The organism is Pseudomonas folii, assembly GCF_014357575.1.
Taxonomy (GTDB): domain Bacteria; phylum Pseudomonadota; class Gammaproteobacteria; order Pseudomonadales; family Pseudomonadaceae; genus Aquipseudomonas; species Aquipseudomonas folii.
In genome coordinates, this window is the sequence record NZ_JACONW010000016.1 from 1 (window position 1) to 57,671 (window position 57,671).

A 57,671-nucleotide genomic window follows, 5' to 3' on the forward strand; every position below is an offset into this window, starting at 1 on the left:
ATCGCCTCGCGAACAAGTTCGCTCCTACCGGTGAGGCGGTGCACTTCTGGGTTATAGGGTGCGGCGGATGGTCGGGAATTTGCTGCCCGGCCTATAAGCTGTCTTTGGCTAATACCGTGATCCCGGTAGGAGCGAACTTGTTCGCGAGGCGGCAGGCCTGCGTACACAGATGCATCATCTCGCGAACAAGTTCGCTCCTACCGGTGAGGCAGTGCACTTCTGGGTTATAGGGTGCGGCGGATGATCGGGAAATTGCTGCCCGGCCTATAAGCTGTTTATGGCTAATAAAATGATCCCGGTAGGAGCGAACTCGTTCGCGAGGGGCAGGCCTGCTTAAACAGGTCCATCATCTCGCGAACAAGTTCGCTCCTACCGGTGAGGGCGGTGCGTCTCTGGACTATTGTGCCGGAGCAGCTTCAACCGGGGTTTCCTCGGCAGGCATGGGTTCAGCCTGGATCGACTCTGCCGGAGCTGCCGGTGCAGGCACTGGCTGGCTGGATTCAACGGCCGGCGCGGGTGTCGGCTCTGCTGCCGGTGCAGGAGCGGCCGCCGGTGCCGGCTCAACCAATGCCGCCGGTTTTGGCGCTGGCACCGTTTGCTCGGGCACGCCCAAGGCTGCTTTTGGGGTCTCCTTGATATTGGCGGCTTTTTTCGCTTCAGGCGGCATGAAGTTGTCCACCAGCGTAAAGAAGCGATCGTAGAACTTGTCCGACGCAACAGTTTCGCTGGCCACCTTGACCATCGAATCATCGGTGGAACCGATCGGCATCGACACCGAACCCAGCACGCCAACACCCAGGCTGGCAGAATTGTTGGTCTTCTTCAGCGCATAGCGATCCTGAAGGGCGTTGGCAAATACGGTCGAGCTTTTGTCAGTGGTGTCATCAGCAGCGCACACCACGTTGAAGCTGATCTGCATGTGAGTCTCGCCAGTTTGCTGGAAGCTCTTGTTGCCGCTGATCATCTTCGGGTCACTGCTGGTGATGATGTAACCCTGGCTCAGCAAGGCGCGACGGGCTGCTTCGCAGGAGGCTGAATCACTGACCGGGTAAGTCCTCGAAAACGTCCCCGCGTCGTCAAAATTCTCGTGCTCGTAGACTGCGGTTTTTTTCGAGGAACAGCCCGCGATCGCCAACAAGGCAACAGCGCAGCATGCGGTACGAAAGTTAACTAAGTTAGGCATCAAGGATCCTGGGTAGAAACGGTCCGCAAGACGGCGGACTGGAAAACGTCGGTAAGTCTGCAACAAGGCACGCGCAGGATCAACGCGCAGATGGAAAGGATCTTGTTACAAACCGCCACGTCACGGCCTTTCGAGATAGTGGCAAGAGGCCAAATAAATGATCGTTCCAATCACAAATGAATGAAACGATCAAAATTACTTGCCTTTTGTGATCGTTTTAATCATTGTGGATCTCACTAAGAATAAAACGAGAATCCCACCATGCAATTTCGCGGCATTATTCCAGCCCTGGTTACGCCTTTTACCGCTGATCAGCAGGTTGACCACCACGCCCTCCGCGCTCTCGTCGAAAACCTCATTCAAGCAGGTGTGCACGGGCTTTTCGTGCTCGGCACCAATGGTGAGTTCTTCACTCTTTCAGAAGCTGAAAAGCTGGAAATCGCCCGCGTAACCGTTGAGGCGGCGGCGGGTCGAGTGCCGGTGGTGATCGGCACTGGTGCCTTCGCCACCCGTGAAGTGATTGAAATGAACAAAAAAGTGACGGATATAGGCGCAGATGCCCTCTCCGTCATCACGCCCCATTTCAATGCCATCAGCCAGAATGAGCTGATCAGGCACTATGAAACCATCGCTGATGCATCGAGCCTGCCTTTGATGATGTACAACATTCCGGCCAAGACCGGCATGTCCATTGGCATTGGCGCCGTTGCGGCCCTGTATCAACACCCGATGATCAAAGGCATCAAGGACAGCGCCGGTAACTTCGATGCACTCGTACAGATGATGAAATACCGCAGCGACGACTTCGCGGTCTTTGCCGGTACTGACTCGCTGATCTACTGGAACCTGCTGGCTGGTGGCGATGGCGCGATTGCCGCGACCGCCAACGCGGTGCCTGATCTGGTCATGTCGATCTGGAACCACTTTCAGGCGGGCAACCACGGCGCTGCGCGGGTTGCCCAGGAAGCCTTGCGCCCACTGCGCGACGCCTTCGCCATGGGCACCATGCCTGTGGTGCTGAAAAAAGCCACCGAATTGCTCAACCTCCCGGTTGGACCATGTCGCGCCCCCGTGCAGCCACTGGATGCTGCCGCCGTGCAAAAACTGGAAACCCTGCTCGCGGTTTACCGCTGACTCGCCAGGAGATGCGCTGATGTCGACTTATCATTTCCAAACCGTCAAACACGTCATTCACGGCCCTGGTAGCCTTGATCAGCTGAGTGAAAAACTGCCGCTGCTCGATACACCACTGCGCAACGTCGTACTGGTCACGCAAAACGCCATGCACAACCTGGGCGTGACCGAAAAAGTCAGCGCCCAGCTGACAGCCGCCGGTATCGCCGTGCACATGATCGACAACGTCGAAATCGAACCGACGCTGGAAAACATCGAGCGGGTCTTTCGTGAGGACGTTGCACCTCACGCACCCGATGCATTGATCGCCATTGGCGGCGGTAGCGTGCTGGATGCCGCCAAGCTGTTTTCGGTGATGCTGACCAATGACACGCCGCTGCGCGATTTACTCGGTGTCGATAAAGTCAGCCATCCCGGCAAACCCATGGTGCTGGTGCCGACCACTTCGGGCACCGGCTCGGAAGTGACGCCCAACGCCATCGTCACCCTGCCCGACGAAGAACTGAAAATCGGTGTGGTCAGCCGTCACTTGCTGCCCACGCTGGTGATCCTCGATCCACTGCTGACGCTGAGCTTGCCACGCAGCATCACTGCCGCGACCGGCATGGACGCCTTCGTGCATTCGCTGGAGTCGTTCATCTCTACCAAGGCTAACCCGATCAGTGATGCCTTCGCTCTGGAATCCATGCGGTTGATTGCAGGCAGCATCGTTGAGGCCTACCAGCAACCGGATTCGGTCCGCGCACGGGGCGACATGTTGCTCGGTTCGATGTACGGCGGTCTGGCCCTGACCGCAGCAGGCACCGCGGCCGTGCATGCCATGGCCTATCCGCTGGGCGGCAAGTTTCATGTCACCCACGGCGTGGCCAACGCCATGTTGTTGCCACACGTGATGGCCTTCAATCTGGACAGTTGCGCGGAACGTTTGAAACGCGCCGCCTGCGTCTGCGGGGTGGCAGAAGCGCAGGACAGCGATGAAGTTGCCGCGCAAAAGCTGATTCAGCAAATCCGTGAATGGACCGCCACCCTGAACATCCCTCAGGACCTGCGCGAGTTTGGCGTCGGCGAGGAGCACCTGGCTGACATGGCGGTAGCCGCATCAAAAGTCACTCGCTTGATGGCCAACAACCCCAAGGCCCTGAGCCTGACCGACATCGAAACGCTTTACCGGTGCCTGCTGCCATGAGCGCCGCCAACCTGTCGGGCTTGTTGATCATTGCCGACGACTTGTCTGGCGCCGCCGATTGCGCAGCAGGTTTCGCCCGGCGACTGGCGACCGAGATTGTGTTCGACGCACACACTCTCCCATCAAGCGCCGCGGTGGTTGCTGTAGACGTGGATTCGCGACGACTTGATCCGGACGCAGCGGCGAAAGCCAATAGCGCGGTATTGCAGCAGCGTCAGTACGCCAACAGAGCGCTTTACAAGAAAATCGACTCGACGTTGCGCGGTAATGTCGCCAGCGAAATCGCTGCGCTACAGGTACATCGGGGCCTGGCCATCGTCGCCCCGGCCTTCCCTGCCATGGGCCGCACCACGCAAGACTCGGTGCAGTTGGTCAACGGTATCTCAGTGGCCTTGAGCGATGTATGGCGCAATGAACATCTGCTCGGTACCGGCAACCTGCTGGAAAGCCTCAGTGCAGAAGGCTTGCGTTGTGCGGCGATCAATCTCGACACCCTGCGCGACGAAACGGCACTGAGCAACGCACTGGATCAAGCGATGCACAACAAGGTGCAGGCGCTGATTTGTGATGCCCTGACTGACGCGGACCTGCAACGCCTGGCCCGGGCAACAGCGCCGCTGTATCGCCAGTTGTTCTGGGTCGGTTCCGCAGGTCTGGCCCATCATCTGCCAGAGGCTTTGGGTCTGCCCGCCTCTGGCGACATGAACGTACAAGGCCGTGCACCAGTGCTGACCGTGGTCGGCAGCATGTCTCAGCACTCGCAGCAACAGGCCCGGACACTGGCAGAGCACAGTGGCTGTTTCTGCCTGGAAATAAACGCCGCCACGTTGCTCGATCCCGCTCGGCATGAGCAGCGTGAACAGCTGATCACCCTGCTCTATCTGCGGCTGGCCAATGGTGAGGACAGCTTGCTGACCCTGAGTCAGGAAGAACGCGATCCATCCGTCGCGGCCCCACTCAGCAATGCCCTTGCCGAATGGTTGAAACCTGTCATTGCCGTGACGGGCTCGCTGATCGCCACCGGCGGCGAAACCGCCCGGGCCATTCTCACGGCTGCGGGCATCGATCGCCTTGAGGTTCAAGGCGAACTGGCCCCCGGCGTCGTGCTTTCCCGAACCGAAACCGGCTTGAACGTGGTGACCAAAGCCGGCGCTTTCGGCCAACCGGACACCCTGTCAATCGCCTGGCAACAGCTTCATGGCCGCGGCACTTCCAGTACGGTCGCGCCCCACATTAAAAAGGAAATCCATCATGTCTGAACGTCCCGTGATCGGGATCACCATGGGCGATGCCGCCGGTGTGGGTCCGGAAATCATCATGAAAACCCTGGCTCATCAGTCGGTGTACGACAGCTGTCGGCCACTGGTGATCGGGGATGCCAAACGTCTCGAAGACGCCAACCGGATTGTCGGTGGCAGCTTGCGCGTCAACAGCATCGCCTCCCCGGCCAATGCGCGTTTTGAGCTGGGCACCGTGGACTGCATCGATCTGGGCTTGATCCCGGCGGACATGCCCTACGGCAAGCTGTCGGCCGTGGCGGGCAACGCCGCATTTCGCTACATCGAGCGCACTGTGCAATTGACTGAAAGCGGCGAGCTGGATGCGATCTGCACCGCGCCGCTGAACAAGGAAGCGTTGCATGCAGGCGGGCATATTTTCCCCGGACACACGGAAATGCTCGCGCACCTGCTGGGCATCGAGGAAGTCTCGATGATGCTGATGACGCCGACCTTGCGCGTCATTCACGTCACCACCCACATGGGCATCATCGATGCCATCGCCAAAATCGAGCCGGGCCTGGTCAAGCGAACCATCGAGCGCTGCCGGGAAACCCTGACCCGCGCCGGTATCGAAAATCCGCTGATCGCAGTCTGCGGCATCAACCCGCATGCCGGTGAAAACGGCCTGTTCGGTTATGGCGAAGAGGAAACCAAAATCCAGCCCGCCATCGATGAACTGCGCGCCCGCGGCTGGCGTGTGGAAGGTCCGTTGCCTGCTGACACGCTGTTCTTCCGCGCCGGACGCGGCGACTTCGATGCAGTGGTTGCCATGTATCACGACCAGGGCCACGGCCCGGTGAAAGTCATGGGCCTGGAGGCGGGCGTCAACGTCACCGTTGGCTTGCCGGTCATCCGAACCTCGGTTGACCACGGCACCGCGTTCGACATCGCCGGTAAAGGCATCGCCGACGAACGCAGCCTGATCGAAGCCTTGCGCCAGGCCGTTGAGCTGGCAACCCGCAAGCGGGAGACGCGCCAGTCCGTAGCTGTTTAAAACCGCACAATCCCTGAAGTCCTCTGAAACAACGCGCCACAAAAACAACAATGGAGCGAAATGATGGAAACCTTCAACTCGCAGGACACTGCGATCATCATCGGCATGGTCGTCGTTTACATCGTCATTACCACCTGGATGAGTCTGCGACTGCGCAGCAAAACCAGTGAGCAATACATGGTCGCCGCACGAACCATGCCCGCCTTCGTCGTCGGTATTCTGATGATGTCGGAATTCATCGGTGCCAAATCCACGGTCGGTACGGCTCAAGCTGCGTTCGAAAGTGGCTTCGCCGCCTCGTGGTCAGTGATCGCCGCCGCCATTGGCTTTCCGCTGTTCGGCCTGCTCATGGCCCGCAAGCTCTACAACTCGGGCGAGTTCACCATTTCCGGGTTCATCGCCAAGAAGTATGGCAATTCCACCAAGCTGGCCGTGTCGATCATCATGATCTACGCCCTGTTGCTGGTGAACGTCGGTAACTACGTCAGTGGCGCAGCAGCGATTGCTACAGTAATGAAGATCAACCTGCCTACTGCCGCGTTTATCACCGCAGTCATCAGCACCCTGTATTACGTGTTCGGTGGCCTGAAAAGCGTGGCCTATATGAGCATTCTGCACACTGGCGTGAAGTACATCGGCGTGATGATCGTGCTGTATGTGGCCCTGAATTTGACGGGCGGATTCACCCCGGTGATCCAGAACATGCCTGAACACTACTTCACCTGGGACGGCGCCATCGGCGGCTCGAAAATCATGGCGTGGATCATCGGCACTGTCGGCGCGATCTTCTCCACCCAGTTCATCATTCAGGCGATTTCTTCGACGCCGAACTCGAAAGCAGCACAACGCTCGACGTTCTACGCCTCGCTGCTGTGCATCCCGATTGCGCTGGCCCTGGGCTTCATTGGTGTCGCGTCCAAATACCTGCATCCGGACATGGGCAGCCTGTACGCCCTGCCTGTTTTCCTGCAGTCAATGAGTCCGGTTCTCGCGGGCGTAGTGACCATTTCTCTGGTCGCCTCGATCTTCGTCAGTGTCAGCACCGTCGCCCTGGCCATTGCTTCGCTGGTAGTGCGGGACTTCTACGTGCCGATGCGCAAGCCATCGGTGGATCGCGAACTCAAGGCCACACGTTTTATCGCGCTGATCATCGGCTTTGTACCGCTGTTCTTTGTGTTCTTCGTGCCTGAAATCCTCAACCTGTCGTTCTTCACCCGTGCGCTACGCCTGTCCATCGCCGTCGTGGCCATGATCGCCATTTATCTGCCGTTCTTCGGCTCGGGCCGTGGCGCGACCCTGGGCCTGATCGCCTCGTCCATCACGACCAGCGTCTGGTACCTGCTGGATAACCCGTACGGCATCGATAACATGTACATCGCCCTGATCACCCCGGCCATCGTCATTGCCGTGGAGCGTCTGTTCCCGCAAGCGATCGCTCGCAATCAGGATAAATCCGGCAACGACAAACAAGGGATTTCCCATGCCAATCAGTGAGCAACGTCAGGACGCCTTTCTGCCAACGCCTTATGCGCAGAACCATGCCGCGAACCTGCATGAACTGGAAGACGGCACGGTGCTGTGCACCTGGTTCGCCGGAACCCAGGAAGGTATGGCCGACATTTTCGTGCTGCTTTCGTGCCGCGATCCGCAGACCGGTGTCTGGAGCGAACCGGAGAAACTGTCTCAGGATGACACTCGCTCCGAGCAGAACCCGATCCTGTTTCAGGCCCCGCAAGGTCCTTTGTGGTTGATCTGGACTGCGCAGATTTCCGGCAATCAGGAGACGGCGATCATTCGCCGTCGCCTGTCTGAAGATCAAGGCAAAACCTGGGGCCCGGTGGAAACCCTGTTCGATGAGCCGGGCACCTTTGTGCGCCAACCTCCGGTGGTGCTGGATAACGGCGACTGGCTGTTGCCGGTCTGGTATTGCATCACCCTGCCCGGCGAAAAATGGATCGGTAATCACGACGTCAGCGCGGTGATGATTTCCAGCGATCAAGGGCAAAGCTGGTCGCGCCATGACGTCCCGGACAGCACTGGCGCTGTGCACATGAACGTTCATCAGCTGGCCGACGGCAGCTTGCTCGGCCTGTTTCGTAGCCGCTGGGCTGACTCGATCTACAGCAGCCGCTCGACGGATCGCGGCCGAAGCTGGAGTGCACCGGTTGCCACGGAACTGCCCAACAACAACTCTTCGATCCAGTTCGTGCGGCTCAACACTGGCGAACTGGCGCTGGTCTACAACCCGGTCAGCGCCGAGGGCCACAGCCAGCGCCGGGCGTCGCTGTACGACGAAATCGAAGATGAAGGCGACGATCGCGTGACACCGGGGCAGAGCGCAGATGGCAAGAGCGCCGTGTGGGGCATCCCTCGCGCGCCCATGAGCCTGGCGCTGTCCCATGATGACGGACAAAGCTGGCCGGTGCGCCTGGACCTGGAGTTGGGGGATGGTTTCTGCCTGACCAACAACTCTCAGGAAAAGCTCAATCGCGAATTCTCCTACCCGAGCATCATTCAGGCCCGGGATGGCAGCCTGCATGTGGCGTTCACGTACTTCCGGCAGAAGATCAAACATGTGCATTTGCCGTTGGCGGCCGTGCGCTGAATCAAACAAAAAAATTCATTGAATGGATGCGATTTATATGTGGGAGCGGTGCTTGCCCGCGATTGAAGCGCCGCGGTTCCCTGGACAAACCGAGGTGCCTGAATCGCGGGCAAGCACCGCTCCCACAAGAAACCGAGTTAGCCGCGATTGCGCGGCGCCTGTGAAGGAGCAGCACTTCTCATGACTAATCCTAGAAAAACCGCCGTACTGACCGGCGTTAGTTCCGGCATCGGCATGGCCATCGCTCAGCGCCTGTTGGCCGAAGGCTGGCGCGTGCATGGTCTGAGTCGACGCCCTGCCAACATCGACCACCCTCTCTTTAACTGGACTGAATGCGACCTGAGCGATTTGCACGCGCTTGAACAAGCCTTGCAGTCCATAGACACGCTGGACGCCATTGTTCACGCGGCAGGTTTCATGCGCACAGCGCCGCTGGGCCGGTTGAAACCGGACGACGGACAGGCCATGTGGCAGGTTCACGTCGCGGCGGCCAGCCATCTGGTCAATACCCTGCATGGCAGACTGCGTCCCGGCGCGAGAATCGTGATGATCGGCAGCCGCACCATGCAAGGTGCCCATGGACGCAGCCAATACGCGGCAACAAAGGCGGCGTTGCAAGGCATGGTGCGTTCCTGGGCCATGGAGCTGGCGCTCAACGGCATCACCGCCAACCTGATCGCCCCCGGCGCGACGGAAACCCCGATGTTGCTGGACCCGGCCCGCAGCGGCACTCCGCCCAATAAACCGCCGATTGGACGGTTTGTGCAGCCGTCTGAGGTAGCAGGCATGGCGGCGTTCTTGCTCGGACCGGACGCAGGTGCAATAACCGGGCAAAGTCTGGTGATCTGCGGCGGCGCCTCGCTATAGACTCGCCGGTTCTGCGGTTGCATTGCACCGCTGTTTAATGTGATAACCCCTTCCTCCTCGTTCATTACCAAGGCTGTTCATGAAAGTCGCAAATCGCCGTCAATCGATACTGGAACTGGTCCTTTCAGGAAAGTCGAACGTCGATGAACTGTGCGCCCAACTGGGCGTATCGGAAGCAACAGTCCGCCGGGATCTCACCGCGCTGGCTGAAGAAGGCCTGGTCATTCGCACCTATGGCGGCGCGGCCCACGTGGGCATGCGCGAGCCGGAAACCTCGGTGGAAGAACGCCGCCAGCAGCACAGCCAGGAAAAGACCGTCATCGCCCGGGCTGCACTCGCGCATATTCAGGATCACGACACGCTGTTCGTTGAAGGCGGCACCACCACCAGCGCGCTGGCTCAGCTCCTCAATCAGCGCCGCGGGTTGCATGTCATCACCAACAACCTCATGGCCCTGGCGGATCTGGCATTGATTCCCGAAGGCCGTATCACGGTGCTCGGCGGTGATTTGCGCAGTGCGAGCATGTCGACCTATGGTGTGACGGCCCAGGCTGCCCTTGAGCACCTGAGCGCCGACAAAGTATTCCTGAGTGCCGATGGCGTAGTGGCCGAACTGGGTTTGTGCGAAGCCAGCGCCGAGCAGGCATACCTCAAAGAAACCATGATCGCCCGCGCCGCCCACATCTATGTACTGGCCGACGCCACCAAACTTGGACGCGCACGCCAGCAACACTGGACGCCGCTGCGTCAGCCCTGGACGCTGATCACCCACGAAATGGATGACCCGTCGTTGTTGGCACCCTTTCAGGCGCGGCGCTCTATTACGGTTGAAGTTGTCAGGCTTTGATGTTGAAACAGGTGGATAGTCCAGGACACTGATCGAGTCAGCACACAGCCCTGTTAAAAATTCTGCGTTTTAAACGACTGCCCTCTGAAAAACCCCTCCTTCCGACTGCAAACATGAGCACATTAGCGGCTCTGGACAGCAGCGCCATTTCGCCTGGATCCCTCGATTAATCCTCTCATAACTCCCGCGCAAAATAGTCATATTTACAGCGTCAAAATACCGTGCAAACTCATCGAAAAGCCCGGTCTAGGGCTTCCGACAAACGGTAAGGAACTTCTTTAAAGTTAAATGAAGCATGGGCGAATAAGTAGATATCGTTATGCCATCACTCATTTGCGGCGTGATCGAGGTGAGCATCCGCTCTCGGTAAATAAAACATTTAAAGGCCAAGGAGCGGCTTTACCCAAGGATCGACAGCATGCTCAATAAACTCAGCATTTCGCAAAAGCTCTACTTCAGCTTCTTTATCATCATCGCTTTGATCGCCGTGCTGGTAGGAAGCGCTTATCGAGGATTTGAAGAAGTTGAGGACGCCACCAACAGTAACGTCCATACCTATCTGGTTCTCAGTGAAGCACAGCTCGCTCTTGAGCAATTGATCAATATCGAAACCGGCATGCGCGGCTTCGTCATCGCCTCAAAGGATGCCTTTTTAGAACCTTTAGTAGCAGGCGAGCAAAAATTCAACGAAAAACTTGAATCACTTAAACGCCTGACCGCCGATAATCCGGAACAACAACGGCGTTTGACCTCTCTGGGGGACACCCAGAAGCGCTGGCTCGAAGAAGATATCAAACCGATCATTGCTTTACGCCGTGATCTGACAGCGCGCAGTCAGCCCGACGATGAGCTGGACAAGCGCATTACGGCCGGCGCTGACAAAGCCAAAATGGACAGCATGCGCGCGACGCTGGCGGAAATCAGCGCTACCGAAAACAAGCTGTTGGCGATAAGAAGCCAGAACATGGTTGATGCCAAGCATTTCGCACTGATGGTCCTCGTCTACGGTGGCATCGGCGCAGCGGTGCTCGCACTGATTCTGGCATCCGTGCTGGGCCGCAGCACCACCAAACGCTTGCAACTGGCAATCGATGCCGCCACGGCCATCGCTAACGGCAAGCTGGACACCGTGATCGACACCAGCAGCCACGACGAACTGCCAAAAGCCTTTGACCGCATGCAGAATCGCCTGCGCGAAATGATTCAGCAGATCAGCCAGGCTGCGAACCAACTGGTCGTCGCTGTTCAACAGATCTCCGGTGCATCTGAACAGTTGTCCGGGGCTATTCAGGAACAATCCACGTCTGCTTCGATGATGGCCGCCACTATCGAAGAACTGACGGTCAGCATTCATCACGTGTCCGAGAATGCCAACGAAGCCCATGAAATCGCCAGTCGGTCGGGTCAGCAATCGAAAGACGGCGCCCAGGTCATCGAAGGTACTCTTTCAAGCATGAACGGTATCGCCCGGACCGTGCAGCACTCTTCGGCACAAGTAGCCGACCTCGGCCAGCATTCCGAACATATCTCGTCGATCATCAGCGTTATCCAGGGCATTGCCGATCAGACCAACCTCCTGGCGCTCAACGCAGCCATTGAAGCTGCTCGTGCAGGTGAACAAGGTCGCGGCTTCGCGGTGGTAGCCGATGAAGTGCGCTTGCTGGCACAGAACACCGGCAAGTCGACCAAGGAAATCGCCGGCATGATCGAGAAGATTCAGGCGGGTGTGCGGGAGACGGTTGAAAGCATGCGCGGTGGTGTCCAGGAAGTGAACGAAGGCGTAGAAATGGCCGGCACTGCCGGACAGGCAATCGTCGAGATCCGCGACAGCTCAAACAAAGTGCTGCAGGTGGTCGACCAGATCTCCTTCGCATTGCGCGAACAAACCGCTGCCAGCCAGGATGTGGCACGCAACGTTGAACGCTCGGCGCAAATGGCTGAACAGAACAATATGTCTGTTCAGGAACTGCTCAAGACCAGCGGAGGCCTACAGACCCTCGCCAGCAGCCTGCAACGTGAAGTGGGTAAATTCCAGCTGTAGGTCGACAACAGGATCGTTTGATTGACGAGATATTCGGTAAGCGCTCCATAAACGCCACATTCAAACCCACCACCTGATTACGGATGCTGTGCTCCCGAATCGCTTTCTGGAGCCCATCCGTCACGGTGCGACCCGATGCCAAAGTCGAAAGGTCTACCTGTACCCCAAACCAGTCGACTTCCGAAAATCCATTGACGGCCTGGCTGCGCTGGTCGAGCTGGATATCAAGGTGGCAGTATTCGATCCGGTGCGTTTCGTTTTCCTCAACAAGCCGTGTACCGCGTGAAGATTTTGTACTGGGCCAGGTCCTCACTCACACCGACAGCAAAGGCCAGATCACGCGGCTGTTCCGCAACGCCCATGGTTTACCCACCCGGCGCGAGGACGCCAAGGGCGAGGCCGTTGCCTACCAGTAAGACAACGCCATTCGCCTTGTCGCCTTGACCAACGAAAACAACGCCACCCACAACTTTGCCTACGACAACGTCAACTTCTTGATCGAAGAAAGGTGCATCGACAACCTCGGCCGCCGCTTCAGCTACAACCTTGACAGGCACCTGACACAGGTCGAGGAAATTGGCTACAGTGAAAAAGGCGAACATCCGCACCGCAGCACTCACCTCGAGCGCGACCCGATTGGTCGATAGCTGGCCAGACTGAACGACGACGCGCGTCAGGACAGCGTATACGGCGACGGCTACCGGTTGCTGTCTTTTGAGCGCAAACCGACGGATATCGGCGTCACCGCTGAAAAGATCGACTTCGTCCAAGACCTGCTGGGTCGCCTCGGCAAAGAAACCACCCCCCAAGGCGCACTGGCCTAAGAGTACGATCCGCTCAGCAATCTGACCACGCTGACCCTGCCCACCGGTCAGCACCTGAATCACCTGTATTACGGCAGCGGTCACCTGCACCAATTGAACTTCGACGGCCAGTTGATCAGCGACATGGAAAGGGACGATCTGTACCGCGAGATTTACCGTTCCCCAGGCAAGCTGACCAGTTGCTTCGGCTACGACAACATGGGTCGCAAGGCCTGGCAGTACGCGACTACCCTGCCCGCTGAAAAACTTTCACAGTTCCAGAACCAGCTAATAAAGCCAAAGCGTTACGTCGAGCACGCCTACAACTCTATTCACCGCCGCTCCGAATACGGTAAAGCCGGCGAGCTGAGCCGCACCCTCGACAAGCTGCGCGGCGAAACCCAGTACGAATAAGAGGCCTAGGGCAACCTGAAAGAGAAAACTGTCGGCATAGTACGCTGGCAGACCTTCACCTACGACTGCGAAAACCGCCTGGTCAAAACTGCGACCATGGCTGACACACAGGTGGAAAGCACAAGCAGCTATCAGTAAGACAGTCTGGGCAGGCGAGTCGCCAGACAGTCGGAGATCAAAGGCCAGACCGAGCACAAACGCTTACTCTGGCAAGGCCTGCGGATGCTCCGTGAAGAAAATCCCGGCCAGAAAAGCCTGTGTATCTAACAGCCCGACAGCTATGCACCCCTTGGCCAGTGTGGATGAAAAAGAAGGCGAGGTAGAGAACAAGGTTTACTACTTCCACACCGACCACATCGGCACACCGCTGGAAATGACCGATGCCGATGGGCAGATCTTCTGGCAGGCCAAGTACCGAAAAAGCGGATGATGAATGAGGTCGATCAGACCTGCGGTTTCAGGGGCAGTATTTTGATGCCGAGACGGGACCGCACTACAACACGTTTCGGTATTATGACCCGGAGATTGGGCGGTTTACTAAGTAGGATCCGATTGGGTTGGCTGGGGGAGTAAATCTTTACGAATATGTACCAAACCCGGCGGCATGGGTTGATCCTTGGGGGTGAGAATGTTGCAGTACCGCCAGAAGAGGGTATTGGAAAGCAGAAGCGAAGACACCAACTCGAGGTGACTTCCGAGATAATATGGCTCTTATGGAAAAAGGCCAAGCTCCCAGAATTAAGGTTGAAGTGGATGATTGCAAGACGCTTGACATAACTGAAAAACCATATTCATATAACTTCATAATAATGAGATCCCACAGTGCATAGGAGGGGCCGGGGCACATAAAAAAATTCTAACTTGCTACCTCTCACGCCATCGGAGCATGAAGCAGTCCGATCCATAGACACGTGCAATCTAATTTAATCAATATAGTTAAGGGAGTAGACGCATGACAGAAATAAACTCAGACTCAATAAGAGACTTAGTTAACTCCACAACTTACAACACAATAGTGGATGCGTTAAAAAAGGAATTAGGAATTAGTGTATTTGACGATGACAAGGACATACTGTGTAGTTTTGATACCCGTTCTGTCAACAGATCAGGCCTGGAGCTGGCAACACTTGAGAAACTGATCTCCGAAAACAGTAAAGAACTGATTCTTTACTCTATAAATAAGCATAGGGCTATGAATGGGATCCAAGAGAACCAAGAGTATTCACACGGAGAAGAGCCAGAAGAGGTCGAGAAAGATTCAAACATTGTGAGCAAAGGGTATGCGCCAGGATTTGTGCTTGCTAATGCGATCGAATATCTACTAGACGAAACAGGCCAAAAAGAACTTGAAGCTTATTTAAAAGCTTCTCGCATTCCGGGCGCAAAAAAGTATGCAAAAAAAATTGCCACATTCAAGATCCAAAACCAATAAAAACCACCAAAGATTCTTCGACTAATAAACTGGGATGCAACCAACAATCTAGCTATTACTCGATAGTTGGTCCCATGCACACCTAGCAGTTGCCATTTAGACCTTAGAGAACATTGCCAGCAGTCAGGTCGAGAGCACCAGCAGCTATCGGTACGGCAGTCTGGACAGGCGGGTCGCCAAACCGTCGGAGATTAAAGGCCAGACGAGCACAAACGCTTCCTCTGGCAAGGCCTGCAGATGCTCCGTGGAGAGAGTCCCGCCCAGACAAGCCTGTATATCTACCAACCCGACAGCTATGCGTCCCTTGGCCCGTGTGGATGAAAATGAAGGCGAGGTAGAGAACAAGGTTTTATACTTCCACACGGACCAGATCGGCACACCGCTGGAAATGACTGATGCCGACGGGCAGATCGTCTGGCAGGTCAAGTACCGGCCTTGGGGTGCGGTTGAATAGCGGGGGGGGGAATGAGGTCGAGCAGACCTGCGGTTTCAGTGGCAGTATTTTGATGCCGAGACGGGACCGCTACAATACGTTTCGGTATTATGACACGGAGACTGGGCGGTTTATTACGCAGGATCCGATTGGGTTGGCAGGAGAGTTGAATTTCTACACTGATGGGCCTAAACCTCTTACATATTGCCCCGTGGGGATTGACTGAAACTTATATTTACTGACGGAACGACATCCTATATTTGGAAAGGCTCCGGAGTAAGGGCGACCAGGTCCATGGCAGCATAAGCCAATGAAAGTGCAAACCCGACTCCGTTTGCCCATACTGATTTTGGAGACAGCTAATTTTGGTTTATGGTGGAGCGTCGATTGATGGAAAAATATGATGCGTGTGCATCTAATGCTTTGCCAATGCCTCATTAAAAACTCGCTTGGCAAAAAAAATCATGAAGCGACCTCCATTAAAACGTAAAAAAGTCAACAAAATCGCCAATAAATCAGATAAGTAGTTTAAATCTCTAAAGGGAGTGGAAGAATATAAAATGAAAAAATACTCCTATAACGAAAATATTGATGCATTTGAAATATCGGAATATTTTTTGTTGGAAGGTTTAAAGCAGGCACAAAAAAAAGACCACAGAAATATCAGAATCATGAGAGATAACTCTGTCGCCAGTTCAACCGTACTGGACTTGAGCCCACTCGCGTCTAGTGAATCAGTAGAAACGCTCAATATTTCGCAAGACATCAACCTGAAAAAGGTTGATTTCTCACCACTCTATACATGCTCCTCTTTAAAAGCGTTGACAATTTCTTATCTGAAAGACGTGTTAGACTTTTCAAAGCTTACTTCGCTGAAAACGCTATACATTATGAAAGCACACGACAAAATAGAAAGCTTACACATCAGCAATGTCAGTGACTTATTACTCGCGGGTATAAAAAATAAAGACCTGACCTTTCTGTTGGCGCCAAAACTCGAAACGCTAAGGGTCAGTGGAGGCAATCTAGAGTCGCTCGAAGGTTTAAAAGCAAGTAAAACTCTTGGCGATATTGAAATAAGTCACTGCGCCAAACTTATTGACGTCAGCCAATTAAACGAACTCACCGAACTAAAAAAACTCTCCATAGAAAAATGCAAGCACATCAGCGATTATTCATTTCTCTCTGGCAATAATGCGCTGGAAACATTTTTTGCATCAGAACTAGACTCACTCAACTTCATCCCAAACCTAAAGAAAATTCAGTTCGTAAAATTCTGGGAAGTCAAAGATGGTGACTTGCAACCGTTGCTAAATTCGAAGACGCTAAGGCGTGTTGATTTTTTCCCACAGAAGAAAAATTATACGCATTCCAAAGAAGAAATTAACAATCTAATTCAACGCTAGCCCCAAACGTGCACACTACTATTTCTATAGACAAGAAGCGTCGGGCGCATCATAAATTATTGCGTATGTGAATTTTAAAATCGATATTGTCTTATCCATAAAGCTGACGAATATGTCTTAAGACGGCCTCAAACGTTTCTTCAGACTGCGCATCAATACAGAAGAAGCTACCAAAGTCTTCAGTGGTATAACCGAAAGAACAGGACCAGAGCTCACTGAGCCCTGCTTCACCGTAAACTCTAAAATCGGTGGCTTCACCGCTAATTAATTTTTTACTCAACCTGTCTAAATCAAACTGAAAAAGTCAAGTCCTTCGTCGCCGGGGTTGCACTCCAGCGTAGTGATTGTGTGTGATTTTTAAAAAGCTGGTTTTTAATAGCCAGGATCAATATCTACACTTTCAATATCAACAACCAACAGAGGGTCAATCAAAGGTTCATCATCGACACGATGGACGGTAACTACCGCTAGCGCTGGTCCGAACTCGCCATGTATTGGATCAAATGCCCTGAGATGAACACTCACCTCTACTGATTCGCCGTCGCCCAGAAGGTCTATTTGTGGCCAGTTCTGTTCTCGGCATAAAGGCCAGTCAAGTAACTGCTCTCCAGGGATAACACTCAGTTTTTTGATGTCATTGCGAATTTTGTATTGGCCGCGAAATTGAGGTTTTGCAGCACGAGGAACCAGATTGACATCTGAATCACTTGAAAGGCCGTAAATGTAATAATGCCAAGGTGTCATGCCCCAAACCAGGATAAGCACCCCCGCCTCGAATAAATCATTCGCGATTTCAGTCTCGCAAAATTCTTTTTGTAAATCGATAATTGCAGTGCTGGAGGCTCCTGTTACGATCGCATCCATTTTCTCCAGATCGGCCAGGAAAAAGCCCAAACGAGCAGCGCCATCATATACCGGTCCCGCTTGAAGTATTGGTAAAGGAGTGGGGTCAAGCTCTTTTTCAATGAGTGCTTTTACATTTAAGATTTCACTGTATTGAAGTAGCGGCCGTATATGATCGGGCACTTCACCCAGCGCCTTTAGGGGGCTATCCAGAAAGACCGTCAATTCCAGAGTGTAGTTTCCAGCAGTCATAGCCTCTGAGTCGAGGGTTAAGCGCTTACCTTCCAGGTTAATAAATGCGCCTTGAGAGTCAGCATCCAAAGTAAAAGAGATTTTTTTCTTTGAAAGCAGTGTCGACTCAAGGGTTTTATCATACCGAATTGTCTCTTGACCTCGGGCCCAGCCAAATATCACCTTTCGCTGTACTGTTGAGAACTCTGAGAAATCAAAGTCCCCTAGCCTTATAGATTCACCTCCAACATCAAGCTCGCCACTGGCTATAACTCTGGAATCATTCAGCGTGATATATTTTACGTGCTCTTTTGTCATTAACTGCATCTCCCCAAGCTAGAGCCTTTGAACGAACACATTTTTGCTGCAATCTACTACCAGATATCAGGTGTTTTTGCGGCGGTCGACATGGCGTGTATAACGCTGTCGAATTTGCGGTCGACTATTAAAATCAGGATATTATTGCCTATCTTTTTAGCGACCCAGCTAACGGGGTGATCCGGTTCGAGCCTGTCTAATTTAAGCGTACATTCTTTTACGCCATGGAGCGTCCTGCCACTTCTTCCGAGCGTGCCCATTCTATAATCTACAAACTGTCTCATGCTTGAACCTTCATCCACATTATAGATATCAAGGTCTACACCAGAGATTAATTCAGGACATGCCCTGGCCTGCTCTAATACTTCAACGGTATGTATAGCCAAGTCGTCGATTTTTAATGTATTTTCAATGGATTCCTGATTGATTTTTTTCGAGCTCATTTGGATTAACCTCTAATCTCCGGATCGTAATACCAAAGTTATTAACTTGAAGCCCTCTTTTCACATCGAAATACTGGCCCTGAAACCGCAGGCTGATTTTTCACCCGCTAATCAGCGAATACTTTTCTTATCAAATTCGCGACTTTAGCCTTAAGTATCTCATCGTCAAGTTCATACACTTCTCTTGACTGGTCTGGCTCGTACATATCCGCAGCACAAAATATACTGGACAAGCACTCGCTCAACGAAGGCTCATCCAGTTGAAGAACGTTCCTGTCTCGCTCAATTTTCCAAAGCTCACTATAGGCCTCAGAGAAAATTTCTGATGTCAGCCTTCCCGCGACATACGACTTTGCAAACTCCAAAAGCGTGAGACTCATCTCAGCACTCCTTTTCAATAACCTTATCAAGCAGCTGAGTTACCGGCACACACCGTTTTCTCTGCCAGTCCGCTAGCAGCGTCGGCCACATTCTTTTCATATCCGCCTTAAGCTTGCAACCAGATCATCCCAGAAGCGCAGTGCCTCCTTATCATTCTGGAAGCTTAAACCACGATCAAGTGTGCTCATTTCAATGACAGTGTAAGGCTCCATGCTCGACTCAGGTGTGCCCGGGTATTCAAGCCGGAAGGAATAGATTGTCCTACCCTCGACCTTCGACTTGAGCAATAACTCTTCAAATTTTAATCCGGCTACTATCTTCTTTGATTTTCTTATCACAGAAGTTTTGGACAGAACGCTAGTCAATAACGATGTCAGTACACCCGACGTCCTTTCTTCGTAACGCGTCAGAAGGCTCGGCTCTGGCTTACCAATACGCTGAGTGTCAAATGTCAAATGAATACCGGTTACGGAGGATACAGGTAATCCGATCGAGACTTGCTCCTTGAAAGTATCAAGGGGCAAAGTGAGATAACCGGCTTCAATAGCAAATGTCCCGGCTGGCGGGCGTTCAGCCGGGTTGCGAGAATAAATTAGCGCATTGATCTCTTTTGCACGTGCAATGGCCATGTTTATACCTGCTAAAGAAATAGATCCTACAGATTGTTTATATAGCGTATTACCCTTGGTCAAATAAAATATATCCATAGAGTAATTGGTTAATTTGGACACAACAATGGCACCCCCTCCGTCCAGCTCGACGGTTCGATCATAATCTGCAGCACCCGACTCATGGAGTATATTTATTTTTTTAATCGTGTCGGAAACCTCCGCAATGAGGTCGCGCTTTCCATTATGGCTAACGAGTTGTATTTTCTTGTCAATGATCTTATAGGCCGACCAAATATTCGCTCCATCGGTAGGCACCTCAAATGTATACCTGCCAAAATAAAATGGTTTTTTTGTGGTAGACATATCATTGGCTTCGCTATCGACACTGGCTAAGAGCGCAAATATTAAAAGACCTGCGGTATTGAGCAAGCTTATATGTTTTTTGTACTGGAACATGTTTCAAGTATCCTTACCCTGCTAGACCGCGTTGCATGTTGCATTTTTATGCCAGTGTACCGGGCTCGAATGAGATCTGAAACGCATTGAAATCACCAAAAAAAACACATTCGCGAAGAGCACACTAGATTCGATCCCAGACAGGTTCAGGACCGAAGCGTTGCGCGAGAAAATCGAGCATGGCGCGCAAGGCTAAAGACATGTGCTTTCGTGAGGCATACACCGCGAAGATCCCCAACTCCATGGGCTGGTACGACGGCAGCAGCGCAACCAGTTGACCTTGTTGAATCAGCGGCGACGCCAGGTAGGTCGGCAATAGCGCCACTCCTGCCCCACACAGGGCTGCCTGCATTGTGGTGATCGAATCATTGCTGGTGAGGTTACCCTTCACCGCAACGCTTTTCGGCAGGCCTTTATGGGTGAAGTGCCAGAGGCTGCTGCTGTGATAGGTATGCGTCAGGCAGTTATGCAGTGTCAGGTCTTCGATAGCCTTGGGCGCTGAATGCCTTTTCAGATAATCCGGCGAGGCGCACACCACTGAACGGCAGGTGGTCAGGCGTCGGGCGATCAGATTGGGGTCCAGCTCATTGGTGATGCGAATCGCCAGATCCATGCGCTCATCCACCAGATTGACGGTGCGGTCGAGCAGCACCATGTCCACACTGACTTGTGAGTACTGCCCGACAAACTCAGTCACCGCGAGCATCAGTTGCGCCTGACCGAACGACGTACTGGCCGTCACGCGCAGCAGTCCTTTCGGCTCATCCTCTGGCGCTGCAACCACTGCACGCATGTCCTCGACCAGATCCAGCATTCGTCGGCACAGGGGCAAGACTTCCGCTCCGGCAGCGGTAAGATTCAGGCGTCGCGTGGTGCGGTGCATCAAACGGGCTCCGGTCCAGTCCTCCAGCTCGGCGAGGAATCTGGAAACTACCGGCCTTGATAGCCCGAGCTTGTCCGCCGCAGCGGTCTGGCTTCCGCAATCCACGACGGTGACGAAAGCCTGCATTGCCAACAACTTGTCCATGATTCGACCGTTTTCAGAAACAAACCTGAGCCCAATCTAGCGTTTTTCGGGTTATAAATCTCAACTAATCTGCCTGCTCTTATCATTGCCACGATGGAGCTCGACATGATTTCGCTGTCCGCACGACGCTTATTAGCCACTTTCGCCCTGCTCGGCTTTGCGGGTGCAAGCCAGGCCGCACAGCCCCTCAAGCTGGACGTCTATAACCCGGGTGAAGGTGCCATTTTCCCGGTCTCATCAGTCCTGGTAACGGGTGAGAAAGACGCGGTTCTGGTGGATGCGCAGTTTTCCAACACTCAAGCCGAGCAGATCGTCGAGGAAATCCGCAAGAGCGGTAAAAACCTGACCACTATTTACATCAGCCATGGCGACCCGGACTACTACTTCGGTCTGCAAACCATCACCTCCGCTTACCCAAAGGCCAAGGTTGTGGCCAGCGCCCAGACCGTGGCGCATATCAACGAAACCAAGGATGCCAAGCTGGCTTATTGGGGACCCAAGCTGGGCGCGGCCGCACCGAGCAAAGTCATCGTGCCAGACGTGCTACAGGGTAACGAGCTGAAGCTGGAAGATCAGAAACTGCAGGTCATTGGCCTCAACGGTCCGCAACCCGAGCGCAGCTTCGTCTGGATCCCGTCGATCAAGGCCGTGATAGGCGGCGTGGTGCTGTCCAGTAACATTCACGTATGGATGGCCGATACCCAGAGCGCCAAATCCCATCAGGACTGGCTGGAGACTCTGGCGACCATCGAAAAGCTCAAGCCAGCGACGATTGTGCCGGGCCACTTCCTGCCGGGCGAGCAGACCGCCCTGCAATCACCGACATTCACAGCGGACTACATCAAAACCTTTGATGCCGAAACGGCCAAGGCCAAAGACTCTGCCGCACTGATTGCAGCGATGAAAGCGCATTACCCGAAACTGGCGGATGACTCTTCGCTGGTGCTGAGCGCGAAAGTGGCCAAAGGTGAAATGAAGTGGTAAGTGCGCCGATCAGCGTCACTTACCTTTTCGACCCACTGTGTGGCTGGTGCTATAGAGCCTCGTCAGTGCTACAGCGCATTGATGCGTTGGACGAGTTCAGCGTCACGCTTCTCCCTACCGGCTTGTTCGCGGATAACAACTCGCGGGTGATGGACCCGGGCTTTGCAGATTATGTCTGGTCCAATGACCTGCGAATCGGCGCGCTGACCGGCCAGCCATTCAGCGAGGTTTACCAACGTCAGGTACTTGAGGATCGCACTCGCCGTTTCGATTCGGGGCCTGCGACCCGGGCGCTCAGCGCGGTGGCAGTGACTGAGCCATCCCGGGAGCTGGAGGCGTTGGCAGCGATGCAACGCGGCCGCTATGTTGAAGGGCTGGACATCACCCACCTTGAGGTTCTTGCTCGCATTCTCACGGGCATGGGACTGAGCGAGGCTGCCAGCCTTTTGCTTGCGCAGGATGATGGGTTACTTAGTCATTCCCGTGAAAGGGTCAAGGTAGCGCAGGCGATCATGGCTCAGGTCGGCACCGGTGGTGTTCCTGCGCTTGTGCTCGGGGCTGGCAAGGCGAGACGCCTGATCAGCTCGAATGTTCTGTTTGGAGGTTGGGAGGGGTTGATCAAGGATTTGCGTGCCGGAAAATAGGCCGTAGGAGCGGCTTTAGCCGCGAGGGGGCCAGTACATCCGCAATATTCGCGCTGACAGACATAACGCCCTCCCGGCTAAAGCCAGTCCTACGGTATTGCGCAGATCCGTAGGAGCGGCTTCAGCCGCGAGGGCGTAATACCTGAACATAAAAATCAGGCAAAAAAAAGCGACCCGTTAAGGTCGCTTTTCTTCGCTTCAAGGAGTTCAAGGGCCTCGAAGCTATGTATGGCGCAGCGGACGGGACTCGAACCCGCGACCCCCGGCGTGACAGGCCGGTATTCTAACCGACTGAACTACCGCTGCGTATCGCTCGGACTTGCGTCCGTTTGAATCGTTGAAGCAGGCTTTCGAGAACCTGCTTCGTTGTAACCCTGACCGAGAAGCCTTGAGGCTTTTCAATCGCAGACCAGACTGATCTGATCCGTCAAATATGGCGCAGCGGACGGGACTCGAACCCGCGACCCCCGGCGTGACAGGCCGGTATTCTAACCGACTGAACTACCGCTGCTTGTCGGTGGACTTACGTCCGATGTAGCTATGTTTACAACTTTGAAACTCACGAAGTGGTGGGTGATGACGGGATCGAACCGCCGACCCGCTGCTTGTAAGGCAGCTGCTCTCCCAGCTGAGCTAATCACCCTTTGCTTCGTTGAGGCCGCGAAATTTACGCACCTAACGAACCTAAGTCAATACCCTGCTTGAAGTTTTTTTTAAGAGCAGCTTCAAGCCGCAAGTTTCAAGCTCCAAGCCAGAACCAAAAAAGCGAACCCGAGGGCTCGCTTTCTCTTGCAGCTTGAAACTTGCCGCTGCTACAGATAAATCATCTTCTTGCTCATGCCACCGTCAACCACGAACTCTTGGCCCGTGACGAAACCGGCATTGCGCGACAGCAGCCATGCGACCATTGCCGCGACGTCATCCACCGTGCCTACCCTGCCCGCCGGATGTTGTGCATGATCGGCCTCTGAGAGCGGCTCAGCGCGGCGCACAGACGGATCCCGTGTGTCGATCCAGCCGGGGCTGACTGCATTGACGCGAATCTCAGGTCCAAGGCTGATGGCCAGCGAGTGGGTCAACGCCAACAGACCGCCCTTACTCGCTGCATACGCTTCGGTATCGGCTTCTGACTGGCGAGCCCGGGTTGAGGTCAGGTTGATAATGCTGCCCGCGTGAGCGCGCAAGTAGGGAGCGCAGTGCTTGGCCAGCAGCATCGGGCCACTGAGGTTGATCCCCAGCACCCGATTCCAGTGCGCCAGGCTCAGACTTTCAAGCGTGGTGTTATGCGGATCGGCAATCGCAGCATTGCACACCAGCGCATCGACACGACCAAACTGGCCGATAACATCGGCCACGCCAGCCGCGACCTGCTCTTCGCTGGAAACGTCCATGGCAATGAAGATCGCGTTATCACCCAGCGCCTGAGCAACCAGAGCGCCTCGCGTGCGATCCACATCGACCAGCACCACCTGCCAGCCCTCGGTAACCAGCCAGGCAGCAATGCCCAGGCCGATCCCTCGTGCAGCCCCCGTTACCAGGGCCACCCGCCCATGACTGGTGCTGGCGGCCTCCATCACCCAGTCATTCACAGTGCCGCAAGACCGCGCGCCAGATCCGCCTTCAGGTCAGCGACATCTTCCAGACCTACAGCAACCCGGATCAGGCTGTCGCGAATACCCGCAGCTTCACGCTCCTGAGGCGCCAGACGTCCGTGGGACGTGGTGCTCGGGTGAGTGATAGTGGTTTTGCTATCGCCCAGATTGGCGGTGATCGAAATCAGGCGTGTCGCATCGATGAAACGCCACGCGCCATCCTTGCCACCCTTGACCTCGAAGCTCACCACGGCACCAAAGCCTTTTTGCTGACGCTGCGCCAACCCATGCTGCGGATGGCTCTTGAGACCGGCGTAGTGCACTTTCTCGATGCCGTCCTGCTGCTCCAGCCACTCGGCCAACTCAAGCGCACTGGCACAGTGTGCGCGCATACGCAGGTTCAGGGTTTCGAGGCCCTTGAGGAAAATCCACGCATTGAACGGGCTCAGCGTCGGCCCGGCAGTACGCAGGAAGCCCACCACTTCTTTCATCTGTTCGCTACGACCGGCCACCACACCGCCCATGCAACGGCCCTGGCCATCGATGAACTTGGTAGCGGAGTGCACAACCACGTCAGCCCCCAACGACAGCGGCTGCTGCAGCGCTGGGGTGCAGAAGCAATTGTCGACCACCAGCAGGGTGCCTTTTGCATGGGCGATTTCTGCCAGAGCGGCGATATCGACCAGCTCTGCCAGAGGATTGGACGGTGATTCGACAAACAGCATTTTGGTGTTGGGTTTGATAGCGGCGTCCCAGCCAGCCAATTCGGCCAATGGAACGTAATCCACCTCGACGCCAAAACGCTTGAAGTACTTCTCGAACAGACTGATGGTCGAACCAAACACACTCCGGGAAACCAGCACATGGTCGCCAGCGCTGCACAGGCTCATCACCACCGCCATGATCGCGGCCATGCCAGTGGCAGTGGCAACTGCTTGCTCGGCGCCTTCCAGTGCCGCGATACGCTCTTCGAAAGAACGCACCGTCGGGTTGGTGTAGCGCGAGTAAACGTTACCCGGTACTTCTCCTGCGAAACGCGCAGCCGCATCGGCGGCTGTGCGGAACACGTAGCTTGAGGTGAAGAACATCGGATCGCCATGCTCGCCTTCCGGCGTGCGGTGTTGACCGGCACGCACAGCGAGTGTGTCGAACCCAACGCCCTCAAGGTCGCTGTCCAGCCGACCGGCATCCCATTCCTGAGTCATGCGCCCTCTCCGTGATGATTAGTTGTTGTACAGATCGATGATCGCGCTGACCGCCTGGGTCTTGACCTTGGAGGCGTCGTTACGCGCCGACTCGATCTTGTTCAGGTAGTGCTCGTCGATATCACCGGTCACGTACTTGCCGTCGAAGACCGAGCAATCGAAGTTGTCGATTTTGATTTTCTTGCTGCCACTGACCGCTTCGATCAGGTCATTCAGGTCCTGATAGATCAACCAGTCGGCACCGATCAGATCGGCAACGTCCTGAGTGCTGCGGTTATGAGCGATCAGCTCATGAGCGCTTGGCATGTCGATGCCGTAGACGTTCGGGTAACGAACGGCAGGTGCAGCGGAGCAGAAGTAGACATTCTTGGCACCGGCTTCACGGGCCATCTGGATGATCTGCTTGCACGTGGTGCCACGCACGATGGAGTCATCCACCAGCATGACGTTCTTGCCGCGGAATTCCAGCTCGATGGCGTTGAGCTTCTGGCGTACGGATTTCTTGCGTGCAGCCTGACCGGGCATGATGAACGTGCGGCCGATGTAACGGTTCTTGACGAAACCTTCGCGAAACTTGACGCCCAGGTGGTTCGCCAGTTCCAGTGCCGCCGTACGGCTGGTGTCCGGAATCGGGATAACCACGTCGATGTCGTGATCCGGACGCTCGCGCATGATCTTGTCGGCCAGCTTCTCGCCCATGCGCAGACGCGCCTTGTAGACCGAGATACCGTCGATGATCGAGTCCGGACGCGCCAGATAGACGTGTTCGAAAATGCACGGTGCATACTTGGGATTGGTTGCGCACTGACGAGTGTGCAGCTTGCCATCTTCAGTGATGTAAACCGCTTCGCCCGGCGCCAGGTCGCGAATCAGGGTGAAACCCAGCACGTCCAGCGAGACGCTTTCGGAGGCAATCATGTACTCGACGCCTTCGTCGGTATGACGCTGGCCGAAGACGATCGGGCGGATGGCATCCGGATCGCGGAAACCGACGATACCGTAACCGGTGATCATGGCGACCACGGCGTAACCACCACGGCAGCGCTTATGCACGTCGGTCACAGCGGCGAAGATGTCTTCTTCGGTTGGCTGCAACTTGCCGCGCACGGCCAGCTCATGAGCGAAAACGTTGAGCAGCACTTCCGAGTCGGAATTGGTGTTGACGTGGCGCAGGTCAGATTCGTAAATCTCCTTGGCCAGTTGCTCAACGTTGGTCAGGTTACCGTTATGCGCCAACGTGATGCCATACGGCGAGTTGACGTAAAACGGCTGAGCTTCGGCCGAAGTCGAGCTGCCTGCAGTTGGATAGCGCACATGACCAATACCCATGTGACCGACCAGGCGCTGCATATGGCGCTGGTGGAACACATCACGTACGAGTCCGTTGTCCTTGCGCAGGAATAACCGGCCGTCGTGGCTGGTTACGATACCGGCAGCGTCCTGGCCGCGGTGCTGGAGGACGGTGAGCGCGTCATACAGCGCCTGATTGACGTTCGACTTACCGACGATACCGACGATGCCACACATGCGACACAACCCCTACTTAGTGGAACTGGATTTACCGAGCACTTCCTGCGGCATTGTAGGCGGCAGGAGGTGTTCCTTGAACGGCAGTTCAGCAGGTACGCTGACTCCGCTGGCGAGCCACTTGCTGGACATCCCGAGAATCAGGTTTTTCGACCAGTCAGCGACCATGAGAAATTGCGGCACCAACCTCGATTGCTGCCACCATTGATCCTGTTGTACCGGCCCCAGGCTCAATAGCCCGACTGCCACTACTACAAGCAAGCCTCCGCGCGCTGCGCCAAAGACCATGCCGAGAAAGCGATCGGTTCCGGAAAGCCCGGTGACACGAATCAGTTCCCCAATAAGAAAGTTGATCATTGCGCCAACCAGCAAGGTGGCGATGAATAGAATAGTACAGGCCGCAATAACCCGAAACGACGGCGTTTCGATGTAATTGACGAAATAACCCGATAATCCCGCACCAAACATCCAGGCGACGACACCTGCAATGATCCAGGTCACCAGAGACAGGGCTTCTTTGACGAAGCCGCGCTTGAGACTGATCAGAGCGGAGATAGCGACGATCGCGAGGATCGCCCAGTCGACCGGGGTAAAGGGCACGTTTGAGCCTGCAAACAGATAAGGCGGCGCATTTTAGCAGAGCGCTCACCTGCCGGTAAGCGACATTTCCGGCCCAGGCTGCGTGAAAACTACTGCAGGCTGGGAAACTTCGTTTTTTACGCACGCAATACCGCGTTTAAAGCAGGCGAAAAATGCTCATTTAGAACACCTGGAGTCGGACGCGACCCCAGCCGTTTTTCGCCTGCTTGATTCGCTCCGCTCGCCCTCCGGGCCAGCCTGCGGCTGTTACTCGCTCCGCTCGTTGCGCCTTGTCTTGCCGTCGCTCGCTACGTTTTCACACAGTCTGGGCGGCGTGAATTCATCTGAAAAGCATCAACCCTGCTCAGGCTGAAACCGCACCACAATGCCCTTGAGTTTCTGCTGCTTGTCGAGTTGATCACGCAGGCGGTCAGCTTCTGCACGCTCGATCAGTGGCCCCACAAACACCCGGTTCACCCCGTTTGCGGTACGGATGTAGGCGTTGTAGCCCTGAGTACGCAGAGTCTTCTGCAGGTTGTCGGCGTTGGCACGATTGGACATGCTCGCCAGCTGCACCGACCAGCTTACCGACAGACCGTTCGCGTCGACACCTGATGGCGTGGCAGGTTTGGCAGCCGCTTGTGCTGGCGGCGACGCCGGTGTTGGCGTCGGAGCTGGCGTCTGAGCTGGCGGAGTCACTGGCTTGGTGGCCGGTTTGGCTGCAGGCGGGGTCGCAGTCTTCACTTCAGGCGGAGCCGGAGCGATAGGCATGGACGGTGCCTGGGTTTGCGCGGCTATTTCATCGTCGCCAGGGATAGGCTCCTGAGTGGGAACCTGAGGATCAGGCACCGGCACCGGCTGAACCTGCACTTGAGGTGCTGCAGGCGCTTGCGGGGCAGCAGGTGCATCGACCTGAACATGGCGCGTCTCATCCTGACGCGTGAACAGCATCGGCAGGAAGATCACCGCCACGGCGATAAGCACCAGGGCACCGACCATTCGCTGTTTGAATACGTTATCCAGCAGAGCCATTTGCAGCTTCCTCTATGGCGTGCCGGGTCAACCATTCCAGGGCCTCGGCAACACAGTAAAAAGACCCGAACAGCAGAATTTCGTCATCGGCTGTAGCGTGCGCGCACTGGGCTTCCAGTGCCAACGCAACACTCTGATAGGACGTCACGTGTGCGCCAAGGTTCTCAAGCGCCACCTGCAAATCAGCCGCAGGCCGGCTGCGTGATGTCGGAAGCGGTGCAACGGCCCAGTCATTGATACTGGAAGCCAGCTCGGCAACGACACCTTCCAGTTCCTTGTCAGCCAACAGACCAAAGACCGCCAGACGTTTACCCGCCACCGGACGCTGAGCCATGCGCTGGGCCAGAAACTGCGCAGCATGGGGGTTGTGCCCCACATCCATCAGCAGATTCAGGCGCTTGCCATGCCAGTTGAAGACGCGACGATCCAGACGACCGATGATCCGCGTATCGAGCAATGCAGCACGAATCAGCTCCGGCTGCCAGGCAATATCCAGCAATAGATAAGCCTGCAAGGCCAAGGCAGCGTTTTCCATAGGAAGGTCGAGCAATGGCAAATCGAGCAACTCAACCGGCTCGCCCTGCCCGTCTCGCCCCGTCCAGTTCCAGTTACGCTCAGTGATCGACAGGTCGAACTCACGACCGCGCAGCATCAGCGGACAATTGAGTTGTTCGGCCTTATCCAGCAATGGCACAGGCGGATCAGGATCACCGCACAAGACTGGGCAACCTTCACGGAAAATCCCCGCTTTTTCGAACGCTACGGACTCGCGGGTATCACCCAGCCAGTCGGCATGGTCGATACCGATACTGGTCACTACCGCCAGATCGGAATCAATCAGGTTGACGGCATCCAGGCGACCACCCAGCCCCACTTCAAGCACCGCAACGTCAAGCGCCGCCTGCTCGAACAGCCAGAAAGCCGCCAGCGTCCCCATCTCGAAATAAGTCAGCGTGACATCGCCACGCGCGGCCTCTACGACGGCGAACGCATCACAGAGCTCGACATCAGTGGCTTCAACACCCTGCACCTGCACACGCTCGTTGTAGCGCAGCAAATGCGGGGAACTGTAAACACCGACTTTAAGACCCTGGGCACGGAGCAACGAGGCCAGAAAGGCGCAGGTCGATCCTTTGCCGTTGGTCCCCGTTACGGTAATCACCCTGGGCGCAGGCCGGGTCAGGCCCAATTGCCGAGCGACCTGCCGTGACCTGTCCAGCCCCATATCAATGGCAGAGGGATGCAGCTGCTCAAGATAGGCGAGCCAGTCGCCCAGGGATCCTGGCGTCATACGTTGGCGGGCGCCGGAGGAACGATGATTGGCTCGATGACCGGCGCGACGAACTTGGGTGTCGGCAGATTCATCATTTGCGCCAGGAGGTTACCCAGACGCTGACGCAGTTCCTGGCGAGGAATGATCATGTCGATAGCGCCGTGATCCAGCAGGAATTCACTGCGCTGGAAGCCTTCCGGCAGTTTTTCGCGAACTGTCTGCTCGATGACGCGAGGCCCGGCAAAGCCGATCAGCGCCTTTGGCTCAGCGACGATCACGTCACCCAGCATCGCCAGACTTGCAGAAACACCGCCGTAAACCGGATCGGTCAGTACGGAAATGAATGGCAGGCCTTCTTCGCGAAGACGGGCCAGCACGGCCGAGGTCTTGGCCATTTGCATCAGCGAGATCAACGCTTCCTGCATGCGCGCACCGCCTGAAGCGGCGAAGCAGATCATCGGGCAGCGTTTTTCCAGAGCATAGTTGGCAGCCTGAACGAAGCGCTCGCCGACGATCGCGCCCATCGAGCCGCCCATGAAGGAAAACTCGAACGCCGAGACCACGACAGGCATGCCCAACAGGGAGCCGCTCATGGAAATCAGAGCATCTTTTTCACCGGTCTGCTTCTGAGCACCGACCAGACGGTCCTTGTACTTTTTGCTGTCGCGGAATTTGAGACGGTCAACCGGCTCCAGATCGGCACCGATTTCGGAACGGCCTTCTTCATCCAGGAAGATATCCAGACGAGCACGAGCGCCGATACGCATGTGGTGATTGCACTTCGGGCAAACGTCCAGGGTCTTTTCCAGCTCTGGACGATAGAGCACCGCTTCGCAGGATGGGCATTTATGCCAGAGGCCTTCAGGAACCGAGCTCTTCTTGACCTCGGAACGCATGATCGAAGGGATCAGTTTGTCTACCAACCAGTTGCTCATGCTTTATATCTCCAGTACCGGTGGCTCGAACGCCGGGTGACTCAGCACCCTGCGCATGCCCTTTAACTAATTCGTAAATGAATCGAAGCAGCTTGCCTGTGGCTGACACATATCTTGTCCTGGCCAGCCAGCCGCGCAGCTTCAATCGCGATTCAACAACCGTGGCGAGGCCATTCGAACCTCACCCGTAAAAAATCTCCCCCGCTTATCCGGGGCTGGCTGCCTGTCGCACAGACAGGATTATGGACGGTGGCCGATGAAAACCCGTCACATCGAACCGCCATCAGCAGCCGTGCACTGCACTCATGAATGCACGAATCTTGTCATGATCCTTGATGCCTTTGCTCTTCTCTACCCCGCCGCTGACATCCACCGCGTAAGGCCGAACCTGCGTAATGGCCTGAGCTACGTTGGCAGAGGTCAAACCACCGGCCAGGATAATCGGTTTTTCCAGACCGCTCGGAATCAGCGCCCAGTCGAAGGTCTCGCCCGTTCCGCCGGGAACGCCCGCGACGAACGTGTCGAGCAGGATACCGCTGGCCCTCGCGTATAGACGGCAACTGGCAGCAATATCGTCACCGGCCTGCACCCGCAATGCCTTGATGAACGGACGATGATAGCCGTCACACTGTTCAGGCGTCTCATCTCCGTGGAACTGCAACATATCCAGTGGCACAGCATCCAGAGTTTCGTTGAGCTCGCAACGACTGGCATTGACGAACAAACCGACCGTGCTGATGAACGGCGGCAAGGCGGCAATGATTGCCCGCGCTTGCTGAACGCTTACCGCTCTCGGGCTTTTGGCGTAAAACACGAAGCCGATGGCATCGGCCCCCGCCTCGACGGCAGCCAATGCATCTTCTATGCGGGTAATCCCGCAGATCTTGCTGCGAACGGCTGACATGTAAAGAAAACCTCAAGCCTTTCGGGAAAGGCCCGGATGTTAACAAATGCTGCTACAGGCGTCAGCCGTCAAGTTCCGAGAACCCTGTGAGAAAGTGCGGACCGATATAACGCTCCGGCAACGGAAACTCATCGCGATACTCCACTTGAACCAGATACAGCCCGAACGGGTGAGCGGTCACCCCGCCCGTACGACGAACCTTGCTTTCCAGTACCTCGCTCGCCCACTCGACCGGCCGCTCTCCTGCGCCAATGGTCATCAGCACGCCAGCGATGTTGCGAACCATGTGGTGCAGAAACGCGTTGGCGCGCACATCAATGACAATCATCTTGCCGTGCTGCGTAACCCGCAGATGATGCAGCTGTTTGACAGGCGACTTGGCCTGGCACTGCCCGGCACGGAAAGCACTGAAATCATGGGTACCGACCAGGTACTGCGCTGCCTGCGCCATGCGCTCGACGTCCAGCGGGCGATGATTCCAGGTGATTTCCTGATTCAGGTGCGCGGGACGGATCTGGTCGTTATAGATAACGTAGCGGTACCGGCGCGCAATGGCTTTGAAGCGCGCATGAAAATCTGCGGGCATGATCTTGGCCCAGCTGACGCTGATGTCATGAGGCAGATTGATATTGGCGCCCATCACCCAGGCTTTCATGGAGCGCTGGGCCTGAGTATCAAAATGCACGACTTGTCCGCACGCATGTACACCGGCATCGGTTCGTCCGGCACACATCAACGAGACTGGCGAGTCGGCGACTTTCGACAAGGCGTCTTCGAGGGTTTCCTGAACCGTCAGCACGCCGGATGCCTGACGCTGCCAACCTGAGTAACGCGAGCCTTTGTACTCGACTCCGAGCGCAATTCGGGAAAAGCCTTCAGCAGCCATTTCAGCTGCCGGGTTATCAATGTTCGCCAAGAGGTAAAAGCCTGTCGGATTGCAAAATGGCGGCCATTATAGGGCCGTCGAAAAAAGACGCCATGTGCCCGACGCTATAAAAGCAAACGGCCGCATAAGCGGCCGTTGCAATACAGCGGTAACGAATCAGACCAGACGAGAGAGCATGTCCCGCGCCTCGGTCTTCTGACCGTCATCACCTTCGGTCACTACTTCATCGAGGATATCGCGAGCACCATCGCTGTCCCCCATTTCGATGTAGGCGCGGGCCAGATCGAGCTTGGTGGCAGCTTCGTCGGTGCCGGACAGGAAGTCGAACTCCGGCTCATCGTCCATCAATGCCATGTCATCAGCGGTGAAGCTCGGCGCTTCGAACGGCTCAGCCATCGGCGGGTGTTCAAGATTTTGCGACAAACGCTCCAGCTCGGCGTTGACGTCTTCGATCTCCGAAGCAAACGCCTGGGCAGCAGGATCAGACTCGATTTCGTCAGACAGCGACAGGTCGAAGTCATCCGGCAAATCCAGATCGTGCTCCAGTTCAGGCTCAGGAGCAGCTGCCACCACAGGCGCAGGCTCACCCAGGTCCAACGGTTCCTCATCGAGGCTGAGCAGGAACTCATCTTCCGTGGTCAACCCGGGCTCGTCTTCCGCCAGATCCAGATCAAAATCCTCCAGATCATCAGGCGTGCTGACCACCGGCGCTTCGGTCTGCTGCTTCAAGAGCGACTCAAAACTTGGCTCTTGCGGCTCAGGTACCGGCGCATCCAGTTCAAAATCATTCGCTTCAGCTGGCGCAGTCAGATCAACGACGTGTTCCGGCGAAGCCTGCTCCAGATCGTCCAGGCTCAGGTCGAAATCGTGCTCGAAGTCATCAGCCTCAGCAGCCGACACTTCAGACTCAGGGGCTGGCGCTACCACAACTGGCTCAGGTTCCAGTTCCGGCTCCGGCTCCGGCTCCGGCTCCGAAGCCAACTCTGGCTCTGGCTCTGGCTGTACGTCAGCGACAGGCGGCTGCGGCTCTTCTTCGTCGAGCAACAGTTCCTCGACGTATTTCGCATCCAGCTCGGCCGCCACTGCTGCTGCCGTCGCTGTTGCCGCCGCAGCTACAACAGCTGCGGTAACCATGGTCGGGTAACGACTCTTTAGCTGCTCGACCTCAGCTTCATGCTTTCCCCGTGCCACCACTTTGCGCTCGTGCGCGGCGAAGGCTTTGCTGTTGCCCTGCTCGGCGTAGATTTCCATCAGTTTCAGACGGATATCATCACGATCAGGATCTTCCTTGACTGCTTCTTCCAGCAGCTCGACGGCCTGATTCATACGGCCGTAAGCGATATGGATTTCAGCCTGAACCAGCGGATCAGCAGGACGTTCTTTCGGACCGCCAGCAGCAGGCGGTGGCGTCATTGCCACATTAGGCGAAGCGACGCCCAACCCTTCGAAACTGGCTTGCGGCAGCTCCATGTCCATATCAGACACAAAATCAGACTCTTCAGCCAGCGCACGCGCCATGCGCTTATGCTTCTCGGCTTCGGCCTTGGCATTGCGTCGACGGGCCAGGAACAGCATCAGCAGAAGCAGGAACAGCACCACAGCCCCGCCAATGATGCCGAGCACGATTGGATTGTTGAGCAACTGCTTGAAAGCGTTATCCGCATCGGACTCCGGCGCGACTACCGGCTCAACGGCCAACGGTTGATCTGCACCCGGCGCGGTGACCTGAGCGGCACCGGCGGGTAGCGCATCTTCAGGGGCAATTTCACCTGGCGGTTTGGCGGCAGCCTCAGGCGTACCCGGCGCGCCAACCACTGTTGCAGGCATGGCCGAGTCAGCAGGATTCGCAGCCGCTGTTGCGTCAGGGGCCGCACCCGGCGTTGCAGGTGGAACTACGCCCCCGGCAGCCTGCATTTTGGCCAGTTGATCGCTTTTCAACTGAATCAGACGCTGCATCTTGTCCAGTTGGCTTTGCAGGTCGTTCATGCGGCTCTTGAGCTCCGCGTTATCACGACGTGCGGTGTCCAGGTTCTCCTGAGCCACAGCCAGTTTGTTGCTTAATTCTTTTTCGCCTGCCGAACCTTTGCCCGCAGCGTTTGAACCTGCTGATACCAGGCTGAGGTTATCGCCTGCTTCCACACGGGAAGGTGCCTCTCCGGCACGATCACGACGAGTGGCATCCACCTGGCGCGTGCCGGAAGGCGTTCTGCGCCCCTGACGCCACGCCTGATTCTGCGCGGCCACTTCAGTGATCGCCTGGGGCTGAGGCATGGTGGTTGACTGCGACGGCGTAGGCAAACGCAACACCTGACCTTTCTTCAGTCGGTTGATATTGCCGCCGATGAATGCATCCGGATTCAGCGCCTGAATCGCCAGCATGGTCTGCTGCACGGTGCCGCCGTTGCGATTTTTCTCGGCAATTTCCCACAACGTGTCGTTGTTGCTGGTGGTATAGAGAGCTGGCTTGGCACTGGTGTCCGCAGTTGGCGCTGGAGCGGCTGGTGTCTCTGCGGCTGGCGTGGGTGCCGGAGGAACAGCCGGTTGCTCCGCAGCCGGTGCCGTAGATGGCAACTGGGTTGCAGCAGCTGGAGCTGAAGCGGTCGCAGCAGCAGCGGCCGCCGCTTCAGGGGAATATTTAGGCGGATCAAGCAGCAGGCTGTACTCGCGCAGCAAGCGACCGTTTGGCCACAACACTTGAACGAGGAATTTCACGAAGGGTTCGCGTACCGGCCTGCTGGAGGTGATACGCAAGACACTCTTGCCATTGGCGTTGATCACCGGAGTAAACGTGAGGTCGTTGAGAAACGCCTGACGGGTGACACCGGCCTGAGCGAAATCTGCGGTCGTTGCCAGACTCGGCACCACTTGCGAGGCGTTAAGGCCCTGCGCTTCCGTGAGTTCGATTTCGGCTACCAATGGCTGGTTCAGGGTCGACTTGACCGACAATTCCCCAAGCCCCAGCGCATGCGCCATTCCAGATGACAGCGCGGAAGCCGCAGCAATTGCTAAAACCAGTTTGCGAACCTGAACCATAGCCCATCCCTTGTTAAAAAATTCCTCGGCATCCGAGAGGTAAAAGTACTCATCTCAGGAGCTTGGAGGACACGCCTGGCTAGAATGATTCTTCAAATTGCCGCCAAGTATCTTTTACACATAGTCTTTTATCAACAATTCAGCGAGCTGCACAGCGTTGAGAGCGGCCCCTTTGCGTACATTGTCCGACGTAACCCACAGATTTAACTCACAAGGGTCGTCGATTCCACTCCGCACGCGTCCTACATAAACAACGTCCTGTCCTACAGCATCACCGACCGCAGTCGGATAATCACCGGCTTCGACCAACTCGATTCCAGCCGCCGATTCAAGTGCTTTGTTGACCGCTCCGAGATCTACAGGTGCCGCCGTTACCAGCGAAACCGTGAAGCTGTCGCCAAAAAACAGCGGTGCCTGCACGCTTGCCGCGGAAACCTTCAGTAAAGGCAGAGCCAGCAACTCTCGCAACTCCGCGACCAAACGCTTTTCCAGTGGCACATGCCCTTCTGCATCCGGCGTGCCCACTTGGGCCAGCAGGTTGAAGGCCATTTGCCGATCGAAAAAACGCGGCTCCAGCGGACGAACATTGAGCAACTCTGTCGTCTGGCGCGCCAGTTCAGCGACGCCTTCACGCCCTTGACTCGATACCGCCAGGCAGGCCGTGACGCTGACCCGCTGAATGTCCAGCACCGCCAGCAAAGGCGCCAGTGTCAGCGCCAGCGCTGCGCCGGAAGGGCTCGGACTACCCACCTGAAACGGTTTGCCGTACGACTCGATCAGCGCGCCATTGATCTCGGGAATCACGTTCGGCGCTTCTTCCGGGGATAGTCCGCCGGACAGATCAATGACCGAACAGCCGGCGGCAGTCGCACGCTCAGCATAGCTGCGGGTAATCGCCGGGCCAGCGGCAAAGAAGGCGACCTGCGCCTTGCTGAAATCGAACTCGTCGACTTCACGCACGCGCACATTCTTACCCCTGAACGGCACGGAATGACCTGCCGACTCGATACTGGCCAGCAGATGCAACTGCGCAACCGGGAAGTTACGCTCTTCGAGAATCTGGACGATGGTTTCGCCGACAGTACCGGTGGCGCCGATAACGGCAATATCAAAGGACTGATTCATGCAAAAACCTCAGGTAAAACGGGGAGCGGCACTTTAACCGCCGAGTACAAAGCAAGCAATTGACCGGCAACTTATTGGTTCACGGCTCAAGGCCTATGGGAAAGAACTCCCCGTGGCTCCAAACGCCCAGCCAGCGCTGACCGTCAATGTCACGGGAAACCGCCAGTTCTACCAACTGGTAGAACACGTTGCGATGAATCAGCGCTTCAAGGTTGGCCCGCACATGAATGTAAGGCGCAGGCTCTTCGGTCAGCGGATCGACCATTACGCGCAACGGGTGATCCGGACCGGCTTCGGTGTCGTCCTCGACATTGGTCGAAAAGCGCAGAATCTGCTGCTCGTCCTCGCCTTCCACCACCAGACTGACCGCTACGAATGGGGCGTCATCGACGCGAATCCGGACCTTCTCCACTGGAGTAATCAGGAAGTAATCGTCGCCGTCACGGCGCATGATCGTGGAAAACAACCTGACCATGGGCTTGCGACCAATCGGCGTACCCAGGTAGTACCAGGTGCCGTCCCGCGCGATACGCATATCGATATCGCCGCAGAAATCCGGATTCCATAGATGAACCGGTGGTAATCCCTTGCTCTTGGGGATCTGCGCAAACAGATCATTGGCCTTGCCCGGACCGGTCATTTTTTCTCCTTAGCGGCTCAAACCCAACAGACTGCGAGCATATTCCTCAAGCGGCGGGCCGAGCAGATCTTCTGGTTTATTGTCGTAGAACGTCAGCAATCCGCCACGAATACGAATACGGGCAGTGTCGATCAGGTAGCGAGTGCTGGTTTCGATCAACATCAACTGGATCACGCCGTTATCGATGCCGAGTCGGTCCAGCGCTTCCTGGTCGGACCATTCATCCGTGTTGCCGATACGATCATCAGCCTTGGCAAAACGAGTGTAGAGCAAGTAATGCGCGCCGAAACCACGGGCTTCGGTCATTGCCTCATCCAGCCCAAGCGGTGCACGGGCACGGCGGACCATTGGGAAATATTCGACGAAGCCGTTAAACGCCTCTTCAGCCACTACGTTCTGCTTGGGATGGGGGCTGGAATTAGGCGGTACGAACGCGCCTTGAGCGATATAGATGAACGAGTCAGCCTGTATGCGCCAATTGCCGATACGACGGGTTTCGCCGTGGTCAAGAATCCCGGCATCACTCAGTTGATCCTTGGTGCCCTGGGCCAGATCGCTGACACTCATGCAACCACTCAACGCCAACAGCGCCAGTAACAGAACCAGGCTACGCATTATTCCCCTCCCAAATGCCGGTGACGGAAAACCGGCGAATGGTCGTCGGATGCAGCTTCCGCGCCAGACCGCGTCGGGAAGCTGAATAATGCGGTTTTTAATGCGAAGCGCGCTTGAAACAGCGCCCTGTAGCAACCCGTTTACTGATCCGTGGAATCCGTTTTGGGATCGGCAATCGCGTCGGTATCGCGTTTGCGCTTGTTGCCCATCCGCACGCCAATGTCCATCAGGAACTGGAAAAAGCCTTCCTGATCTTCAAGGACGTTGCTCCAGAACGGCGAGTGGTACAGCGCAACCGCGCCATGGACCAGCGCCCAGGCGGCGCAATAGTGGAAATACGGCGGGACGTCTTCCAGCTTGCCTTCGTTGATCCGGCCTTTGATCAGCAGCGTCAGGTGTTCGAAGTTCGAGGCGCGGATCTTGTGCAGCTCTTCCACCAGCTCCGGTACCTGATTGCCTTTGACGACCTTCTCTTCAAGACGATCAAACAGGCGATAACGCTGCGGGTCGCGCATGCGGAACTCGAAGTAGGCGCGCGAGAGCGACTCCTTGTCCTTTTCCAGATCCGCTGAATGCAGTAACTCGTTCAGATCACGCTCGTAGTCGAGCATCAGGCGCAAATAGATTTCCGCCTTGGATTTGAAGTGCTTGTAGATGGTGCCTTTGCCAATACCGACGGCGTCCGCAATCATCTCGACAGTAACGCTGTCTTCGCCTTCTTCAAGAAATAACTTAAGCGCCGTGTCGAGGATTTCCTGCTCACGACGGCGAAACTCACGGACCTTACGAGGTTCTTTTTGCATATTAAGAAGGTCTGCACGGCTCAAAATCGAAGCTCTGCATTATGCCTAACCCGCGCGAAATTGCACGGATCATCCGATCATGGTGCGTTAAATGCGTGAAGTGCGTTTTTTGACGGGAAAGTGTCGGACAATCCGGGACTTCATTTCAAGGAGAGAATGGCGTCGATCTTATCGCGGGCAAGCACCGCTCCCACATGAGGTTGCGGTTCCATGTGGGAGCGGTGCTTGCCCGCGATAAGATCGACTCAAAACTCAAATGTACTCAAGAACCCTGGCGCTATTCCAAATCTGTTTAAAAAACGTACAGAAGCTACTGGACGCAGGCAGATCATGACCAATACTCATTACGTTGGCGCGACATCTCCCCCAAGTGGCGTGCCAATAAAGGTGCCGATGGATAGCGCACCTTTGTTTTACTCCTAATGGTCTTAACCCGGATTCCCCCCCCAGAACCCGGGTTTTTTTTGCCCGCGATTCTGTTAAGCCCTCAGATGCGCCAAGGGGAACAGTCGGGCGAAGTTTGCAGTCGTCATTTCAGCAAACTGCTCGTACGACTCACCGCGCAACATGGCCAGAAACTCAGCCACTTCACGCACGTACTGAGGCAGGTTAGGCTTGCCTCGGTACGGGATCGGCGCGAGATAAGGCGAGTCCGTTTCTACCAACAACCGATCCGCTGGCACCTGACGTGCCACGTCTCGCAGCGCATCGGCGTTGCGGAAGGTGACGATTCCGGACAGGGATATGTAAAAGCCAAGATCCAGCGCTGCCTTGGCCATGTCCCAGTCTTCGGTGAAACAATGCAGCACCCCGCCCTGGGGCAACGCAGCCTCGCGCAGCAGGCTCAAGGTGTCGGCCCGCGCGCCTCGGGTGTGAACTATGACCGGCTTGCCAGTCATGTTCGCGGCTTGCAGATGGAGCCGAAACGACGCCTGCTGCAGTTCCGCCGCTTCAGGCTCGTAATGGTAATCCAGGCCGGTTTCGCCAATCGCTACCACCCGCGGGTGATCCAGTTCCTTGAGCAACCAGTCCAGCGCCGGCGTTTCGCCCGGCGTCAGGTCCAGTGGATGAATGCCCACCGAGCAATCAACGTCGTCGTATCGTTCAGCCAGCGCCTTGACCGCTGCGGCATTATCAGCGCTGACGCCAATGCAGAGAAAGTGTCCGACACCTCGGTCACGCGCTGCCTCAAGGGCAGCATCAAGCGATCCGGAATGCTCGGCAAGGTCCAGGCGGTCAAGGTGGCAGTGGGAATCTACAAGCATGGAATAGGCAACTACATCGTGTGAGTGGGACGGTCGGACTTCAAAGCACCGGCCAGATAGGTTTCGATCATGGTACGAGCGGTGGTGTCGCCGTCATTGAATTGCACGCCGACGCCAGCCGCACGATTACCTTGCGCACCCTTGGGGGTAATCCACGCCACCTTACCCGCCACCGGAATTTTTTCCGGCTCTTCCATCAGGTTCAGCAGCATGAATACCTCATCCCCCAGTTTGTAGCTTTTGCTGGTAGGGATGAACAGCCCGCCATTTTTGATAAAGGGCATGTAGGCTGCATAAAGAACGGACTTGTCCTTGATGGTCAGAGACAAAATGCCATTTCGTGGACCGGAACTCGGCGGCAAGCTCATGACAACTCCTATCAAATAAAACATAACCAACTGAATTGAAATGTATTTTTTGTAGGAGCCAACTTGTTGGCGAGGCGGAATTCCTGACGATGCAGCCCCGCCGTCTCGCCAACAAGTTGGCTCCTACAGGACTGCATTTGCTGCGCGACGGTGTGGTGTCATCGGCACCGGGCGACCTCTTCGCTAACCAAATGAAGATAACCCGCTAAAGCCTAGCGCTGACTGGTCAGCCCCGCCCATTGGACCAGCAAAGCCTCAAGCAGTAATACTCTGTTCAGGTTGGCCTTGGACATGACTTTCTGACGCTGGGCCAGAATCCAGTCCTGAATCTCAAGCACCTTGCCCTGCGCGGACTTCTGCGCCAGATACTGCACTACTTTGCGCATATCCTCCAAACCCAGACCTTGCTCGTCCCCGGTCAGTTGATATCGCAAAACCAGGTGCGACCAGTCGCAGAACCAGTCAAACAGCAGCAACAGCGGGATATCTTTCCAGCCCTCAGCCAGCTGGGTTGGCGATTGTTGCTGCTTGAGCAGCTTCTTCACGCCATCCACCACTTGAGCACGCTGCTCACGCACGCCCTGGGTCTGAAGACTGACAGCAGCAAGCGGCGAACCGGCGGCTAGTGTCAGCAACTCGCGCCGCTCATCCTCGCTGCTCTCCGGCAATGCCTTGGCCAGCCAGGTGAGACTCATGTCTTCACTGGGCAGCGGGCAGGCCTGCTGTACACAGCGGCTTTTGACCGTCGGCAACAGTCGGCTGGGTTGATGACTGACCAGCAGCAGAACGGTATTGCCCGACGGCTCTTCAAGGCTTTTCAGCAAGGCGTTGGCGGCATTGATGTTCATCGACTCTACCGGCTCGATCAACACCACTTTGCGACCGACCATTTGCGCAGTCTGCACCACGAAACTCACCAGATCGCGGACCTGATCGACCTTGATCGCCTTGTCCGCCTCTTCCGGCTCCAGCACGTAATTGTCCGGGTGACTTCCCGCCAGCAACAACAGGCAGGATTTGCATTGGCCGCACGCCTCCAGACCTTCCGGGCGCTGGCACAGCAGACTGGCCATCAACCGCTCAGCCAGCGCTCGCTTGCCAATGCCGATCGGCCCATGCAGCAAATACGCATGGGCGTGTTGAGCACGACCGGCCAATTGCTGCCAGAGCTGCTCCTGCCAGGGATAAGCTTCAGCCACGGTGCAGACTCAACAGCTCGGGCAACAATGCGTCGAGGGAACGCTGCACGTCAGGCAGGGATTGCGCAGCGTCCACCAGGCGATAACGATCAGGTTCAGCATTGGCGCGATTCAGATACGTACTGCGCACGGCGTCAAAAAAGGTTCGGCCTTCCTGCTCGAAACGATCCAGCCGCCCCCGGGCCGTGGCGCGTGCCAGCCCCACTTCTACCGGCAAATCGAATACCAGCGTCAGGTCCGGGCGCAAATCGCCCTGTACGAAATTCTCCAACGCAGCAATCCGCTCATGGGACAAGCCACGGCCGCCCCCCTGATAGGCGTAAGTGGCATCCGTGAAACGATCACACAGGACAACCGCGCCACGTGCCAGGGCCGGACGAATCACTTCCGCCAGATGCTGCGCTCGCGCAGCAAACACCAGCAGCAATTCGGTATCGGCGTGCATGGCCTCATCGCTGGGTGCCAGCAGCAGCTCGCGAATGCGTTCAGCCAGCGGCGTACCGCCCGGCTCACGTGTCAGCAGTACATCAATGCCTTCGGCGCGCAGTTGCGCGGCAAGGTATTCACGATTGGTGCTTTTACCCGCACCTTCCGGGCCTTCGAGGGTGATAAACAGGCCGGTCACAGGTTGTACTCAGTAAAATTCATTGTGATTTTTGCTCGCTCGGCGCGGTGTTTTCTTCAGCTTTCGATTCATCAGTCGCCGCCGGATTGGGCTCGACTGCCGGCACGGGCTCTGCCGGGGTTGCCGGGACGACTACCGGAGCTGCGGCCGGGGCCGGGCTCGATCGGTAGTCAGCGCGACGCTTGAGCTGAAACTCACGGACTGCGGCATTGTGCGCGTCCAGGTCATCGGAAAATACGTGGCTGCCATCGCCCCGGGCGACGAAATAAAGACTGCGCCCCGCCACCGGGTTGAGCGCGGCGTGAATCGCTTCACGGCCTACCAGCGAAATGGGTGTAGGCGGCAAACCGGCGATGACGTAGGTGTTGTAAGGCGTAGGCTCTTTCAGATGAGCGCGGGTCAACTTGCCGTTGTAGCGCTCGCCCAGACCATAGATCACTGTGGGGTCTGTCTGCAGCAGCATGCCCAGGGCCAACCGGCGAACGAAAACGCCGGCGATCTGCCCACGTTCCTGCGGGACACCGGTCTCTTTTTCAACCAGCGACGCCATGATCAGCGCTTGATAAGCATCGGTATACGGCACATCCGCTGCACGCTTGGCCCATTCCTCCTCCAGCACGTCGTCGAGACGCTTGTAGGCCTGCTTGAGAATTTCAGCGTCGGTCATGCCCCGCACGTAACGGTAGGTGTCCGGAAAGAACCGGCCTTCGGGGAACACATCCGGATGACCAATTTTAGTCATCAGCTCAGCGTCGCTGAGATTACCCAGGGTTTGTTCAAGCTTGGGCTGCTTGCCGAGTGCTGCACGCACCTGACGGAAGTTCCAGCCTTCGACCAGCGTCAGGCTGTATTGGACCACTTCACCGCGCTGCCAAAGACCAAGCAGAGACTGCGCGTCCATGCCCGGCGTCATGCGGTATTCGCCGCTGTGCAGGGCTTCCCCCGACAGATTGAAGCGCCAGTACAACCGCAACCAGAAGGAATCTTTGATTACACCCTCGGTTTGCAGGCGATTGAGCAAACCACCCGGCGTCGAACCGGCAGGAACGTCGAGCATCTGTTCCTGGGTGACATTCAAGGGTTGATGCAGAGCCTCGTTCTGCTGCCAGTAGGCATAACCCAGCGCCAAACCCGCCAGGACCAGACCCGTTTCCAGCAACAGCAAAAATTTTCGAATCACTAAGCGATATCCAGAAGGGCAAGAGCTGTGCGCTGCAGTTTACGGGTGAGCGGACCAACCGACCAGCGAAGCTGTTCGAAGCCACGCACCGGCCAGACGCCATAGACACTGTTGCAGACAAATACTTCGTCGGCGTGTTCCAGATCAGCCATATGCAGGTCACGAACCGCGACACGAATGCCGAGCTCCGGCGCTCGCTCCAGCAATGCGCCACGCATGACACCGGCGACACCGCTACGACTCAGGTCAGCCGTGAGCAAAAGGTCATCGCGGACCACAAAAAGATTGCTGTAAACCCCTTCAATAACGCGGCCGGATAGATCGCGCATCAGCCCTTCGGCAAACTCCGGGCCTTGCCATTCCGAGCGGGCAAGCACTTGTTCGAGGCGATTCAAATGTTTCAAACCTGCCAGCAAAGGCTGCTCGGCCAGACGCGTGACGCAGGGAAACAGGTGAATGCCTTGCTCCGCATGGGCAGCGGGATAGACAGGCAGCGGACTGCCCTGAAGAATTCTTAGCGGTTGGGAGTGTGGATCAGGCGCATAGCCGCGCTGGCTATCGCCACGGGCAAGAATCAGCTTCATGACGCCTTCGCCGAGTTGCCGGGCAAAGGCCAGCAGCTCTTCACGAATCAGAACCCGATCAGCCGCAATACCAAGACGATCGCAGCCTAGCTGCAAGCGCTGCAAGTGCTGATCCAGCAGCGATGGTCGCCCTGCCCTTACCGCAATGGTCTCAAATAGACCATCACCATAAGCCAGCCCTCTATTTCTGACAGAAAGCGTGTCGGCTGGACGTCCATCGATCCAGCCTGGCATCACTCAGCGAACCGGCGGAACACCAGTGAGCCGTTGGTTCCACCAAAACCGAAGGAGTTGGAAACCACCACGTCGATGGGCATGCTACGCGCCTCGTGCGGCACGAAGTCCAGATCACAACCCTCACCCGGCTCGTCCAGGTTGATGGTCGGCGGCGCCACCTGACCGTTGATCGCCAGCACACTGAAGATGGCTTCAACAGCACCGGCCGCGCCCAGCAAATGACCGGTCATGGATTTGGTGGAGCTGACCGCCAGCTTGTAGGCGTGATCGCCAAACACACTCTTGATCGCATTGGCTTCGGCAAGGTCGCCCGCCATGGTCGAAGTGCCGTGGGCATTGATGTACTGAACCTGATCAGGGTTGACCCTGGCGTCTTTCAGCGCATTGCGGATGCAGCGGGCAGCACCGGCACCGTCGTCTGGCGGCGAAGTCATGTGGTATGCATCGCCGCTCATGCCAAAGCCGATCAGTTCGGCATAGATAGTCGCGCCACGGGCCTTGGCATGTTCAAGCTCTTCAAGCACCAGCGCACCGGAACCGTCGGACAGGACAAAACCGTCGCGACCTTTGTCCCAGGGACGACTGGCGCGGGTTGGATCGTCATTGCGGGTCGACAGCGCACGGGAGGCGCCGAAGCCACCCATGCCCAGCCCACAGGCCGCCATTTCAGCGCCGCCCGCAATCATCACATCGGCTTCGCCGTAGGCAATGTTGCGTGCAGCCATGCCAATGCAATGCGTGCCCGTGGTGCAAGCGGTCGCAATGGCATAGTTAGGTCCCTGTGCGCCCAGATGGATCGACAGGAAACCGGAAATCATGTTGATGATGGAACCTGGTACGAAAAACGGCGAAATACGCCCCGGCCCCTGCTCATGCAAAGAACGGCTGTTGTTTTCGATATTGGTCAGGCCACCGATTCCGGACCCCATGGCAACGCCAATGCGCTCACGGTTTGCATCGGTGACTTCCAGACCGGAATTACGCACAGCCTGAAAGCTGGCAGCGAGACCGTACTGGATGAATAGATCGAGCCTGCGAGCCTCTTTGGGCGCCAGGTACTCTTCGACGTTGAAGCCCTTGATCGAACCGCCAAAGCGGGTCGTGTAAGCCGAAAGGTCTGTGTGTTCGATAAGGTTAATGCCACTGCGACCAGCCAGAATACCCTGCCAACTGCTCGGCACATCCGTACCCAATGGCGACAGCATACCCATACCGGTGACCACGACGCGTCTACGCGACACAGGACTCTCCTTTTCTCTCATTGACTACGACAGGACATCACAGGACATCGTTTTAAAGAAAAAACCGCACGCCGGTAAGGCAGTGCGGTTTTCCCATGACCCAGCAACGATTACTGAATGTTACGCCTGGTGGGCAGTAACGTAATCGATAGCAGCTTGAACAGTGGTGATCTTCTCGGCTTCTTCGTCAGGGATTTCGGTCTCGAATTCCTCTTCCAGAGCCATTACCAGCTCCACGGTGTCAAGGGAGTCGGCACCCAGGTCTTCAACGAAAGAAGCAGTGTTAACAACTTCCTCAGATTTGACGCCAAGTTGCTCGGCAACGATTTTCTTGACGCGCTCTTCGATGGTGCTCATACCGTGTTTTAACTCCTAGTAGACAAATTCAGGCAGCTGGCCGATGGGTAAGTGTATAGAAGAGGATTTGCGAATTTCAAGCTCAACGCAATTCCCGATACGCCCATCCCCCTTCTGCCCATTAAAAGATTTCAGCTTTATAACGGATTTTAGACAGCCCGTATTACATTTTTTTAAAACGGGCGATCACATATACATGCCGCCGTTGACGGGGATTGTAGCCCCGGTAACGTAGCCTGCACCTTCCGAGGCAAGAAAAGCGACAACATGCGCAATCTCTTCTGCCTGCCCCAGGCGACCCAGAGGAATCTGCGCCGTCAGGGAATCTCGTTGCGCCTGAGGTAGCTCGCGGGTCATATCGGTGTCGATAAAACCAGGAGTTACCGAGTTCACGGTTACCGCACGCGAACCCACTTCACGCGCCAGAGCGCGACTGAAACCTTCCAGACCCGCTTTCGCGGCGGCATAGTTTACTTGGCCTGCGTTGCCCATGGCACCCACAACCGAACCAATACTGATAATTCGACCCCAACGCGCCTTGGTCATGCCACGCAAAACGCCCTTGGACAGACGGAAAAGGCTGTTCAGGTTGGTGTTGACGACATCGTTCCACTCGTCGTCTTTCATGCGCATCATCAGGTTGTCACGGGTGATGCCGGCATTATTGACCAGAATCAACGGTGCGCCAACACGCTCCTGAATCTGCGACAGCACGGAATCCACGGACTCGGCGCTGCAGACGTCCAGCATCAGACCGAAGCCTTCGATGCCGTTTTCCTTGAACGTCGCGCTGATGCGCTCGGCACCCGACTCGGAAGTCGCTGTCCCGACCACAACAGCACCATTACGACCCAATTCCAGGGCAATGGCTTGACCAATACCACGACTGGCACCAGTTACCAGTGCAACTTTACCTTGCAGACTCATGCAAGCTCTCCTAATCAGGCCAGTGCCGCACGGGCGGCGGCGTAGGCGTCTGGGGTATCCAGGTTGTAGGTCGTCACGCCTTCGGCGCAACGCTTGTTCAGGCCGGCAAGCACTTTGCCAGGACCACACTCAACCAGCTGGGTAGCGCCATTTGCAGCAAGGGCCTGGATAGACTCGACCCAACGGACCGGCTTGTACAACTGTTGCAGCAAATCGGTTTTCAGCGTGGCGAGATCCGTCACGACACTTGCACTGACGTTCTGCACCAACGGAATCTGGGGGGCCTGCCACTCGATGGCTTCGATCGATTCGGCAAAACGCTCGGCCGCAGGACGCATCAGCTCGCAGTGCGAAGGAACACTCACCGGCAATGGCAGCGCACGCTTTGCGCCACGCGCCTTGCACAGCTCCATGGCGCGTTTTACGGCCTCGGCGGAACCGGCGATGACCACCTGACCTGGCGAGTTGAAATTGACCGCGCTGACCACTTCACCCTGAGCCGCTTCAGCGCAGGCAGCGATGACATCGGCATCATCCAGACCGAGGATGGCAGCCATGCCGCCCTGACCGGCCGGAACAGCTTCCTGCATCAACTGACCACGACGTTCGACCAGCTTGACCGCATCAGCCAGGCTCAGGCTTTGAGCCGCGACCAGCGCGCTGTATTCGCCCAGACTGTGACCGGCGACAAAAGCAGGAACAGTGCCGCCTTCGGCCAGCCACACATGCCACAGGGCAACTGAAGCAGTGAGAATTGCCGGCTGGGTCTTATCGGTTTGATTGAGCGACTCGACAGGACCTTCCTGAGTCAGCGCCCAGAGGTCATAACCCAAGGCATCGGATGCCTGCGCGAAAGTATCGAGGATCAACGGATGCTGCGCGCCTTGATCGGCGAGCATGCCAAGCGATTGCGATCCTTGACCCGGAAAGACGAATGCGAGGGATGCAGACATTAAACAAGCCCCTGATTATGGTCGTCGAAATAAACGCCCGGCCTTCTTGGCTGAGCGCGAGAAATTCTATTACAGCCACTTGCCGGTTTTGATGACCGGTCAGTCAGCAGCGTCACATTCTAGCGACGCGAGCTGCAAACGTCGCCATGGAAAGCCTATAACAGCTCGCCAAGACGCCCGTGCAAGCGTTGAGGCAGGTTTTCCTGAATCTCGATCAGCGCACGCTGAATCGCACTCTGAAAGCCCTGCACACTGGCAGAGCCATGGCTTTTAACCACAATGCCCTGCAACCCGAGAAAGCTCGCCCCGTTATGCCGCGCAGGCGCAAGATCAGCCTGGAGACGCTTGAGCAACGGCATTGCCAGCGCACCCACCGTCCTCGACAGCAGATTTTGCCTGAACAAGGTTTCAATTCGTGCAGCAATCATGCTCGCCAAACCCTCGCTGGACTTGAGCACGATGTTGCCGACAAAACCATCACAGACCACCACATCGGCTTCGCCGCGATACAACCCGTCACCCTCGACAAAACCGGTGTAGTTCAAGCCCGGCGCAGCCTGCAACAGGCTTGCAGCCAGCTTGACCTGCTGATTGCCCTTGATGTCTTCGGTGCCCACGTTGAGCAGTGCGACTTTTGGTCGCTGCACACCCAATGCCTCGGCGGCCACTGAGCCCATCACGGCAAACTGATAAAGATTTTCAGCACTGCAATCGACATTCGCCCCAAGATCCAACAACTGACAATAGCCACGCTGGGTAGGAATCGCCGCAACCATGGCCGGGCGATCAATGCCTGGCAGGGTTTTCAGGACAAAACGCGAGAGCGCCATCAATGCACCGGTATTCCCCGCACTGACGCACGCCTGAGCCTGCCCGCTCGCCACCAGATCCAGCGCCACTCGCATCGAAGAGTCAGGCTTGCCACGCAACGCCTGAGACGGCCGCTCATCCATGGCGATCACTTCGCTGGCATTCACAATGCGCAGACGTGAGCGATCCACACCAGAATGGCGGGCAATGAGTTCTTCAATAAGGGGGGCTTGACCCACAAGGATCAGATGAAGCGAGGGCGTAGCAGACAGGCACGCGAGGCTGGCCTGAACAATGTTGCGGGGACCGAAGTCCCCGCCCATTGCGTCGATCGCGATGATCGGAGCGGACAAGAAATTACTCGTCAGCGCCCTTGTCGATCACTTTACGACCACGGTAAACACCTTCCGGCGAAACGTGGTGACGCAGGTGAATTTCACCAGTGGTCTTTTCTACCGACAGAGTGCTTGCCTCAAGAGCGTCGTGCGAACGACGCATGTCACGGGCAGAGCGGGATTTTTTGTTCTGCTGAACAGCCATAATTGATTAACTCCTAAACGTTTGGGTCACGCTTTAACTGCGCCAATACACTGAACGGGTTGGACCGCGTTACCTCGTCCACGCTCGGTTCGGGCTCATCGAGACCCGCCGGCTGCTGGCATTCTTCCGGATGATGAGCAGGCACAATGGGCAAGGCGAGCAAAAGCTCCTCCTCGATCAATGCCAGCAGATCCAATGGATCTTCGCCCAGTTCCAGCACGTCATAACCTTTCGGTAACGACTGGGTATTCGCACCCTCCTTCACCACAGCGTAACTGCACTCGCTGTGGATCGGCAGGGTGACCAGCTCAAGACAACGCTGGCAAACCATTTTGACTTCGACGTCAATTGCACTGTGGATAACCACGGAGCGACGTTCGTCACGCTCAAAAATGAATTTGGCCTGCACCGAACCGACAGTGTCGGAAAGCGGGTCGCAGAGTCTCTCCAAATCAGCCAGCAACACTTCACCTTGAAGGGTAGTGCCACGATCAGCCAATTTGCGCGGGTCAACGTGAGGTGGAATCGGGTCATTCAACATAGGCGCAGCATTCTAGGGACGACCCCAAGGCATGTCAAAGGAAATTCAGGCCAATAATCCTGCACAAGACTGATTAGAATCGGTTTTCACTTATTGGAGAACCGCATGTTGCCTTTGCTTCTTGCTTCCAGCTCACCTTATCGCCGGGAATTGCTTGCCAGACTGCGGCTGCCGTTCGTCTGCGCCTCGCCTGATATCGATGAAAGTCACCGACCCGATGAGGGTGCGATTGAGTTGGTTCGTCGCCTGGCTGAGGAGAAAGCCCGGGCCCTTGCGGCCGCATACCCTGGCCATTTGATTATTGGTTCGGATCAGGTGGCTGTTCTGGACGGCAGGATTCTTGGCAAGCCTCATACTTTTGAGCGCGCTCGGGAGCAGTTGAGTGCTGCTAGCGGGTCCAGCGTGGTCTTTCTGACGGGTCTTGCGTTGTTCAATAGTTCGACAGGTGGTTGTGAGGTTGATCATGTGCCGTTTACGGTGCATATGCGCACGCTGGATCAGGGGAGTATTGAGCGTTATTTGCGTGCGGAACAGCCGTATGACTGCGCGGGTAGTTTCAAGGCTGAGGGGTTGGGTGTCAGTTTGTTTCGGAGTACTGAGGGGAGTGATGCTACGAGTCTGGTTGGTCTGCCGCTGATTCGGTTGGTGGATATGCTTATAAAGGAAGGTGTGCAGGTGCTCTGATTATTTGTGCAGTGAATGTTGTGTAGTGATTGCTGTGTACATATCCGTTAGCGCTTTCACGGCGGCTATTGGTTGCGCTTTTACAGCGCGTCACTTTTGAACAGCGCAAAAGTAACCAAAACGCTCTTGCCCCACCACTCGGCACCTCGCTGTCGCTCGGTGTACCCGAACACAGATCCTGAACCGTGGGCCGCCGCAACGGGCCATCCATGGCCCAATGCGACTAACCCGGCGTCCTGCCGGGTTGCCCACGGTTCAGAATCTGCGTTCGGCCAGCGTGTTTAATGGGGCGCCCAAGATCAAAATCAAAAGCGTGGCGGCCTGACAGCCGACCTGAATGCGCGAGCTTGCCGAGCTATTGGCGTCAGTAGTGGTCGACCACTGCGGAATAAAAAACCCGACCAATGGCCGGGTTATTTATTAGCTGCTCCTCGCAATCAGCGAAGCGTCGGCCCTTTGAAGCCTGCCCACATTGCGATTTGGTCAGCCACGCTGGCGCCCAGTTTTTTCGAGAAGCGATCGAACGGGGATTCCTGAACGGTGAAGTCGACCATTTCTTTTTCGCCGATTACTTCACGTGCGACGTAGCTGGCACTGCCAAGGCCGTCGATCAGGCCCAGTGGCAACGCTTGCTCGCCTGTCCAGACCAATCCGGAGAACAGTTCCGGATGATCTTTGTCTTTCAGTCGATCGCCGCGACCCTGCTTCACACTGGCGATGAACTGGCGGTGGGTAGTGTCCAGCACGCTTTGCCAGAATGCGGTTTCGTCTGCTTTTTGCGGCTGGAACGGGTCCAGGAACGATTTGTGTTCGCCTGACGTGTAGGTCCGGCGATCAACACCCAGCTTTTCCATGGCGCCGACAAAGCCGAAGCCTGCCGCAGTGACGCCGATTGAACCCACCAGACTAGCCTTGTCTGCGTAGATCTGGTCAGCCGCGCTGGCGATGTAGTAAGCACCCGAGGCGCCCAGGTCGGTGATCACGGCATAGACCTTGATCTCCGGCTTCTCGGCGCGCAGGCGACGAATTTCATCAGCAACATAGCCCGATTGCACAGGGCTGCCACCCGGGCTGTTGATGCGCAGGATCACGCCCTTGGTCTTCGGATCTTCGAAAGCTGCGCGCAGGCTGCCCACGATGTTATCGGCGCTGGCAGGCTCCTTGTCAGCGATCATGCCTTCGATCTGGATCAACGCAGTGTGATTTGCGCTGCGCGAGGCGCTTTTCTCGAAATCGCCCAGTGGCGTAAACAGAAACAGGGCCCCGATCAGGTAAAGGAAGGTCAGGCACTTGAAGAAAATGCCCCAGCGGCGTGAACGACGCTGCTCCTGAATCCCCGCCAGCAGGGTTTTTTCCAGCAATTTCCAGCTCTTCGCATCAGCCTTGCTGTCTGCGACCTCTTCCTCGTCACGGGAAACCGGTGCTTTCCATTCGTCCGACATTTACTGACTACCCCAACAATGAAGACTGATCGCTGCGCTTACCCAACCAGGTACGCAGCTCGGAAAAATGCTCGATAGCCAACTGCGGCTCATAAGTACGCAATGAATCCAGCGATTGGGCGCCATAGCCCACTGCCACGGAGTCCATACCCGCATTACGCGCCATCAGCAGATCGAAAGAGGAATCGCCCACCATCAACGCCCTTCCCGGCTCAACGCCGCAATGCTGAAGAATTTCATTCAGCATCAACGGATCAGGCTTGCTGGCGGTTTCATCCGCCGCCCGGGTGATGTCGAAGTAGTCGAGCCAGTCATGCGCCTTCAACACGCGATCAAGGCCGCGACGCGCCTTGCCGGTGGCCACGGCCAGCCTGTAACCCTCGGCGCGCCAACCTTCAATGGATTCACGCACCGCTTCGAACAAAGGCGAAGCAACGTCATTGTCCATGGCCATGTAGCTGTCGGCGTAATGCTGGCGAAAGTCGATCAGGTCATTGGCCGTGATATCCGGATAAAGCGTGCGAATCGCCTCGGGCAAACCCAAGCCGATAATGCCCTTGATGGCATGTTCGTCACGTTCCGGTCTACCACTCTCGACAGCAGCAGCGCGCATGGCAGCAACGATACGGCCGATAGAGTCAGCCAGCGTGCCATCCCAATCGAAAATCAATAAATCATACTTCGACGATTCAGAATCAGGTCGCACTCAAACGCTCCACTGTTTTAGCCCACATCTCATCTACGGGGGCCTGCAATTTAAGCTCGCCACCATCCTGCAACGGCACGGTCAGCATGTAAGCGTGCAAGAACAGGCGCTTGCCGCCCATGTCACGAATCTCGCGACTGAAATCTTCGTCACCGTATTTGGTGTCACCCGCAATGGCGTGCCCGGCGTGCAGCGTGTGCACCCGGATCTGGTGGGTACGACCGGTGACCGGTTTGGCCTCGACCATGGTGGCAAAATCACCGAAGCGGCGTAGCACTTTGAAAATCGTCAGCGCCTCCTTGCCTTCGTCGTTGACCTCGACCATGCGCTCACCGGAACGCAGATTGCTCTTGAGCAACGGTGCGCTGACACGTTTCTGAGCGGTGTCCCAGCGACCGCGGACCAGCGCCATGTAGCGCTTGTCAACGCCGTCGCCGCGCAAGGCCTCATGCAGGTGGCGCAACATGCTGCGCTTCTTGGCAATCATCAGTAGCCCAGAGGTGTCGCGATCCAGGCGGTGTACCAGTTCGAGTTCCTTGGCATCCGGGCGCATCTGGCGGAAAGCCTCGATGACACCGAAGTTCAGACCACTACCGCCATGCACGGCGATACCCGCAGGCTTGTTGAGCACGATCAGCGCCTTGTCCTCATAGACAATCGCCGCTTCAAGGCGCTGCAAAAGCCCTTGAGCCACAGGCACAGGTTCGTCACGCTCAGGCACGCGCACGGGCGGAACCCGGATGATGTCGCCTGCCTGCAACTTGTACTCCGGCTTGATCCGCCCCTTGTTCACCCGCACTTCGCCTTTGCGCAAAATGCGATAGATCAAGGTCTTGGGCACGCCTTTGAGGAAAGTGACAAGAAAGTTATCGATACGTTGACCGGCATATTCCGGCGCAACCTCTACCAGCTGGACGCCGGGGGTTGGAGGGGTGATATTCGTCATGGCGCAAATCATAACAATTTTTTATGGATTTGAAGCACTTAATGATTGCTGCTATAGTCGCGAACGCCGCCAAAAGCGGCCTGGACAGCGGACAAACGGTTTATGACCGACCCTGCCCTACGCAATTCACGAGGACGCGAGGCCGTCCTACGGGGCTTTCGGTGACAACGGATGGGCTGCAAACGTTACAAGCGCAGGTGACATGAGGCCTGATACACGCCAGATCGCAGAGTTATCACTCGCCTTCAGAGCTAATAAATCACGGCCAGTTCACAAAGTGCAGTCGTTTACAGACGGTCCGGGCGAATGCTTCGGAAACAAACGCCTTAAGCCATGATGCGCAACCTTCCCTCTGGAAGGCTGCGGTAAATGCCAACCCGTTGCGGATTCTGCGCGCGGCAGCACCCGAATTATCAGGGATACGTGTAGGGTGGAGACGCACAACCATCGGACTGTGTAGCACAAGGCTTGTTTTAGACGCTTCATCTCGTCCGCTACCGATGGTCGATTCCTCCTCCTGACAAAGCTTTTGCTGAAAGGGTGTCTTTTTGTCACCACAGCAAGCAGGAAACGTCGTCGCGACTCCGGCCCCGTTGGCCGGTAATCTCGCTAGACACTGGAGTGTCCAACCACTCCTGACGTGCCCTGACACCGACCGTGAGAAGTCGTGTGTGCCGAACGCCGTTTCCGGCAGCCCGGAAACCGACGGTACTACATGAAAAGAATGCTGATTAACGCAACTCAACCCGAAGAGTTGCGCGTTGCACTGGTAGACGGCCAGCGCTTATATGACCTGGACATCGAGTCCGGTGCCCGCGAGCAGAAAAAGGCCAATATCTATAAAGGCCGGATCACTCGCATCGAACCCAGCCTTGAGGCTGCCTTTGTCGATTTCGGCTCTGAGCGCCACGGCTTCCTGCCTCTCAAAGAAATCTCCCGCGAGTACTTCAAGAAAGCCCCTGAAGGTCGCGTCAACATCAAGGACGTCCTGAGCGAAGGCCAGGAAGTCATCGTTCAGGTCGAGAAGGAAGAGCGCGGCAACAAAGGCGCGGCCCTGACCACATTCATCAGCCTGGCCGGTCGTTATCTGGTCCTGATGCCAAACAATCCGCGTGCCGGTGGTATCTCCCGCCGCATCGAAGGCGAAGAGCGCAACGAACTGCGCGAAGCGCTGAACGGCCTGATCGCTCCAGCTGACATGGGCCTGATCGTTCGCACTGCCGGCCTGGGCCGCAGCAGCGAAGAAATGCAGTGGGACCTCGACTACCTGCTGCAACTCTGGACCGCCATCAAAGAAGCTTCGCTGGATCGCGCTGCTCCATTCCTGATCTATCAGGAAAGCAACGTCATCATCCGCGCCATCCGCGATTACCTGCGCCAGGACATCGGCGAAGTGCTGATCGACAGCATCGAAGCCCAGGAAGAAGCACTGACCTTTATCCGTCAGGTGATGCCGCAATACGCCAGCAAGATCAAGCTGTACGAAGACAGCGTTCCGCTGTTCAACCGTTTCCAGATCGAAAGCCAGATCGAGACCGCCTTCCAGCGCGTCGTTGAACTGCCTTCCGGCGGCTCCATCGTTATCGATCCAACCGAAGCCCTGGTGTCCATCGACATCAACTCGGCTCGCGCCACCAAAGGCAGCGACATCGAAGAAACGGCTCTGCAGACCAACCTTGAAGCGGCTGAAGAAATCGCCCGTCAATTGCGTCTGCGTGACATCGGCGGCCTGATCGTTATCGATTTCATCGACATGACCCCGGCCAAGAACCAGCGCGCCGTGGAAGAAAAAGTCCGCGAAAGCCTGGAAGCCGACCGTGCCCGCGTTCAGGTCGGGCGTATCTCGCGCTTCGGTCTGCTGGAAATGTCCCGTCAGCGCCTGCGTCCATCTCTGGGCGAAAGCAGCGGTATCGTCTGCCCGCGTTGCAACGGCACCGGCATCATCCGTGACGTTGAATCGCTGTCGCTGGCCATCCTGCGCCTGATCGAAGAAGAAGCCCTGAAAGACCGCACTGCCGAAGTCCGCGCCCAGGTGCCGATTCCGGTTGCGGCTTTCCTGCTCAACGAAAAACGCAACTCGATCACCAAGATCGAACTGCGCACCCGTGCCCGCATCATCATCCTGCCGAACGATCACCTCGAAACGCCGCACTTCGAAGTTCAGCGCCTGCGTGATGACAGCCCGGAAGCTCACACTCTGCAGTCCAGCTACGAAATCGCTGCCGCGGCCGCCGAAATTGAAGAAGTTCAGCCAGCCGCTGCAACCCGCACTCTGGTTCGCCAGGAAGCCGCCGTTAAAACCGCTCCGCCGCGTGCCAACGCTCCGGTTCCGGTTGAAGCCGCTCCTACCGCGCCAACTCCGGTTGCGCACGAACCAAGCCTGTTCAAGGGTCTGGTCAAATCCCTGGTGAGCCTGTTCGCCACCAAGGAAGAGCCAGCCGCTCCGGTTGTCGTTGAAAAACCAGTTGCCGAACGTCCTGCCCGCAACGAAGAGCGCCGCAACGGTCGTCAACAGAGCCGTGGCCGCAACAACCGTCGCGATGAAGAGCGCAAGCCACGTGAAGAACGCGCCGAACGTGCTCCACGCGAAGAGCGTGCACCGCGTGAGGAACGCGCGCCTCGTGAAGAGCGCGCACCGCGCGCTCCACGCGAAGCCGTTGTTGAAGAAAACAGTGCAGCGCCACGTGAAGAGCGTCCGGCCCGTGCTCCACGTGAAGAGCGTGCGCCTCGTACACCACGCGCAGGTCGTGAAGACCGCAAGCCTCGTGAAGAACGCGTTCGTGAACTGCGCGAGCCGCTGGATGCCGCTCCGGCAGCCGATGCAGCGCCGCGTGAAGAGCGTCCTGAGCGTGCACCACGTGAAGAACGTCAACCACGCGCCCCTCGTGAAGAACGCCAGCCTCGCGCCGAGCAGGCCGTTGCCGAGGTTAGCGAAGACGAAGTGCTGAACAACGAAGAACTGGCAACCGAAGACCATCAGGACGGTGCAGAAGGCGATCGCCCTCGCCGCCGCTCCCGTGGTCAGCGTCGTCGCAGCAACCGTCGTGAGCGTCAGCGTGACGCAAACGGCAATGTGATCGAAGGTTCGGAAGGCAGCGAGGAAGAAGGCAGCGAATCCGGTAACACTGAATCCGCCAACACTGAAGTGGCAGCCGGTCTGGCTATCACCGCAGCAACCGCAGCCGTTGCCAGCAGCGTCATCAGCGCACCTGCAGAAGCCGAAGCTCACCGTCAGGCCGAGCGAGCGACTGCAACCGTTGACTCAGCTGACTCCTCGTTCGTACCGGAAGCCGTGATCGAAACCCCCTCGATCCAGACTCCAGCGTTCGAAGCGCCAGCCGTTGAAATACCGGCTGTAGAAGCACCGGTTGCTGACAAGGCGCCGAAAGCTGAAACCGCTCCGGACGTAGAAGTGCAGCAGGTTGTTGAAATGGCTCCGCAAGTGATTGCAGAGGCACCCGCCCTGGCAGCGCAGACCGAGATGTTCGAAGCGCCACACGCTGAACGTTTTGTACCGTTCACGCCAACGCCAGAGCCGTCCACACCAGCACCACAGGTTGAAGAGGTTGCTCCAGTCCGTGAAGAGGCTCCGGCCGCTGAATCGGCTGAACTGCCTACTCCTGCGCCAGTCGTGGCTGAAGAGCCTGCGCCTTACGCTGCTCCGGAAGTTGTTGCAACACCGCCTACCGCAGAAGCAGCAGTGGCTGTCGCCCCTGAAGCCCCTGCACTGCCGGTGAGCAGCAACGGCCGCGCGCCAAACGACCCACGTGAAGTGCGTCGCCGCAAGCGTGAAGAAGAGCGTCTGAAGAAGGAAGCTGAAGAAGCCGCAGCCAACACCGCTGCTGCTCCTGTAGCTGAAGTCGAAGCGGTTCAACCAGCAGTCGAGTCAGTTGAAGCTGCTCCGGTGGCTGATGAGAATCAGCATTCGGTGGATCACGCAGTCACGCAGCACCACGAAGCCAAGGAAGAAAGCACCGAGCCTAAACCCCTCGCTTGATCCTTGACTGAATAAAAAGCCCCACCTGTGAGAGCAGGTGGGGCTTTTTTGTGGACGAGTGATCTGTAGGAGCTGCCGAAGGCTGCGATGGCGGTGCATCAGGAAGGCCGCTTTCGCAGCCTTCGGCAGCTCCTACATAAAATGCAGCGTATCCAAAAGTTGCCCTGACCTGTAGGAGCTCACCGAGGTTAAGAGGCCAGCGATGGCGGTGTGTCAGGCTAACCGCTATCGCTGGCCTCGTAACCTCGGTGAGCTCCTACGGGATTGAGGTAAACCTATAGAACAAACACCAACCGGTCTGGCACATCCACATCCCACAGCACACCCGGATCATCCACCTCGACCTGCTCAACGCAG

The 57,671-nt window shown here is 56.5% G+C and carries 53 protein-coding genes, 3 tRNA genes and 2 pseudogenes (1 of these 58 running past the window's edge); 18 read left to right on the forward strand and 40 right to left on the reverse strand.

Features of this window, described 5'->3' with window-relative positions; genetic code table 11:
• Positions 1–397: 397 nt before the first annotated feature.
• Positions 398–1,183, reverse strand: a complete 786-nt coding sequence (locus tag H8S59_RS05655; RefSeq protein ID WP_187520776.1) for a DUF2242 domain-containing protein — start codon at positions 1,181–1,183, stop codon at positions 398–400.
• 261 nt (positions 1,184–1,444) lie between these two features.
• Here H8S59_RS05655 and dapA point away from each other — a divergent pair, with 261 nt between their 5' ends.
• The 14 genes and pseudogenes from dapA to H8S59_RS05730 all read left to right on the forward strand — a co-directional run bounded on the left by dapA (position 1,445) and on the right by H8S59_RS05730 (position 16,625).
• Positions 1,445–2,317: a 4-hydroxy-tetrahydrodipicolinate synthase gene (gene dapA / locus H8S59_RS05660; protein WP_187520777.1), complete on the forward strand. Its 873-nt coding sequence runs from the start codon at positions 1,445–1,447 to the stop codon at positions 2,315–2,317.
• Between the two features lie 16 nt (positions 2,318–2,333).
• Entirely contained in the window at positions 2,334–3,503 is a 1,170-nt protein-coding gene (locus H8S59_RS05665) for an iron-containing alcohol dehydrogenase (RefSeq protein ID WP_187520812.1), read from the forward strand.
• Complete coding sequence (locus tag H8S59_RS05670; protein WP_187520778.1) at positions 3,500–4,762, forward strand: four-carbon acid sugar kinase family protein; 1,263 nt, start codon at positions 3,500–3,502, stop codon at positions 4,760–4,762. The genes H8S59_RS05665 and H8S59_RS05670 overlap by 4 nt, the downstream gene beginning before the upstream one ends.
• Positions 4,755–5,777, forward strand: coding sequence for a 4-hydroxythreonine-4-phosphate dehydrogenase PdxA (gene pdxA / locus H8S59_RS05675; protein ID WP_095093369.1), 1,023 nt, complete (start codon positions 4,755–4,757; stop codon positions 5,775–5,777). Before H8S59_RS05670 ends, pdxA begins: the two co-directional genes overlap by 8 nt.
• A 63-nt stretch (positions 5,778–5,840) precedes the next feature.
• Positions 5,841–7,271, forward strand: a complete 1,431-nt coding sequence (locus H8S59_RS05680; RefSeq protein ID WP_095093370.1) for a sodium:solute symporter family protein — start codon at positions 5,841–5,843, stop codon at positions 7,269–7,271.
• A complete protein-coding gene (locus H8S59_RS05685; RefSeq protein WP_187520779.1) occupies positions 7,258–8,382 on the forward strand; it encodes a sialidase family protein in 1,125 nt (374 codons plus the stop codon). The genes H8S59_RS05680 and H8S59_RS05685 overlap by 14 nt, the downstream gene beginning before the upstream one ends.
• A 180-nt stretch (positions 8,383–8,562) precedes the next feature.
• A complete protein-coding gene (locus tag H8S59_RS05690; protein ID WP_187520780.1) occupies positions 8,563–9,249 on the forward strand; it encodes an SDR family NAD(P)-dependent oxidoreductase in 687 nt (228 codons plus the stop codon).
• Between the two features lie 79 nt (positions 9,250–9,328).
• The gene (locus H8S59_RS05695; RefSeq protein ID WP_187520781.1) at positions 9,329–10,096 is read left to right on the forward strand and encodes a DeoR/GlpR family DNA-binding transcription regulator; all 768 of its coding nucleotides are present in this window, start codon (positions 9,329–9,331) and stop codon (positions 10,094–10,096) included.
• A 418-nt stretch (positions 10,097–10,514) separates the two neighbouring features.
• Positions 10,515–12,137 carry a methyl-accepting chemotaxis protein gene (locus H8S59_RS05700; protein ID WP_187520782.1) on the forward strand — a complete coding sequence of 541 codons (1,623 nt, stop codon included), beginning with the start codon at positions 10,515–10,517 and terminating at the stop codon, positions 12,135–12,137.
• A gap of 88 nt (positions 12,138–12,225) precedes the next feature.
• Entirely contained in the window at positions 12,226–12,423 is a 198-nt protein-coding gene (gene tnpB / locus H8S59_RS27140; RefSeq protein WP_187520783.1) for an IS66 family insertion sequence element accessory protein TnpB, read from the forward strand.
• Positions 12,424–12,430: 7 nt separating this feature from the next.
• Positions 12,431–13,977, forward strand: a pseudogene (locus tag H8S59_RS26940) (RHS repeat domain-containing protein); the annotation flags it as partial.
• Between the two features lie 329 nt (positions 13,978–14,306).
• Positions 14,307–14,786: a hypothetical protein gene (locus H8S59_RS05720; RefSeq protein WP_187520784.1), complete on the forward strand. Its 480-nt coding sequence runs from the start codon at positions 14,307–14,309 to the stop codon at positions 14,784–14,786.
• A 106-nt stretch (positions 14,787–14,892) separates the two neighbouring features.
• A pseudogene (locus H8S59_RS05725) lies at positions 14,893–15,415 on the forward strand (RHS repeat domain-containing protein); the annotation flags it as partial.
• A 364-nt stretch (positions 15,416–15,779) separates the two neighbouring features.
• Entirely contained in the window at positions 15,780–16,625 is an 846-nt protein-coding gene (locus H8S59_RS05730; RefSeq protein WP_187520785.1) for a toxin, read from the forward strand.
• A 372-nt stretch (positions 16,626–16,997) separates the two neighbouring features.
• On the opposite strand, the gene H8S59_RS05735 is transcribed toward H8S59_RS05730, so the two are convergent.
• The 5 genes from H8S59_RS05735 to H8S59_RS05755 form a co-directional block, all read right to left on the reverse strand.
• Positions 16,998–18,017: a hypothetical protein gene (locus tag H8S59_RS05735; RefSeq protein WP_246475094.1), complete on the reverse strand. Its 1,020-nt coding sequence runs from the start codon at positions 18,015–18,017 to the stop codon at positions 16,998–17,000.
• A 56-nt stretch (positions 18,018–18,073) separates the two neighbouring features.
• Positions 18,074–18,460 (reverse strand): hypothetical protein, encoded by a 387-nt coding sequence (locus tag H8S59_RS05740; RefSeq protein ID WP_187520787.1) that lies wholly within the window; start codon positions 18,458–18,460, stop codon positions 18,074–18,076.
• A gap of 107 nt (positions 18,461–18,567) precedes the next feature.
• Positions 18,568–18,840: a colicin immunity domain-containing protein gene (locus tag H8S59_RS05745; protein WP_187520788.1), complete on the reverse strand. Its 273-nt coding sequence runs from the start codon at positions 18,838–18,840 to the stop codon at positions 18,568–18,570.
• Between the two features lie 96 nt (positions 18,841–18,936).
• Positions 18,937–19,908 (reverse strand): T6SS immunity protein Tli4 family protein, encoded by a 972-nt coding sequence (locus tag H8S59_RS05750; RefSeq protein ID WP_187520789.1) that lies wholly within the window; start codon positions 19,906–19,908, stop codon positions 18,937–18,939.
• Between the two features lie 124 nt (positions 19,909–20,032).
• Positions 20,033–20,935: a LysR family transcriptional regulator gene (locus H8S59_RS05755; protein WP_187520790.1), complete on the reverse strand. Its 903-nt coding sequence runs from the start codon at positions 20,933–20,935 to the stop codon at positions 20,033–20,035.
• 105 nt (positions 20,936–21,040) lie between these two features.
• Here H8S59_RS05755 and H8S59_RS05760 point away from each other — a divergent pair, with 105 nt between their 5' ends.
• Entirely contained in the window at positions 21,041–21,919 is an 879-nt protein-coding gene (locus tag H8S59_RS05760; protein ID WP_187520791.1) for an MBL fold metallo-hydrolase, read from the forward strand.
• Complete coding sequence (locus H8S59_RS05765) at positions 21,913–22,563, forward strand: DsbA family protein (RefSeq protein ID WP_187520792.1); 651 nt, start codon at positions 21,913–21,915, stop codon at positions 22,561–22,563. Before H8S59_RS05760 ends, H8S59_RS05765 begins: the two co-directional genes overlap by 7 nt.
• Positions 22,564–22,792: 229 nt before the next feature.
• Here H8S59_RS05765 and H8S59_RS05770 read toward each other — a convergent pair.
• The 30 genes from H8S59_RS05770 to H8S59_RS05915 all read right to left on the reverse strand — a co-directional run bounded on the left by H8S59_RS05770 (position 22,793) and on the right by H8S59_RS05915 (position 49,539).
• Positions 22,793–22,869 (reverse strand) — tRNA-Asp (locus H8S59_RS05770).
• A 128-nt stretch (positions 22,870–22,997) separates the two neighbouring features.
• Positions 22,998–23,074 (reverse strand) — tRNA-Asp (locus H8S59_RS05775).
• Between the two features lie 56 nt (positions 23,075–23,130).
• A tRNA-Val gene (locus H8S59_RS05780) sits at positions 23,131–23,206 on the reverse strand.
• A 169-nt stretch (positions 23,207–23,375) separates the two neighbouring features.
• The gene (locus H8S59_RS05785; RefSeq protein WP_095093381.1) at positions 23,376–24,137 is read right to left on the reverse strand and encodes an SDR family oxidoreductase; all 762 of its coding nucleotides are present in this window, start codon (positions 24,135–24,137) and stop codon (positions 23,376–23,378) included.
• Positions 24,138–24,148: 11 nt separating this feature from the next.
• The gene (locus H8S59_RS05790) at positions 24,149–25,360 is read right to left on the reverse strand and encodes an O-succinylhomoserine sulfhydrylase (RefSeq protein ID WP_187520793.1); all 1,212 of its coding nucleotides are present in this window, start codon (positions 25,358–25,360) and stop codon (positions 24,149–24,151) included.
• Between the two features lie 18 nt (positions 25,361–25,378).
• Positions 25,379–26,887: an amidophosphoribosyltransferase gene (purF, locus tag H8S59_RS05795; protein ID WP_027901102.1), complete on the reverse strand. Its 1,509-nt coding sequence runs from the start codon at positions 26,885–26,887 to the stop codon at positions 25,379–25,381.
• Between the two features lie 12 nt (positions 26,888–26,899).
• On the reverse strand, positions 26,900–27,487 hold the full coding sequence (locus H8S59_RS05800) for a CvpA family protein (RefSeq protein WP_095093383.1): 588 nt from the start codon (positions 27,485–27,487) through the stop codon (positions 26,900–26,902).
• A gap of 333 nt (positions 27,488–27,820) precedes the next feature.
• Positions 27,821–28,498 (reverse strand): SPOR domain-containing protein, encoded by a 678-nt coding sequence (locus H8S59_RS05805; RefSeq protein WP_095093384.1) that lies wholly within the window; start codon positions 28,496–28,498, stop codon positions 27,821–27,823.
• The gene (folC, locus tag H8S59_RS05810) at positions 28,482–29,789 is read right to left on the reverse strand and encodes a bifunctional tetrahydrofolate synthase/dihydrofolate synthase (protein ID WP_187520794.1); all 1,308 of its coding nucleotides are present in this window, start codon (positions 29,787–29,789) and stop codon (positions 28,482–28,484) included. Before folC ends, H8S59_RS05805 begins: the two co-directional genes overlap by 17 nt.
• Positions 29,786–30,706, reverse strand: coding sequence for an acetyl-CoA carboxylase, carboxyltransferase subunit beta (gene accD, locus H8S59_RS05815; RefSeq protein ID WP_027901098.1), 921 nt, complete (start codon positions 30,704–30,706; stop codon positions 29,786–29,788). Before accD ends, folC begins: the two co-directional genes overlap by 4 nt.
• 283 nt (positions 30,707–30,989) lie before the next feature.
• Entirely contained in the window at positions 30,990–31,610 is a 621-nt protein-coding gene (locus tag H8S59_RS05820; protein ID WP_187520795.1) for a phosphoribosylanthranilate isomerase, read from the reverse strand.
• 61 nt (positions 31,611–31,671) lie between these two features.
• Entirely contained in the window at positions 31,672–32,496 is an 825-nt protein-coding gene (gene truA / locus H8S59_RS05825) for a tRNA pseudouridine(38-40) synthase TruA (RefSeq protein WP_095093387.1), read from the reverse strand.
• A 156-nt stretch (positions 32,497–32,652) separates the two neighbouring features.
• Positions 32,653–35,529: a motility hub landmark protein FimV gene (locus H8S59_RS05830; protein ID WP_187520796.1), complete on the reverse strand. Its 2,877-nt coding sequence runs from the start codon at positions 35,527–35,529 to the stop codon at positions 32,653–32,655.
• Positions 35,530–35,643: 114 nt separating this feature from the next.
• Positions 35,644–36,654 (reverse strand): aspartate-semialdehyde dehydrogenase, encoded by a 1,011-nt coding sequence (locus H8S59_RS05835; RefSeq protein ID WP_187520797.1) that lies wholly within the window; start codon positions 36,652–36,654, stop codon positions 35,644–35,646.
• A 79-nt stretch (positions 36,655–36,733) separates the two neighbouring features.
• On the reverse strand, positions 36,734–37,294 hold the full coding sequence (locus H8S59_RS05840; protein WP_187520798.1) for a DUF1285 domain-containing protein: 561 nt from the start codon (positions 37,292–37,294) through the stop codon (positions 36,734–36,736).
• 9 nt (positions 37,295–37,303) lie between these two features.
• Entirely contained in the window at positions 37,304–37,909 is a 606-nt protein-coding gene (locus H8S59_RS05845; RefSeq protein WP_095093391.1) for a DUF4823 domain-containing protein, read from the reverse strand.
• Between the two features lie 140 nt (positions 37,910–38,049).
• Positions 38,050–38,712: a TetR/AcrR family transcriptional regulator gene (locus H8S59_RS05850; protein WP_187520799.1), complete on the reverse strand. Its 663-nt coding sequence runs from the start codon at positions 38,710–38,712 to the stop codon at positions 38,050–38,052.
• Positions 38,713–39,191: 479 nt separating this feature from the next.
• Positions 39,192–39,977 carry a TatD family hydrolase gene (locus H8S59_RS05855; protein WP_187520800.1) on the reverse strand — a complete coding sequence of 262 codons (786 nt, stop codon included), beginning with the start codon at positions 39,975–39,977 and terminating at the stop codon, positions 39,192–39,194.
• A gap of 11 nt (positions 39,978–39,988) precedes the next feature.
• Complete coding sequence (locus H8S59_RS05860) at positions 39,989–40,345, reverse strand: PilZ domain-containing protein (protein WP_095093394.1); 357 nt, start codon at positions 40,343–40,345, stop codon at positions 39,989–39,991.
• A gap of 212 nt (positions 40,346–40,557) precedes the next feature.
• The gene (locus H8S59_RS05865; RefSeq protein ID WP_187520801.1) at positions 40,558–41,544 is read right to left on the reverse strand and encodes a DNA polymerase III subunit delta'; all 987 of its coding nucleotides are present in this window, start codon (positions 41,542–41,544) and stop codon (positions 40,558–40,560) included.
• Positions 41,537–42,169: a dTMP kinase gene (tmk, locus tag H8S59_RS05870; RefSeq protein WP_095093396.1), complete on the reverse strand. Its 633-nt coding sequence runs from the start codon at positions 42,167–42,169 to the stop codon at positions 41,537–41,539. The genes H8S59_RS05865 and tmk overlap by 8 nt, the downstream gene beginning before the upstream one ends.
• 19 nt (positions 42,170–42,188) lie before the next feature.
• Positions 42,189–43,349: an endolytic transglycosylase MltG gene (mltG, locus tag H8S59_RS05875; RefSeq protein WP_187520802.1), complete on the reverse strand. Its 1,161-nt coding sequence runs from the start codon at positions 43,347–43,349 to the stop codon at positions 42,189–42,191.
• A complete protein-coding gene (gene pabC / locus H8S59_RS05880) occupies positions 43,349–44,167 on the reverse strand; it encodes an aminodeoxychorismate lyase (RefSeq protein WP_187520803.1) in 819 nt (272 codons plus the stop codon). The genes mltG and pabC overlap by 1 nt, the downstream gene beginning before the upstream one ends.
• Positions 44,167–45,411, reverse strand: a complete 1,245-nt coding sequence (fabF, locus tag H8S59_RS05885; protein ID WP_187520804.1) for a beta-ketoacyl-ACP synthase II — start codon at positions 45,409–45,411, stop codon at positions 44,167–44,169. The genes pabC and fabF overlap by 1 nt, the downstream gene beginning before the upstream one ends.
• A gap of 120 nt (positions 45,412–45,531) precedes the next feature.
• Positions 45,532–45,768 (reverse strand): acyl carrier protein, encoded by a 237-nt coding sequence (acpP, locus tag H8S59_RS05890; RefSeq protein ID WP_087265500.1) that lies wholly within the window; start codon positions 45,766–45,768, stop codon positions 45,532–45,534.
• A gap of 186 nt (positions 45,769–45,954) precedes the next feature.
• Positions 45,955–46,695 carry a 3-oxoacyl-ACP reductase FabG gene (gene fabG / locus H8S59_RS05895; RefSeq protein ID WP_087265499.1) on the reverse strand — a complete coding sequence of 247 codons (741 nt, stop codon included), beginning with the start codon at positions 46,693–46,695 and terminating at the stop codon, positions 45,955–45,957.
• Positions 46,696–46,709: 14 nt separating this feature from the next.
• On the reverse strand, positions 46,710–47,648 hold the full coding sequence (gene fabD / locus H8S59_RS05900; RefSeq protein WP_187520805.1) for an ACP S-malonyltransferase: 939 nt from the start codon (positions 47,646–47,648) through the stop codon (positions 46,710–46,712).
• Positions 47,649–47,803: 155 nt separating this feature from the next.
• Positions 47,804–48,811, reverse strand: a complete 1,008-nt coding sequence (gene plsX / locus H8S59_RS05905; RefSeq protein ID WP_187520806.1) for a phosphate acyltransferase PlsX — start codon at positions 48,809–48,811, stop codon at positions 47,804–47,806.
• Positions 48,812–48,815: 4 nt separating this feature from the next.
• Positions 48,816–48,998 carry a 50S ribosomal protein L32 gene (gene rpmF / locus H8S59_RS05910; protein ID WP_002552688.1) on the reverse strand — a complete coding sequence of 61 codons (183 nt, stop codon included), beginning with the start codon at positions 48,996–48,998 and terminating at the stop codon, positions 48,816–48,818.
• 13 nt (positions 48,999–49,011) lie between these two features.
• Positions 49,012–49,539: a YceD family protein gene (locus H8S59_RS05915; RefSeq protein ID WP_027901079.1), complete on the reverse strand. Its 528-nt coding sequence runs from the start codon at positions 49,537–49,539 to the stop codon at positions 49,012–49,014.
• A 105-nt stretch (positions 49,540–49,644) separates the two neighbouring features.
• On the opposite strand from H8S59_RS05915, the gene H8S59_RS05920 reads away from it, so the two are divergent.
• Positions 49,645–50,223 carry a Maf family protein gene (locus tag H8S59_RS05920; RefSeq protein ID WP_187520807.1) on the forward strand — a complete coding sequence of 193 codons (579 nt, stop codon included), beginning with the start codon at positions 49,645–49,647 and terminating at the stop codon, positions 50,221–50,223.
• Between the two features lie 437 nt (positions 50,224–50,660).
• Here H8S59_RS05920 and H8S59_RS05925 read toward each other — a convergent pair whose 3' ends face one another.
• The 3 genes from H8S59_RS05925 to rluC are packed head-to-tail and all read right to left on the reverse strand — an operon-like array spanning position 50,661 to position 53,317.
• On the reverse strand, positions 50,661–51,665 hold the full coding sequence (locus tag H8S59_RS05925) for a S49 family peptidase (protein ID WP_187520808.1): 1,005 nt from the start codon (positions 51,663–51,665) through the stop codon (positions 50,661–50,663).
• A gap of 7 nt (positions 51,666–51,672) precedes the next feature.
• Positions 51,673–52,371, reverse strand: a complete 699-nt coding sequence (locus H8S59_RS05930; RefSeq protein WP_187520809.1) for an HAD-IA family hydrolase — start codon at positions 52,369–52,371, stop codon at positions 51,673–51,675.
• Complete coding sequence (rluC, locus tag H8S59_RS05935) at positions 52,361–53,317, reverse strand: 23S rRNA pseudouridine(955/2504/2580) synthase RluC (protein ID WP_095093405.1); 957 nt, start codon at positions 53,315–53,317, stop codon at positions 52,361–52,363. The genes H8S59_RS05930 and rluC overlap by 11 nt, the downstream gene beginning before the upstream one ends.
• A gap of 715 nt (positions 53,318–54,032) precedes the next feature.
• Here rluC and rne point away from each other — a divergent pair.
• Positions 54,033–57,314, forward strand: coding sequence for a ribonuclease E (gene rne / locus H8S59_RS05940; protein ID WP_425504560.1), 3,282 nt, complete (start codon positions 54,033–54,035; stop codon positions 57,312–57,314).
• A 275-nt stretch (positions 57,315–57,589) separates the two neighbouring features.
• Here the strand turns inward: rne and H8S59_RS05945 are convergent, their stop codons facing one another.
• Positions 57,590–57,671 carry the final stretch of a nucleotidyltransferase family protein gene (locus H8S59_RS05945; protein ID WP_187520811.1) on the reverse strand. It continues 512 nt past the right edge of the window, so 82 of the gene's 594 nt are visible here — the last part of the coding sequence; its start codon lies beyond the right edge, outside the window; it ends in the stop codon at positions 57,590–57,592.

Bases quoted from the DNA above. Each gene is read 5' to 3' on its own strand.
- H8S59_RS05655 (WP_187520776.1), bottom strand. From the start codon at position 1,183: ATGCCTAACTTAGTTAACTTTCGTACCGCATGCTGCGCTGTTGCCTTG.
- dapA (WP_187520777.1), top strand. From the start codon at position 1,445: ATGCAATTTCGCGGCATTATTCCAGCCCTGGTTACGCCTTTTACCGCT.
- H8S59_RS05670 (WP_187520778.1), top strand. From the start codon at position 3,500: ATGAGCGCCGCCAACCTGTCGGGCTTGTTGATCATTGCCGACGACTTG.
- pdxA (WP_095093369.1), top strand. From the start codon at position 4,755: ATGTCTGAACGTCCCGTGATCGGGATCACCATGGGCGATGCCGCCGGT.
- H8S59_RS05680 (WP_095093370.1), top strand. From the start codon at position 5,841: ATGGAAACCTTCAACTCGCAGGACACTGCGATCATCATCGGCATGGTC.
- H8S59_RS05685 (WP_187520779.1), top strand. From the start codon at position 7,258: ATGCCAATCAGTGAGCAACGTCAGGACGCCTTTCTGCCAACGCCTTAT.
- H8S59_RS05690 (WP_187520780.1), top strand. From the start codon at position 8,563: ATGACTAATCCTAGAAAAACCGCCGTACTGACCGGCGTTAGTTCCGGC.
- H8S59_RS05695 (WP_187520781.1), top strand. From the start codon at position 9,329: ATGAAAGTCGCAAATCGCCGTCAATCGATACTGGAACTGGTCCTTTCA.
- H8S59_RS05700 (WP_187520782.1), top strand. From the start codon at position 10,515: ATGCTCAATAAACTCAGCATTTCGCAAAAGCTCTACTTCAGCTTCTTT.
- H8S59_RS05720 (WP_187520784.1), top strand. From the start codon at position 14,307: ATGACAGAAATAAACTCAGACTCAATAAGAGACTTAGTTAACTCCACA.
- H8S59_RS05730 (WP_187520785.1), top strand. From the start codon at position 15,780: ATGAAAAAATACTCCTATAACGAAAATATTGATGCATTTGAAATATCG.
- H8S59_RS05735 (WP_246475094.1), bottom strand. From the start codon at position 18,017: ATGACAAAAGAGCACGTAAAATATATCACGCTGAATGATTCCAGAGTT.
- H8S59_RS05740 (WP_187520787.1), bottom strand. From the start codon at position 18,460: ATGAGCTCGAAAAAAATCAATCAGGAATCCATTGAAAATACATTAAAA.
- H8S59_RS05745 (WP_187520788.1), bottom strand. From the start codon at position 18,840: ATGAGTCTCACGCTTTTGGAGTTTGCAAAGTCGTATGTCGCGGGAAGG.
- H8S59_RS05750 (WP_187520789.1), bottom strand. From the start codon at position 19,908: ATGTTCCAGTACAAAAAACATATAAGCTTGCTCAATACCGCAGGTCTT.
- H8S59_RS05755 (WP_187520790.1), bottom strand. From the start codon at position 20,935: ATGGACAAGTTGTTGGCAATGCAGGCTTTCGTCACCGTCGTGGATTGC.
- H8S59_RS05760 (WP_187520791.1), top strand. From the start codon at position 21,041: ATGATTTCGCTGTCCGCACGACGCTTATTAGCCACTTTCGCCCTGCTC.
- H8S59_RS05785 (WP_095093381.1), bottom strand. From the start codon at position 24,137: ATGGAGGCCGCCAGCACCAGTCATGGGCGGGTGGCCCTGGTAACGGGG.
- H8S59_RS05790 (WP_187520793.1), bottom strand. From the start codon at position 25,360: ATGACTCAGGAATGGGATGCCGGTCGGCTGGACAGCGACCTTGAGGGC.
- purF (WP_027901102.1), bottom strand. From the start codon at position 26,887: ATGTGTGGCATCGTCGGTATCGTCGGTAAGTCGAACGTCAATCAGGCG.
- H8S59_RS05805 (WP_095093384.1), bottom strand. From the start codon at position 28,498: ATGGCTCTGCTGGATAACGTATTCAAACAGCGAATGGTCGGTGCCCTG.
- folC (WP_187520794.1), bottom strand. From the start codon at position 29,789: ATGACGCCAGGATCCCTGGGCGACTGGCTCGCCTATCTTGAGCAGCTG.
- accD (WP_027901098.1), bottom strand. From the start codon at position 30,706: ATGAGCAACTGGTTGGTAGACAAACTGATCCCTTCGATCATGCGTTCC.
- H8S59_RS05820 (WP_187520795.1), bottom strand. From the start codon at position 31,610: ATGTCAGCCGTTCGCAGCAAGATCTGCGGGATTACCCGCATAGAAGAT.
- truA (WP_095093387.1), bottom strand. From the start codon at position 32,496: ATGGCTGCTGAAGGCTTTTCCCGAATTGCGCTCGGAGTCGAGTACAAA.
- H8S59_RS05830 (WP_187520796.1), bottom strand. From the start codon at position 35,529: ATGGTTCAGGTTCGCAAACTGGTTTTAGCAATTGCTGCGGCTTCCGCG.
- H8S59_RS05835 (WP_187520797.1), bottom strand. From the start codon at position 36,654: ATGAATCAGTCCTTTGATATTGCCGTTATCGGCGCCACCGGTACTGTC.
- H8S59_RS05840 (WP_187520798.1), bottom strand. From the start codon at position 37,294: ATGACCGGTCCGGGCAAGGCCAATGATCTGTTTGCGCAGATCCCCAAG.
- H8S59_RS05845 (WP_095093391.1), bottom strand. From the start codon at position 37,909: ATGCGTAGCCTGGTTCTGTTACTGGCGCTGTTGGCGTTGAGTGGTTGC.
- H8S59_RS05850 (WP_187520799.1), bottom strand. From the start codon at position 38,712: ATGCAAAAAGAACCTCGTAAGGTCCGTGAGTTTCGCCGTCGTGAGCAG.
- H8S59_RS05855 (WP_187520800.1), bottom strand. From the start codon at position 39,977: ATGCTTGTAGATTCCCACTGCCACCTTGACCGCCTGGACCTTGCCGAG.
- H8S59_RS05860 (WP_095093394.1), bottom strand. From the start codon at position 40,345: ATGAGCTTGCCGCCGAGTTCCGGTCCACGAAATGGCATTTTGTCTCTG.
- pabC (WP_187520803.1), bottom strand. From the start codon at position 44,167: ATGCCAGGCTGGATCGATGGACGTCCAGCCGACACGCTTTCTGTCAGA.
- acpP (WP_087265500.1), bottom strand. From the start codon at position 45,768: ATGAGCACCATCGAAGAGCGCGTCAAGAAAATCGTTGCCGAGCAACTT.
- fabG (WP_087265499.1), bottom strand. From the start codon at position 46,695: ATGAGTCTGCAAGGTAAAGTTGCACTGGTAACTGGTGCCAGTCGTGGT.
- fabD (WP_187520805.1), bottom strand. From the start codon at position 47,648: ATGTCTGCATCCCTCGCATTCGTCTTTCCGGGTCAAGGATCGCAATCG.
- rpmF (WP_002552688.1), bottom strand. From the start codon at position 48,998: ATGGCTGTTCAGCAGAACAAAAAATCCCGCTCTGCCCGTGACATGCGT.
- H8S59_RS05915 (WP_027901079.1), bottom strand. From the start codon at position 49,539: ATGTTGAATGACCCGATTCCACCTCACGTTGACCCGCGCAAATTGGCT.
- H8S59_RS05920 (WP_187520807.1), top strand. From the start codon at position 49,645: ATGTTGCCTTTGCTTCTTGCTTCCAGCTCACCTTATCGCCGGGAATTG.
- H8S59_RS05925 (WP_187520808.1), bottom strand. From the start codon at position 51,665: ATGTCGGACGAATGGAAAGCACCGGTTTCCCGTGACGAGGAAGAGGTC.
- rluC (WP_095093405.1), bottom strand. From the start codon at position 53,317: ATGACGAATATCACCCCTCCAACCCCCGGCGTCCAGCTGGTAGAGGTT.
- rne (WP_425504560.1), top strand. From the start codon at position 54,033: ATGAAAAGAATGCTGATTAACGCAACTCAACCCGAAGAGTTGCGCGTT.